This is a genomic window from Paraburkholderia sp. 31.1 (assembly GCF_014397645.1).
GTDB classification, from domain to species: domain Bacteria; phylum Pseudomonadota; class Gammaproteobacteria; order Burkholderiales; family Burkholderiaceae; genus Paraburkholderia; species Paraburkholderia tuberum.
This window is the reverse complement of the sequence record NZ_VZQN01000006.1, coordinates 1-57671: the sequence shown is the minus strand read 5'-3', so window position 1 is coordinate 57671 and position 57671 is coordinate 1. Positions and strand designations below refer to the sequence as shown.

The 57671-nt window shown below is 62.1% G+C and carries 47 protein-coding genes and 3 pseudogenes (1 of these 50 running past the window's edge); 31 read left to right on the top strand and 19 right to left on the bottom strand.

The genetic code is table 11. The annotated features are described in order from the left end of the window. The 4 genes from F6X37_RS05500 to F6X37_RS05485 form a co-directional block, all read left to right on the top strand. Positions 1-1997, top strand: partial view of an EAL domain-containing protein gene (locus F6X37_RS05500; protein WP_187610591.1) — the 3' portion only. Its footprint begins 928 nt before the window's first position; only the last 1997 of its 2925 coding nucleotides appear in the window; its start codon lies beyond the left edge, outside the window; it ends in the stop codon at positions 1995-1997. Between the two features lie 442 nt (positions 1998-2439). Continuing rightward, the gene (locus F6X37_RS05495; protein WP_244144900.1) at positions 2440-2724 is read left to right on the top strand and encodes a YciI family protein; all 285 of its coding nucleotides are present in this window, start codon (positions 2440-2442) and stop codon (positions 2722-2724) included. Positions 2725-2850: 126 nt separating this feature from the next. Beyond that, on the top strand, positions 2851-4074 hold the full coding sequence (locus F6X37_RS05490; RefSeq protein WP_090807536.1) for an MFS transporter: 1224 nt from the start codon (positions 2851-2853) through the stop codon (positions 4072-4074). Positions 4075-4076: 2 nt separating this feature from the next. Next, complete coding sequence (locus F6X37_RS05485; protein WP_090807534.1) at positions 4077-5369, top strand: acetyl-CoA carboxylase biotin carboxylase subunit family protein; 1293 nt, start codon at positions 4077-4079, stop codon at positions 5367-5369. Positions 5370-5378: 9 nt separating this feature from the next. Here F6X37_RS05485 and F6X37_RS05480 read toward each other — a convergent pair whose 3' ends face one another. Then, positions 5379-6260 (bottom strand): LysR family transcriptional regulator, encoded by an 882-nt coding sequence (locus F6X37_RS05480; RefSeq protein ID WP_184069476.1) that lies wholly within the window; start codon positions 6258-6260, stop codon positions 5379-5381. A 314-nt stretch (positions 6261-6574) separates the two neighbouring features. Here F6X37_RS05480 and F6X37_RS05475 point away from each other — a divergent pair, with 314 nt between their 5' ends. The 4 genes from F6X37_RS05475 to cysQ are packed head-to-tail and all read left to right on the top strand — an operon-like array spanning position 6575 to position 11060. Further along, a complete protein-coding gene (locus F6X37_RS05475; RefSeq protein WP_187610590.1) occupies positions 6575-7756 on the top strand; it encodes a sulfotransferase in 1182 nt (393 codons plus the stop codon). A gap of 11 nt (positions 7757-7767) precedes the next feature. Then, positions 7768-9576 (top strand): carbamoyltransferase, encoded by a 1809-nt coding sequence (locus F6X37_RS05470; protein ID WP_187610589.1) that lies wholly within the window; start codon positions 7768-7770, stop codon positions 9574-9576. A gap of 46 nt (positions 9577-9622) precedes the next feature. Next, positions 9623-10240, top strand: coding sequence for an adenylyl-sulfate kinase (cysC, locus tag F6X37_RS05465; protein ID WP_090807528.1), 618 nt, complete (start codon positions 9623-9625; stop codon positions 10238-10240). Next, positions 10233-11060, top strand: a complete 828-nt coding sequence (gene cysQ / locus F6X37_RS05460) for a 3'(2'),5'-bisphosphate nucleotidase CysQ (RefSeq protein ID WP_187610588.1) — start codon at positions 10233-10235, stop codon at positions 11058-11060. Before cysC ends, cysQ begins: the two co-directional genes overlap by 8 nt. Before the next feature lie 227 nt (positions 11061-11287). On the opposite strand, the gene F6X37_RS05455 is transcribed toward cysQ, so the two are convergent. Next, a complete protein-coding gene (locus F6X37_RS05455; protein WP_184046296.1) occupies positions 11288-11590 on the bottom strand; it encodes a VF_A0006 family four-cysteine protein in 303 nt (100 codons plus the stop codon). Positions 11591-12162: 572 nt separating this feature from the next. Then, positions 12163-12348 (bottom strand): hypothetical protein, encoded by a 186-nt coding sequence (locus F6X37_RS05450; RefSeq protein ID WP_184061621.1) that lies wholly within the window; start codon positions 12346-12348, stop codon positions 12163-12165. A 1119-nt stretch (positions 12349-13467) separates the two neighbouring features. Between F6X37_RS05450 and F6X37_RS05445 the strand changes: the two genes are divergently transcribed. The 3 genes from F6X37_RS05445 to F6X37_RS05435 all read left to right on the top strand — a co-directional run bounded on the left by F6X37_RS05445 (position 13468) and on the right by F6X37_RS05435 (position 16881). Beyond that, the gene (locus F6X37_RS05445; protein ID WP_187610587.1) at positions 13468-14406 is read left to right on the top strand and encodes a nitrilase-related carbon-nitrogen hydrolase; all 939 of its coding nucleotides are present in this window, start codon (positions 13468-13470) and stop codon (positions 14404-14406) included. A 167-nt stretch (positions 14407-14573) separates the two neighbouring features. Continuing rightward, complete coding sequence (locus F6X37_RS05440) at positions 14574-15890, top strand: hypothetical protein (protein ID WP_187610586.1); 1317 nt, start codon at positions 14574-14576, stop codon at positions 15888-15890. 508 nt (positions 15891-16398) lie between these two features. Next, complete coding sequence (locus tag F6X37_RS05435) at positions 16399-16881, top strand: 2OG-Fe(II) oxygenase (RefSeq protein ID WP_090810248.1); 483 nt, start codon at positions 16399-16401, stop codon at positions 16879-16881. Positions 16882-17124: 243 nt separating this feature from the next. Here F6X37_RS05435 and F6X37_RS05430 read toward each other — a convergent pair whose 3' ends face one another. After that, positions 17125-17769 (bottom strand): hypothetical protein, encoded by a 645-nt coding sequence (locus tag F6X37_RS05430; RefSeq protein ID WP_187610585.1) that lies wholly within the window; start codon positions 17767-17769, stop codon positions 17125-17127. A gap of 379 nt (positions 17770-18148) precedes the next feature. Beyond that, positions 18149-18460 (bottom strand): annotated as a pseudogene (locus F6X37_RS36695) (sterol desaturase family protein); the annotation flags it as partial. A 3-nt stretch (positions 18461-18463) separates the two neighbouring features. Here F6X37_RS36695 and F6X37_RS05425 point away from each other — a divergent pair. Further along, positions 18464-18940, top strand: a pseudogene (locus F6X37_RS05425) (transposase); the annotation flags it as partial. A gap of 168 nt (positions 18941-19108) precedes the next feature. Here F6X37_RS05425 and F6X37_RS05420 read toward each other — a convergent pair. From F6X37_RS05420 to F6X37_RS05385, 8 genes are all read right to left on the bottom strand, one after another. Next, on the bottom strand, positions 19109-20830 hold the full coding sequence (locus F6X37_RS05420; RefSeq protein WP_187610584.1) for a DUF6311 domain-containing protein: 1722 nt from the start codon (positions 20828-20830) through the stop codon (positions 19109-19111). 604 nt (positions 20831-21434) lie between these two features. After that, on the bottom strand, positions 21435-22979 hold the full coding sequence (locus tag F6X37_RS05415) for an alkaline phosphatase family protein (protein WP_187610583.1): 1545 nt from the start codon (positions 22977-22979) through the stop codon (positions 21435-21437). Positions 22980-23130: 151 nt separating this feature from the next. Further along, positions 23131-23823 (bottom strand): hypothetical protein, encoded by a 693-nt coding sequence (locus F6X37_RS05410; protein WP_187610582.1) that lies wholly within the window; start codon positions 23821-23823, stop codon positions 23131-23133. Then, positions 23823-24305, bottom strand: coding sequence for a glycoside hydrolase family 108 protein (locus F6X37_RS05405; RefSeq protein ID WP_187610581.1), 483 nt, complete (start codon positions 24303-24305; stop codon positions 23823-23825). Before F6X37_RS05405 ends, F6X37_RS05410 begins: the two co-directional genes overlap by 1 nt. Positions 24306-24359: 54 nt before the next feature. Then, positions 24360-25838, bottom strand: a complete 1479-nt coding sequence (locus tag F6X37_RS05400) for a tetratricopeptide repeat protein (RefSeq protein WP_187610580.1) — start codon at positions 25836-25838, stop codon at positions 24360-24362. Positions 25839-26124: 286 nt separating this feature from the next. Beyond that, positions 26125-26988 carry an ABC transporter permease gene (locus F6X37_RS05395; RefSeq protein WP_187610579.1) on the bottom strand — a complete coding sequence of 288 codons (864 nt, stop codon included), beginning with the start codon at positions 26986-26988 and terminating at the stop codon, positions 26125-26127. 16 nt (positions 26989-27004) lie between these two features. Further along, positions 27005-27799, bottom strand: a complete 795-nt coding sequence (locus tag F6X37_RS05390; protein WP_184024643.1) for an ABC transporter ATP-binding protein — start codon at positions 27797-27799, stop codon at positions 27005-27007. A gap of 39 nt (positions 27800-27838) precedes the next feature. Beyond that, positions 27839-28858 (bottom strand): ABC transporter substrate-binding protein, encoded by a 1020-nt coding sequence (locus F6X37_RS05385; RefSeq protein ID WP_187610578.1) that lies wholly within the window; start codon positions 28856-28858, stop codon positions 27839-27841. 291 nt (positions 28859-29149) lie between these two features. On the opposite strand from F6X37_RS05385, the gene F6X37_RS05380 reads away from it, so the two are divergent. The 3 genes from F6X37_RS05380 (at position 29150) to F6X37_RS05370 (ending at position 32382) form a co-directional block, all read left to right on the top strand. After that, positions 29150-29827 (top strand): response regulator, encoded by a 678-nt coding sequence (locus F6X37_RS05380; protein WP_018423692.1) that lies wholly within the window; start codon positions 29150-29152, stop codon positions 29825-29827. A 2-nt stretch (positions 29828-29829) separates the two neighbouring features. Next, a complete protein-coding gene (locus F6X37_RS05375; protein WP_187610577.1) occupies positions 29830-31215 on the top strand; it encodes a sensor histidine kinase in 1386 nt (461 codons plus the stop codon). Positions 31216-31341: 126 nt separating this feature from the next. Beyond that, entirely contained in the window at positions 31342-32382 is a 1041-nt protein-coding gene (locus tag F6X37_RS05370; protein WP_187610576.1) for an ABC transporter substrate-binding protein, read from the top strand. A 153-nt stretch (positions 32383-32535) separates the two neighbouring features. On the opposite strand, the gene F6X37_RS05365 is transcribed toward F6X37_RS05370, so the two are convergent. Beyond that, positions 32536-33375: a DNA-binding transcriptional regulator gene (locus F6X37_RS05365; RefSeq protein ID WP_187610575.1), complete on the bottom strand. Its 840-nt coding sequence runs from the start codon at positions 33373-33375 to the stop codon at positions 32536-32538. Positions 33376-33595: 220 nt separating this feature from the next. Between F6X37_RS05365 and F6X37_RS05360 the strand changes: the two genes are divergently transcribed. The 10 genes and pseudogenes from F6X37_RS05360 to F6X37_RS05315 all read left to right on the top strand — a co-directional run bounded on the left by F6X37_RS05360 (position 33596) and on the right by F6X37_RS05315 (position 45081). Then, positions 33596-35458, top strand: coding sequence for a bifunctional 3-(3-hydroxy-phenyl)propionate/3-hydroxycinnamic acid hydroxylase (locus F6X37_RS05360; protein WP_187610574.1), 1863 nt, complete (start codon positions 33596-33598; stop codon positions 35456-35458). A gap of 1 nt (position 35459) precedes the next feature. After that, complete coding sequence (locus tag F6X37_RS05355) at positions 35460-36410, top strand: 3-carboxyethylcatechol 2,3-dioxygenase (RefSeq protein ID WP_187610573.1); 951 nt, start codon at positions 35460-35462, stop codon at positions 36408-36410. An 18-nt stretch (positions 36411-36428) separates the two neighbouring features. Then, a complete protein-coding gene (locus F6X37_RS05350; protein WP_187610572.1) occupies positions 36429-37238 on the top strand; it encodes a 2-keto-4-pentenoate hydratase in 810 nt (269 codons plus the stop codon). A gap of 35 nt (positions 37239-37273) precedes the next feature. Then, positions 37274-38224, top strand: coding sequence for an acetaldehyde dehydrogenase (acetylating) (locus F6X37_RS05345; RefSeq protein ID WP_187610571.1), 951 nt, complete (start codon positions 37274-37276; stop codon positions 38222-38224). Positions 38225-38237: 13 nt separating this feature from the next. Beyond that, positions 38238-39269, top strand: coding sequence for a 4-hydroxy-2-oxovalerate aldolase (dmpG, locus tag F6X37_RS05340; protein ID WP_187610570.1), 1032 nt, complete (start codon positions 38238-38240; stop codon positions 39267-39269). A 101-nt stretch (positions 39270-39370) separates the two neighbouring features. Further along, positions 39371-40634: pseudogene (gene mhpT / locus F6X37_RS05335) on the top strand (3-(3-hydroxy-phenyl)propionate transporter MhpT). 81 nt (positions 40635-40715) lie between these two features. Beyond that, complete coding sequence (locus tag F6X37_RS05330) at positions 40716-41600, top strand: alpha/beta fold hydrolase (protein WP_187610569.1); 885 nt, start codon at positions 40716-40718, stop codon at positions 41598-41600. 190 nt (positions 41601-41790) lie between these two features. After that, on the top strand, positions 41791-42042 hold the full coding sequence (locus F6X37_RS05325) for an AbrB/MazE/SpoVT family DNA-binding domain-containing protein (protein ID WP_184073637.1): 252 nt from the start codon (positions 41791-41793) through the stop codon (positions 42040-42042). Continuing rightward, positions 42036-42386 carry a type II toxin-antitoxin system ChpB family toxin gene (locus tag F6X37_RS05320; RefSeq protein ID WP_187610568.1) on the top strand — a complete coding sequence of 117 codons (351 nt, stop codon included), beginning with the start codon at positions 42036-42038 and terminating at the stop codon, positions 42384-42386. Before F6X37_RS05325 ends, F6X37_RS05320 begins: the two co-directional genes overlap by 7 nt. 466 nt (positions 42387-42852) lie before the next feature. Further along, positions 42853-45081, top strand: a complete 2229-nt coding sequence (locus F6X37_RS05315) for an NADP-dependent isocitrate dehydrogenase (protein WP_187610567.1) — start codon at positions 42853-42855, stop codon at positions 45079-45081. Between the two features lie 190 nt (positions 45082-45271). Here F6X37_RS05315 and F6X37_RS05310 read toward each other — a convergent pair whose 3' ends face one another. Continuing rightward, entirely contained in the window at positions 45272-45499 is a 228-nt protein-coding gene (locus F6X37_RS05310; RefSeq protein WP_187610566.1) for a hypothetical protein, read from the bottom strand. A 361-nt stretch (positions 45500-45860) separates the two neighbouring features. Further along, positions 45861-46757 carry a LysR family transcriptional regulator gene (locus F6X37_RS05305; RefSeq protein ID WP_187610565.1) on the bottom strand — a complete coding sequence of 299 codons (897 nt, stop codon included), beginning with the start codon at positions 46755-46757 and terminating at the stop codon, positions 45861-45863. A 98-nt stretch (positions 46758-46855) separates the two neighbouring features. Here F6X37_RS05305 and F6X37_RS05300 point away from each other — a divergent pair, with 98 nt between their 5' ends. Genes F6X37_RS05300 through F6X37_RS05290 form a run of 3 tightly spaced genes read left to right on the top strand, consistent with a single transcriptional unit; the run spans position 46856 to position 49851 of the window. Beyond that, positions 46856-48160 (top strand): CitMHS family transporter, encoded by a 1305-nt coding sequence (locus tag F6X37_RS05300; protein WP_187610564.1) that lies wholly within the window; start codon positions 46856-46858, stop codon positions 48158-48160. A 25-nt stretch (positions 48161-48185) separates the two neighbouring features. Next, positions 48186-49544 carry an acyclic terpene utilization AtuA family protein gene (locus F6X37_RS05295; RefSeq protein WP_187610563.1) on the top strand — a complete coding sequence of 453 codons (1359 nt, stop codon included), beginning with the start codon at positions 48186-48188 and terminating at the stop codon, positions 49542-49544. A 1-nt stretch (position 49545) separates the two neighbouring features. Then, positions 49546-49851 (top strand): hypothetical protein, encoded by a 306-nt coding sequence (locus tag F6X37_RS05290; RefSeq protein WP_184061648.1) that lies wholly within the window; start codon positions 49546-49548, stop codon positions 49849-49851. Positions 49852-49906: 55 nt separating this feature from the next. Here the strand turns inward: F6X37_RS05290 and F6X37_RS05285 are convergent, their stop codons facing one another. Beyond that, positions 49907-50617, bottom strand: a complete 711-nt coding sequence (locus tag F6X37_RS05285) for a FadR/GntR family transcriptional regulator (protein ID WP_090807481.1) — start codon at positions 50615-50617, stop codon at positions 49907-49909. Positions 50618-50967: 350 nt separating this feature from the next. Here F6X37_RS05285 and F6X37_RS05280 point away from each other — a divergent pair, with 350 nt between their 5' ends. Together F6X37_RS05280 and gudD are read left to right on the top strand one after the other, a co-directional pair. After that, a complete protein-coding gene (locus F6X37_RS05280) occupies positions 50968-52299 on the top strand; it encodes an MFS transporter (protein ID WP_187610562.1) in 1332 nt (443 codons plus the stop codon). Between the two features lie 130 nt (positions 52300-52429). Next, positions 52430-53779: a glucarate dehydratase gene (gudD, locus tag F6X37_RS05275; RefSeq protein ID WP_187610561.1), complete on the top strand. Its 1350-nt coding sequence runs from the start codon at positions 52430-52432 to the stop codon at positions 53777-53779. A 136-nt stretch (positions 53780-53915) separates the two neighbouring features. On the opposite strand, the gene F6X37_RS05270 is transcribed toward gudD, so the two are convergent. Further along, a complete protein-coding gene (locus F6X37_RS05270; RefSeq protein WP_187610683.1) occupies positions 53916-55424 on the bottom strand; it encodes an MFS transporter in 1509 nt (502 codons plus the stop codon). A gap of 366 nt (positions 55425-55790) precedes the next feature. Between F6X37_RS05270 and F6X37_RS05265 the strand changes: the two genes are divergently transcribed. Then, the gene (locus F6X37_RS05265; RefSeq protein ID WP_187610560.1) at positions 55791-56969 is read left to right on the top strand and encodes a porin; all 1179 of its coding nucleotides are present in this window, start codon (positions 55791-55793) and stop codon (positions 56967-56969) included. A gap of 16 nt (positions 56970-56985) precedes the next feature. On the opposite strand, the gene F6X37_RS05260 is transcribed toward F6X37_RS05265, so the two are convergent. Continuing rightward, positions 56986-57671, bottom strand: a 686-nt coding sequence (locus tag F6X37_RS05260; protein ID WP_187610559.1) for a transposase, incomplete at its 5' end; no start/stop codon positions are given.

Here is a 57671-nt window from a genome sequence, read left to right as displayed (position 1 = left end):
AGTCCGTACGCGATCAGATCATACTGGTGGGCATTTCGGGGTTTCTGCTTTCGATCTTCCTCGCCAACTTCATTTCACACAGCATCTCTGTACCGCTCAAAGATCTGGTGCGAAGGATGGACGACACCGGTAGCGATGCAGGCGCAGAGGCGGAGGCATCGGTGGACGCGCGCAGTGAGATTGGCGTAAAGGATGAATTGGGCAGATTGGCGCACAGGTTCGAACGAATGAGTGCGGCGATCGGGCAGAAGATCCAGAAGATCAACGAGATCAACGCTACCTTGGAGCAGACGGTCATCGAGCGAACGGCCGAGCTCGTCGCCAAAGAGCAGGAGTCGCGCACGTTGATCGAGAATTCACCTGACACGATCACGCGCTACGACCGGGAGCTGCGCCGCACCTACGCCAATCCGGCTTTCTGTGTCTCGGCGGCCCGCAGCCTTCGCGAATCGCTCGGCAAACGGCCCTCAGAGATACCGGGCGGTGCTAACGCGCTGGCTTACGAGAAGAAGATCAGCGAAACCATTGCAACCGGGAAAAGTCGCCAATTCGAACTGAGATGGCTCAGTAAGGACGGACAGGAACAGTGCAGCCATATCAGGCTCACTCCAGAGATCGACGCGTCGGGCGAGGTGAACTCCGTGTTGGCGGTCGGTCGTGATTTGTCGGACCGGATGGCATTCGAGGCAACGATATGGAAACAGGCTAATTACGATGCGCTGACCCATCTCCCGAACCGCCAGATGTTTCATGCCCGTCTCGAGCACGAAGCCGGCGTGTCCCATCGCTCCGGGCGGCCGATGGCCTTGATGCTGATCGATCTCGACCGCTTCAAGGAGGTCAACGACTCGCTCGGACACGATATGGGCGACATCCTGCTGATCGAGGCCGCGAGGCGCATTACCTCGTGTGTGCGTGAATTCGACACGGTCGCTCGACTTGGCGGTGACGAGTTCACGGTGATTCTGCCCGAGTTGGACGACACCGGGAGCATCGAGCAGATCGCGAAGACGATCATCGCCGCGCTGGCCCAACCCTTCAAGCTTGGTCCGGACGAGGCTTTCATTTCTGCGAGTGTCGGAGTCACGCTTTACCCTGACGACGGGACAGAACTGGATGTTCTTTTCAAGAATGCCGACCAGGCCATGTACGCGGCCAAAGCCGCGGGGCGCAACCGTTTCCACTACTTTACGCCCGAGTTGCAAGTGGCGGCAGAAAAGCGCCAGCGTCTCACGAGCGATCTACGTACCGCCCTGCAAGTCGAACAGTTCCGTGTTTATTACCAGCCTATCGTCAATCTGGCGACTGGCGAAATTTACAAAGCTGAAGCGCTAATTCGCTGGCTGCACCCTGTGCGCGGCACGATCAGTCCATTGGATTTCATCGCATTGGCCGAAGACACGGGGCTCATCGTTCCGATCGGCGATTGGGTGTTCAAACAGGCCGTGCGCCAGGCGCATCAATGGCGCCGACGATTTCATCCATCGTTTCAGATCAGTGTCAACATTTCACCGGTGCAGATTCGCCAGGACAATCTGGTGTGTATCCAATGGTCGGAATACCTCATTCGGCAAGGCATGCCTAGACAGAGCGTGGCAATTGAAATAACCGAAGGGCTGTTACTGGACGCCGAATTGAACGAGAAGTTGCTGAGTTTCCGCGAGGCAGGAATCGGGATTTCGATCGACGACTTCGGGACCGGTTACTCGTCCTTAGCCTATCTGAAGCGCTTCGACATCGATTATCTCAAGATCGACCGTTCATTCGTACAGAACCTCGGTTTCGACGGCGGCAATCAGGCGCTCTGCGAAGCAATGGTCATGCTCGCTCACAAGTTGGGATTGCAGGTTATTGCCGAGGGGGTCGAGACGACGGATCAACGTGATTTTCTCGCCGCCGTGGGTTGTGACTTTGCGCAAGGCTTTTTGTATTCGGAGCCGGTTCCGCCTGATCAATTTGAGGAGCGGGTGTGGCCGACAGCCAGGCGCGCGTCTTGAACCAGTCAGCAACGTGTTCAACCGCTACGTCAAGTTTCCCCAATATCCGAAAGCTCAATTCGGCGACCTCGGCAGCCGCTGGTTTTAGCTCTGGAACGACGGCCACAGCCATACCGGCACTAGCAGCCGCGTGGGCACCGTTATCGCTATCTTCAAAGGCTAAACAAGCATCTACCGGCAGGGCTTGCAGACAAATTCAGCTCCATCCGGAAACCGGCGACCAGTTGAGCGCGTAACGATCCCGCCGCTACGCCCGGCGAGTTCTGGTTTCAGTTTCTCAACGGACTGCGGTTCTAATCCATGGGATTGAACAGCGCAAAGTTCATCCCAACCGCCCGCATTAATGCAATTCTGCCAGGCAAATATGCGCGGGTAAAACCTGCCGTACCGATGCTACTATGTCCAGCATAGCGTCATTCGGGAAAATAAAATGATTTACTGTGTGCAGTTCGAGGACAACGAGGCGATTGCCTCTGCTCGTGCGGAAAATATGAAACTCCATCTGGCGTTTCTTCAAAAAAACAAGGCGGCGTTTCTGCAGGCCGGACCGCTGATCGACACGGCTGACGGCACCGGTGCAGGCGGCCTGTGGGTGGTCGAGGCGGAAACGCCGGAGCAGGTCCTCGGTTTAATCAAGGAAGATCCATTCTGGCCGACCGGTTTGAGAAAGTCGTTTCGCATTTTTGAATGGCCCCAGGTGTTTTCGACGGTTAGGCGGAATGTATAGCTTCGCTGGTTGGATGCTTACTTTAGATAAGAAATTGAATTTTAAGCATCGCCGCTTATATTCAGCGTGCGCGGCTTTATCAAGTTCATCTCGATCATTTAACTAGCCGAAAAGGCAGAGGATTCCGTGAATCAACGGTCATTCAACCTGCCGGAAACCTGGGTCGTGCGCGACGCGACGTTCGTGCGAATCTGGGCGGCGATATTCGCGTCAACGGTCGCAACCTTCCTGCTGCTGATGACACTGTCAGCCGCCGTGTTCACACAAACCCACTCCCCGGTCTTTTCAAACGGCATCGTCCTGACACAGTGGGTGCCGGCAGTGCTGGCGTTGCCGCTGATTAGGTCGCTCGCTTCGCGATACGACGGGCGCTCGCTTCTGATCGCGGCGGAAGTGGGGTCGGCGCTTTCGTTGCTGGTCGCGATGCGGCTGCTGAACGATCTCTATCCGTTGCTCGGGATTCTCGTTGTCAAGGGCACGTTCGACAACCTGTCGAAGGTCGCGCGCCCCGTCGCGGTCAAGCGGCTTTTTACGGGCGCCACGCTGGATCGCGCCGCGTCGTACTACAACACAGCGATGCTGTTCGGCGGCGGTGTGGGTGCGCTGGCCGGCGCGCTGTTCCTGCCGCGTCTGAGTTCGCAGCAGGTCATCGCACTGTCGATCGCGCTTCACCTGATTTCGGCCTGCAGCTATGCGACGGTCGCCAAAGCACGCCAACCCGCCGATCAGGCCGGCAAATCGCGCGCGGTGAACGAGCGCGCCGATCCGGATGCGCAATCGGCGCTCGTCTATTTCATTGCCGCGGTGGCGCTCTTTCAGGGGTATCACAACATCGCCCGTTCGGTCTTCGCTGTCGACCAGCTCGGCATGCCGGCATCGGGTATCGCGCTGCTGCAGGCCGTTACTAATATCGCGTATGTGGTCGGCGCGCTCGCGGCGGCGCGCATCGGTGTCGCGGGCGGCCGCTATCGCACGATCGGGCCACTGTCGCACTGCCTCGCGCTCGCCACGCTGATTCCGCTGATCTTCATCACGCGCCCTGCGTTCGGCGTGCCGATGTACGCGGTGTTCGCGTTCGGCTTCGAGGCCGCGTACTGCGTGCATATGCGCTTCGTGCTCACCTCTGTGCCGTCGGCAAGCATGCCCAGAATCATGGCCAACGCGAATGCGTGGGCGCTCGGCCTGATGCTGGCCGTCTCGCTGGGCGGCAGTTATCTGGTGAGCGAAATCGGCTTCGCGCCGGTCACGCTCATCGTGATAGTCATCGCCGCGCTGGTGCCGCTGTTCGCCCGGTTTCGCCGGGCGGCGTTCGGGAACCAAGCCGGCTTCCTTGAAAAAGAAGTGGGGTAATCATGCATATCGCGTTTGTCGACAGTAATCCGGTCGGATTGAATGCGCTGCTTGCCGCGAAGCGCCGCGGACACGAAGTCACGTTCGTTTCGTCGAAGCAGTTTGTCGAATTTCTCGGCGATCTGTCGACGATCGAAGCACGCGGTCTGGCCGACCGGATCGTCCGCATCGATGCGTCGAGAGACGAGGACGAACTGTTTGCCGCGCTGTCCGAGCTGAACCGTGAACATCCGCTCGACGCGGTGGTGACGGTGCTTGAGTACTGCGCGAGTTCGGTGGCGCGTTGCGCGCAGCGATTGGGCCTCGCGGGCACCGATCCGGCCGCGTTGTCGCTGGCGCAGAACAAGGCCGCTTGCCGCGACCGGATCAGCGCGAGCGGCCTGAGGTCTGTCGGCCATTTCGTCGTCGACACTCTTGAGCTGGCACTCGTGCGCGCGGCGCACATCGGCTATCCGGTCATCGCGAAACCGTTGAGCGGCGGCGGCAGTATCCTGGCTGAGAAGATCGACGACGAAGACCGGCTGCGCGCGTACTTCGCCTCGCTGGGCAAGCAGCTTGCGTTGCCTGCCGGTTTGCTGGACGCGATTTCACCGCAAACGCTGCTCGAGGATTACATCGACGGGCCGCTGTTATCCGTCGAGGTCGCGGCGGCCGCCGGCGAAGTGGTGCCGCTGATCGTCTCCGCCAGAAAGCGCTGCATTGACGAACCCGCGATCGAACTGGGCACGACGATACCGGCTCCCGTGTCGTCGGAAGTGGCGGATGCATTGCGCGCTTACGCAGTCGAGGTCGTGCGCAGCGTGGGGCTGGACTTCGGCATCTTCCACATTGAGATCATTCTGAGCGAACACGGGCCGGTGCTGGTGGAGGCGAATCCGCGCATCATGGGCGGCAACATGCCGACGGTTTTCAAGCTTGCGACCGACATCGACGCGTACGATCTGCTCGTCGACATGTACCTGACGCGCGCGATGCCGCTCGCGTGCCGCGACATCGTGCCGATCCAGGCGGCGACCACCAGAATGATCGGCGCGGCGGAATCGACGCAGGTGGAAAAAGCGATCGCGCCGCACTGGAACGCGCCGTTCAAGGAACGTTTGGCCGGCTGGCGCTTCGACGTCAGCCGCGGCACGCGGGTGGCGAAAATGGACAGCAGTACGTGCCCGTTTCACTTTCAGGTGGTCGGCGCATCGGCGCACGAAAGCAGCCTACTGGCCGAGTGGATCATCGGTCAAACGGCTCGGGCGACCGGCATCAAACTGCGCAGTTCGAGCGAAGACTATCTGTTCCGCTAAGCGCTCGCCTCAACACCCGGCGGCGTGGCGCGACGCGAGCGCGTTCACCGTCGCCGCGGCCCAGTCAATAACCGTGCGCACCCGGTTCAGCTTGCGCAGGTCGGGATGCACGAGCAGCCAGATTTCGCGTGTCAGGTCGCAAGGAAATTGCGTCGCACGGACAAGGCCGCCGATGCTCTCGCCGACGGCGACCGGCAGCAGCGTTTTGCCCAGACCTTCCTGTACACAGGCGAGCAGCGCCTCCGCATCGTTGACCATCACCTGGCCCGCCGACCCTTGTCCAAGTCCGATGGTTTTCGCCATCCACTCCGCTTGCGGCAGATCGTTCATCCGATCATCGTAGGTGACCCATCGCAGCGTGTCTTCTGCCGCGCCCTCGCGCAGATAGACACCATACGGCAGATCGCCCAGTTTTCTCGCGACCACGCTGACTTCGTCGCGCGGCCGCGCGAGGCGAATCGCGATATCCGCTTCACGCTTGGTCAAACTCAGCGAACGCGCTTCAGCGACCAGTTCGACGTTGAGGTCTGGATGCTGGCCGAGCAGATTCGGCAACGCCGGAATGAGAATACGGTTGGTGAGGATCGGCACCGACGTGACGCGTACGGTGCCGGCGACGCGAACATCGGCGCCGGAAATCGTCCGCGTGGAGCTTTGCACTTCGATCTCGATGCGCTCGGCGAGGCTGGCGATTTCGAGGCCCGCATCCGTCAGCGTCAGTTTGCCTTTGACGCGATCGAACAGGCGCGCGGCCAACCGCTCTTCGACCTGAGCAATCCGCCTGACCACCGTGCTTTCGTTAACTGACAGCAGACGCGCCGCCTCGCCGAAATTGCCGGTCCGCGAAGCGGCCAGCACGACCCGCAGGTCGTCCCAGTTTTCTTTTGACATACACCGTATTTCCTTACGCGATCTATCGTCTGGATCGGATCATAACTGCATCACCGATATGCGCCAATAGTCAAACAATGTGAAATCACTGGTCGCGCGCCGCTGTTTTAAATCAATATGGATAATTAAGTGCAGGCACGTCTGTATAAATTGTTATGCACTGCAATTTTGCAGTTCAAGACTGCAAATCTGCAGATGCATCGAGACCATTTGTAGATATATGATAATCAAAGTCAATTTCGTGATAACGCACATCGTTCTTCAGAAGGATTTAATTTTTAAACTGAAGTATGGGGAGGTGAGTGGTGTTGTTTATGGTATTGATCAGTTATTTTTTTCTGGTTACCTGTTGTCCGTTCTTTTTGTGGCGGTCATTTCTTGTCGTCGCGAGGGAGGTTATTCGAAGCCGCGAGGTGACGCTGAATCAGAAGCGCAGCATGGCATGGCATCTTTGCAAGGAATTGATTTATGCACCGTTTTTCACCGTGCTCTGGTATCTTGACGAGATTCTGTTTTCACGGTTTACGCAGCAGAAGTTGGCCAGGCCGGTTTTCATCATGAGCCAGCCGCGGAGCGGAACCACGTTCCTGCTGCGGACGCTGTCGCTCGACGCGAATACCTTCTTTTCCCTGACGCATCTGGAATGGCGCTTTCCGTTCATCACGCTGTGGAAAATCCTCGATATATTGGGTTTGCGAAAATGCGTCGAGGGAATCAGCTATTGGCCGAATACCGAATTAGGCCGGCTTGCCGCGAAGATTCACGAACACCAGTTGGGCAGTGTCGAGGAGCACGGAATATTTTTTGAAGAACGCATGTATCACCATTATTTCACGTTCCGGCGCTTCCCGTTTATTGAAGTTCTGAAGCGTGTAATGGAAGTGCAAATGCTGAGCGCGAGAGAAAAACGCAAACTTTTGCTCACATTCAGAAAAACAGTTCAAAAGACCGCTTATTATCGTGGCGGCGGTCGTACATGGCTGACGAAAGAAAATGAGAGTGTCGATCTGTATAAATTATTACACGATGAATTCAATGACGCTAATTTCGTGGCTATTGTCAGGCCGCCGGAAGGATTTGTCAGTTCGTACGTGACGATGTCGGATATCTGTACAAAAGCGAAGCACGGCGTCGACCCGCAACTCATCGCGGATTGGGATAAAGAAAACATGAAATTCCGTAAAGAGGAGTGTTTGAAACTGATTGAATCCTGCGGGGAGCTGGAGCGAAGCAACGCGATCACCTACCTGACGTTCGACCAGTTCACCACGGAAATCCAGCATACCGTCGAACGCATTTATGCGGCCATCGGCGTGCCGCTGAGCAGCGACTATGCACGGCTTCTCGCGGACATGCAGGCGGAGCAGGACCGGCGCGATTCCGGCTATGTGAACGCGCCGCGCAGTGTCGATGGCTTCGAAGCCTTCGGCGCGTTCGTCGCCCGCATCGGGGCCGGCGCTCCCGAACACGGTCTCGCGACCCAACACAACCTGTAAGAGTCCGTCTGATGAACATCCTTGGTCTGAACTACATTTTTCATGACTCGTCCGCATGTGTCGTTGCCGATGGCGAACTGCTGGTTGCCGTGGAAGACGAGCGCCTGACGGGCGAAAAACATTCCCAGAAGTTTCCGGAGCGCGCGATCGAAAGCTGTCTCGCGCGCAGCGGGTTGAAAGCATCGGACATCGACCACATCGCGATCTCGTTCAATCCGAACAAGCATGTCGTCACGAAGGCACTGTATGCGGCGTCGCTGCACCGGGCCGCGGGCTCTTTCATCTCCTATGAGTTCTTGCGACTGAGAGCGCGGCAGAAAGCGTTCTGGAGCTGGTACAACAGAACGTGGGACCGGCGCGGAGCGCGTCCCAAAGTGCATTTCATCGACCATCACTTGTCGCATATCGGCGGCAGCTATTTCGTCTCACCGTTCGACGAAGCCGCGCTGCTGTCGATCGACGGCTGGGGCGAGTGGTCGACCACATGGCTCGGCCATGCGAAGGGCCGCATGCTGCAGGCATTCGGCGAGAGCCTGTTTCCGCATTCTCTGGGTTGCTTCTATTCCGCCGCGACGGAGTTCTGCGGCTTCAAGCCGAACTACGACGAAGGCAAAACGATGGGCCTCGCGCCTTGCGGCGATCCCGAGCGGTTCTACGACAAGGCGAAGTCGCTCGTGCGGATCAGCGCGGCCGGCGAGATCGAACTGGATCTGTCGCTGTTCGACTTCCCGCAAGTCACCGGCCGCTTCTGCAACGACGCGTTCTACCAGGCATTCGGCGCGCCACGCAAGCGCGGCGCACCGTTCGAGGATCATCACCGGGATGTCGCGGCGGCGTTTCAGCGGGTGATCGAGGAAAGCATCCTGCAGTTGTGCCGGGTGCTCGAAAAGAAGACCGTCACGCGCAACCTCGTGCTCGCCGGTGGCGTGTCGCTGAACAGCGTCGCGAACGGGCGCGTGATGCGCGAAACCCAGTTCAAGAACATCTATGTGATGCCGGGCGCGGGCGACAACGGCACCTGCATCGGTGCGGCGTATTACCTGTACAACGGCCTGCTGAAGGGCGAGAAGCGCTATCACCATGAGCACCCGTATATCGGCACCGAGCACTCGAACGAGGCGATCGAAGACGTGCTTCGCCAATCGAAGGTAGCTTATCGGAGATCGGCCGACGTCTGCGCTGAAACCGCGTCCATTCTGCGGAAGGGCAAGATCGTCGCGTGGTTTCAGGGCAAGATGGAGTTCGGTCCGCGCTCGCTCGGCGGCCGCAGCATTCTCGCGGATCCAACGCTGCCGGGCATGAAAGACAAGATCAACGCCGAGGTCAAGCATCGCGAGTTGTTCCGGCCGTTTGCGCCGTCCGTCGCGGCGGAAGACGTGTCGAAGTTCTTCGACTTCTCGGGCGAATCGCCGTTCATGCTGATGGTGTGCGACGTGCTGCCCGACAAGCAGGCGCTGTTGCCAGCCATCACGCACGTCGACGGCACCGCGCGCCTACAGACAGTGTCGGCGACGTCCAGCCGGCGCTACTACGGTCTGATCAAAGAGTTCGAGAAGTTGTCCGGCATTCCGGTTATTCTCAATACAAGCTTCAACATCATGGATCAGCCTATCATCGAATCGCCGCTGAACGCGATTCGATGCTTCTTTTCGACAGGATTGGACGTGCTGGTAATGGGCGACTTCATCGTCGAGAAAGCGCCCATGGCCGTTGGCGAAACACCGGTCGTGCTGCCCGCTTCGCCGCAACGTGCGCCCGCTTCGTTCGTGACGGTCTCGGCGGCGAATCGCAGCGACGCACAACTAGATACCATTTCTTGATGCGGCGTCCCGCATTTCGGCCAGTCGAAAAGAATAGGGGAAAGACATGGACCTGACCGATATCGCCAGCAGCGATATCTCCTGGCACACAATGCATGTCGACAAACTATCGCGTGCCAAACAGAAAAACCAGAAGGCGGCCGTGTTGTGGCTGACCGGACTGTCGGCGTCTGGAAAATCGACGATCGCCTCGATGCTCGAGCGGCGCTTGCATAGCAACGGGTCACATACGTACGTTCTCGATGGCGACAACGTACGTTTCGGCCTGAATCGCGACCTGGGTTTCTCGGACCGCGACCGGGTCGAGAATATCCGACGGGTGGCCGAAGTCGCGCGGCTGATGGTGGATGCTGGACTGCTCGTCATCGTGTCGTTCATCTCGCCGTTTCGCGTGGATCGCGACGCGGCGAGAGAACTGTTCGACGAGACCGAGTTTATCGAAGTGTTTGTGGAGACACCGATTGCGGAGTGCGTCCGCCGCGATCCAAAGGGCCTGTATGCGCGCGCGCTGCGCGGCGAGATCAAGAACTTCACCGGACTCGATTCTCCGTACGAGGTGCCCGAGTCACCGGAGATCCGGCTCGATACCGTCGGGCACTCGGTGGAGAAAACGGTCGAGCGAGTGGAGGTATGGTTGAAGGAGCGGGGGTTTTTGAATGATTGAACAGGAAGACGCGTTGTCGGTGGATGCCAGCACGCTGGACCGTTTCGAGCAGCTCGCCATCGCGGCGGGCGAAAAGATTCTCGAGTATTTTGACAACCGGTGCCCGGTATGGGCCAAAGCGGACCGGTCGCCGGTAACCGAAGCCGATCACGCCGCCGAGGCGGTCATCGTGGACGGATTGCGCGCGGTGTATCGCGGCGTGCCGTGCGTGGCCGAAGAGGCGGTATCGGCGGGCGTGATGCCGAACGTGCTGGGGCGAGCCTTTTTTCTAATCGATCCGCTCGACGGCACCAAGGAGTTCATCGCGGGCCGCAACGATTTCACGGTGAACATCGCGTTGATACGGGACGGTACGCCACTGATCGGCGTGGTGCTTGCACCGGCGACGCGCATGCTGTACTCGGGCCGCCCCGGTTACGCGTGCATGTCGGAGGTCGGTGCTGATCGCGGAATACGCAACCGGCAGCGAATCGCGGTGCGTGCCCGTTGCGAGCCGCCGACCATCGTCGCAAGCAGATCGCACGCGTCGGCCGATACCGACGAATTTATCCAGCGCTACCCCGACGCAAAATGTGTGTCGGTCGGCTCGTCGCTGAAATTTTGCGCCATCGCGAGCGGCGCGGCGGATATCTACCCGCGGCTCGGCCGAACAATGGAGTGGGACACCGCCGCGGGGCACGCGGTGCTGTCGGCCGCGGGTGGTCGCGTCATGTCGATGGACGGCACGGTGTTGACTTACGGCAAGCGCGGGCAGAGCAGCGACGTCGATTTCGCGAATCCGTGGTTTGTGGCGGAGGGTGGCCCGAGCGGCTCTATCTAGCCGACGGTCCCTTCTTGGCCGCACCCGGTCCGACGATGAGCTGACGGCGTGCTCCGCCATTGATGCCTCGGGTCGGGCAGTAGTCGGACCCGAAGCGGACCTTGGCATTTTCCGGAAGCAGCCGTTCGTGCCAGTGTCTCGCCACGTCTCCACGGGGCGAGGTCAATGAACGCAATCGCAATTAAATCTTGCGAATCTCAGGGCTGCAATCGTCAATGGCGTCCGTCCTACATCTGATTTTGACGTCGGCATGCATGCAGTATCTCGTTGACCGCAAATGCTCCTCTCACGGTCTGCACATTTTGCAGGACACACAGGTGATACGCTCTTTCGCGCGGCAAAAGCATTGCGCCATTTCTGTAAATCGCGTCGCACGAGTTGCTGATCTGGCGAGCCGCAAAGCTGCTCTGACTGTTTCCCAACGAATGCAGAATGCATTGATCGTAGTCTGGATTATCACTACCGTACGCTAGGGCCGAGAGCGGGGTGGCGAGCGTGATCGAGAGAAACAGATAGGCGAGTTTGAGCATGATTGCGACCAAGACTCAGGGATATAACGGCGGGCAGTTACCGATTATCAGCGATTCAGGCGTCAGTGTCGAATGACCGGTGGTGGCAGGGCCGAGTCAAACACTCGGCCCACCTATGTGAATGCCTCAGACCGACCCTCAACGGCCAGTCACGGTGCGCGCTCTCACTGGCAGAAAACTGACCGGTCCGTACGTTCAAGTGGCATTTTCGGGAACAACTATTCGACTTAGCCGCCGCTGGCCGGTCGCCACACCGACGGCGGCTTAAGCCAACAAGGTGCTGGGACCTGCGTCGTCATGGTGTTTCGCGTCCGCGGTCCGCGTGGGAGTCCGTTGTTTTGCGAGGAGAAAAGTTGAGCACGCCTGGTGAGGAACCGGAAGCCTAGTACCTCATCGATCGTGAACAAGAAGACGGTCGTAATGCCCTCGGAAAGAATGCTCACGCTCACAACAACCCGTCGAATTGAAGCGGAACGGTCGGTATCGGGGCAGCGCAGATAAAGTCACCGGAAGCGAATTCAAAGAGGCCTTTCGTTGGCGGGGCCTTGAGCTACGAAATCACCGTGTTTCTGTTAGTACGTCACAGAAGTCCCACTGCCAGTAAAACTGTGCTGGGTAGGAGCGTCATTTGCATAGTCGCCAACGGCCTGGATGATGTTCACGATCTGCTGCGGCAACCTGCCGCCGCTGACGGCGGTCATTGCAGTACGATCCATCTCAACGACTACGGGGAGGTCTTTGATTACCAGCGCGTTCATTTCGATTCTCCAAGGGTAAATTAGTCAGTCAGGAATGTCAGAGCTTGTTTTGAGGGTGTAGATACTCCTCGATGAGGATCAAGGCAAAGTGCGTGCCAAACGGTGGCACCGCGGTAAGCGATCACACAACTAATTGAAAATATTGGATTTTTAATGGCGAACAGTGTGAATTGGTAGACCGACATGCGCGCTGCGACCGGTGGGTCGGATCCAACTCTCCGTCTGGCGCTGTGGGTTAGATCGCGACACATGCGGTCCGCCTCCGTATCCCGTGTTTGTACGATGTCCTCGAGGCTTAGAATCCGATCGAAGCCTGAGGACAATGAGTCTGTCGCACGGTCGCTGAGGGAAACGCCGATTCGCTCCGCGGCTTTCCTCGTTTCAATGACGGGAGATGCTGTCAGTCAGCGAGACATTGCCCGGCTCTTCGATGTCTATCTGCACAAGCCGTTCTCCTGCGAGACACTCATGCAGGTCATCGAAGATGCTCGCTGCAGCAGCGATGCGAATACTCGCCAAGCCGCCTGGACTAACTGTTGTCGACGGAAGCGCACACAACCCATAGTCGGAGGTTCAACGGCAAGCCTCTTCCGGGTCACGGAGCAAAGCGAGCGGCAGCTTTCAGCATGAAAGCGACTTTTGAATGTCTGGCCGAGTGAGCGGGCGACCGGCTGAACATGGCCGAGAGCGCCAGTTCAATTGAAGGTCGCGCGAAGCGGGCGTGAACGGCACCGTCTGTTTTTCCGTATTCAAGGGCGCGGATGAGACAAGCGTGCCCCACTACACAGGCAAATCCAGCGTCGAAAGGCTTCCGCGAGCCGTCTGTGCATATGGCGAATGGCATATAGCAGGGAGTACCGCCGCGTCTAAACTGAAATTGCCGCCACATCACGATCACGACTTTTCTCTGGCCACATTCCGACGTGTCTGGGTCCTCCGGCGCAGTTGCCCGACTCGGCGAATCAATCCACCTGCCTTTGTCATCCGCTGAAAAGGGCGTAGTGACGGGCTGACGGGCGTTCAACGATGTGAGATCTGAACGATGGCCAAAAAATCTATGCGCGCACCAATTCTCGCCCTTTAATAAAGTGAACTAACGCCTTTGAACCGGAGGTCAGAATGGAGCAAGTTCTGCGTGCAGCGGTCATGCAAACGGGATCGGCCATGTTCGATGTCGAACGAACGCTGGCCAAGCTCGAACGGGACGTAGTCGCGGCGTCGAAACTCGATTCGCAATTGATTGTGTTCCCGGAAGCCTTTGTATCCGCCTATCCCAAGGGACTGCATTTCGGCGCTCCCGTCGGCGAGAGGACGCCTGAAGGCAGAGAGGACTATCGCCGGTACTTTGACAGCGCCATCGAGGTGCCATCCGTGTGGACAAATCGAATCGCGCAGATCGCAGGCGATCTGAGGCAATACCTGATTGTCGGTGTGATTGAGCGCGACGGCGGTACGCTCTACTGTACCGTCATCTTCCTGGCGCCCGATGGAACACTGCTGGGAAAACATCGAAAGCTGATGCCCACAGCGGCCGAGCGGTTGATCTGGGGGTTTGGCGACGGGTCGACGCTTCCCGTATTCGATACGCCTTTCGGTCGGCTGGGTGCGGTGATCTGTTGGGAAAACTACATGCCGCTTTTGCGCATGGCCATGTACGCGAAGCGAATACAGATTTATTGCGCGCCGACAGCGGACAGTCGGCCCACCTGGGTTGCTTCAATGCAGCACATTGCGATGGAAGGCCGCTGTTTTGTGCTCTCTGCGTGTCAGCATTTACGGCGCCGCGATGCGCCGGACAACTATGCTGCCGTCCAGGGCAACAATCCGGATACCGTCCTCATGCGTGGCGGCAGTTGCATAGTGGGACCACTAGGAGAGGTGCTTGCCGGGCCCGTGTTCGATGAAGACGCCCTGCTTGTTCATGAACTGGATCTCGCTGACCTCGCGAGGGGAAAATACGACTTCGATGTCGTAGGGCACTACGCACGTCCGGATATATTCCGCCTCCATGTAAATGAGTCGGTTACCCCACCCGTCGTCTTTGAGCAGAACCGTTGATTGCGCCTCGTCGGGCTGTTTCTCCGAAACGGCCTCGCACGGATGCCTAACGTCGGTCGCGACATCACCGAGGACATTCGGTCTCAGTATGCATTTCATTGCGGCACTTCGCCGTGCCTTCCTGAAACAGGCGAATGATGCCCGGTTCTCGGGCGATGGAGGACGCTATGTATTCCTTGTTGCCAATATTGGGACCTGATCCTGACGCCCCCGTGAGCGCGGAAGCATACTCATTGGGTAATGATGGTCAGGCAGCCGGAACCACATTTGTGAACGACGAGGGGCAATCGCGGCCGGTTGGCGCGCAATGGCTAAACGGCTGGCTTACCTCTACCCTTGCGCCTCCGAATCACACGACCCTCTGGGGTATCAACGACGGCCTTATCGCTGTGGGCAGCATGACAACGGACAACTACGCAACCGAGTCCGCCATCATCGTCGACGCCGGGAATGTGACTGACCTCTCGAACCTGGTCGGGCCGATCTCATGGGCGGCCGATGTCAACGATCAGGGGCTCGTTTGCGGCGGCGGCACTAACGGAGAGGGTTTCCTGTTCAGCGTGCCCGCAAACCGTCTCGTTGCCACTGTTCCGGCGCTTAATCTTGCCGTGATAAACAACCAGGGAGAAGCAGTTGGCTTTAGCGATTCCGGGAAGCCGGGAGTACATAGCGTCGCGAGCGGCACCACAAAGATGCTGGATGCGATGGAAAGCGCGTACGGCATTAACGACGCCGGGGTAGCCTGCGGAGCAGCCGGCACGCCGCCCACATACAAGGCCGTTCCGGGAACGTGCGACACACGGCAGGCGACGCCGGTCTTTCAGCCTATCCCGCTGCCCGCTGGAGCAACCGAGGGTACTGCAACGGCAATCAACAACAGTGGTGATGTGGTCGGCAGTTGCGTGTTTGACGATCCGTCGTTAAACAACGGCTTTCATTTTGGAGCTTTTCTCTATCAAAACGGAACGACGACGCTTCTGGACAAGCTGATTTCGGATCCCGGATGGCATCTGGAGGTTGTGTTCGATATCAACGCTAGCGGACAGATCATCGGGATGGGGAAGCAGAACGGCATTTTGACGGCTTTCATGCTGTCACCCACGACGAGCTGGCCATGGTGGCATTTTCCGTTGCCGGTACTTGTAGGGCGCCTTCTCGGGGGAGTGGCCGATGACGCAGGTGGTTCGCTAGTTCTTGGCGGAAGACCGATTCCAATCGATCCGTGGGGCCCCTGGCTGCAACTACAGCCGGAAAAGCGCGATGCGCTCATTGCACTGGCGATCGACGAGATCGCGAGTTCTATCTTTGACGAAGCGACCCGCGTGCAGGTGCGAACGACGTTGGTCGAAGCCGCAACCAGCCGCCTGAAAGGTATGAATGTCAGACGCGGTCGAACCGGACCGCGGCAAACCTCGAAACGAAACGCGGAGATTCCCAGAAAGCACGGGCTTCCGGTGAGCTGGCTAAAGAAGTTTGGCCGCTAGCGTCAACCTGGCGGATTCAACCGGTCGATGCAATAGTTCGATCGAATCGTTCAGCCGGTGTTTCGTAATCCAGGGTCTTTCGTGGTCGCTCGTTCAGCCTTCGTCCCACTCGTGTAGACTGCGCGGTTGTCCCAACAGATCGACCACCTCGGCCCGGCTCTTCCTCCTGGGTCCGGCGTGTGTCAATGCGCGCGTTCGACGCGCCCCCGACAACGCTTGATGGTTTTGACCAGCTGGTAGCAGACCCGAGCGAGTACTCGATCGAGCTGCCAGCGGAAGAACAAATAAAACGGATGCATTTCTGGAACACCCCCTGATTGAAGCGGAAATCGAATTGCTGGTTGATTGCCTGATCGGCGACGCCGCGCCGGACGAGGCAATCGATGTCGGGTCGAATTCCCGATCCAGCGAATTCGACATCGCGACACGCGCGCTCGCCGTCGACGGCTGGTGTGTCGTGTCGAACTTTTTGTCACAGAGCCAGACGCAGGCCTTATCGACCGAATGCATGGCCATGCACGACGCGCAGCTGCTGACACCAGCCCGTGTGGGGGCCAATCGCGCTGCCACACTTTTGCGCGGCGATAGCACGCACTGGTTCCAACCCGACGCGCTGAGCACGCGGCAGCAGGCGTTCGCCGATCGCATCGACGCGCTACGGAACGCGCTCAACCGCGACCTGTTTCTCGGTCTGGTCGATAGCGAATCACACTACGCGGTATATCCGCCAGGTGCCGGATACGCACGCCACCTCGACTGCCTGCGTAACAGCGACAGCCGCGTGATTTCCGCTGTGTTCTACCTCAACGAAGCGTGGCAGGACGCCGAGGGCGGCGCACTGCGGCTATACCTTGCCGATCAGTCTTATCACGACGTCTTTCCGCGCGCCGGAACGCTGCTCTTGTTTCTCTCGGCGGAGTTTGAACACGAGGTGCTGCCCGCCACGCGCGACCGCATGAGCATTGCATGCTGGATGAGGCAGCGGGTGTAAGCCGAACCGCGTGCGCATCTGTGGTTAACGTCCAGGATCGCGCCCTTTCGGATCAGCTTGACAATCAATTGCCGGATTTCGTTAGTGTCCAGTTCGGCATGGTGCCGATGGCATACGCGCGAAGCCAACGCCGAGTCACGACAATGTGGCCGAGCTCGGAAGCTCAATCAAGCCGTGAGCCCTCCTTTCGCCCCCGTCACCCTGGGTGCAGCAGACGCGGGAACAGAGTCCCCAATAAGTAGCTCAGTGTTGGAGATTTTCCTCGCAATCTTCCCAGTACCGAAGCGGGTCGCGATGTTGTGGATAGTGTAAGTTGAGCCACTCTGACAACCTGGCCCAATCGGGATGGTTGGTACCAGTTTGAGCCGACCAGATCGACGACCTCACAAGTACTCGACCGTTCACGCGATCACGGACGAGCAAGCTGCCCAGTCCGCTTGAACTGTTCGTCTGTGACTCAACCAGATACCGCGGCAGAATCCTGAGCTCAGCATCCTCGGCCCACCCGTATATGGCGCGGACCACGCCGGACGGATCTCGCAACTCTATGGGTCCGCTTTCCGGGCGAACGGCTGTCCAACCTTCAGGAAACTCAGTGACAACCTCGTTTTTACCTTCCCTTACCCACTTCGCGCGCCATGCCCTCGCCATCGACTCGCGCATGCGAGATACCGACTCGTAGGCAGCAGGCAACTCGATCGCCATCGGAAGAGTAATGAGGTTGTCTTTCCAGAGTTTGGCTTCGTCGTCGACGCGCTCGACCTCGTCGAACACCCCTGCATCGAATGGGTTCTCTGGCCGGCTCGATACTTTCACGTTCCCATTAGGCAGACCCTCGAAAAGGCGCTCAGCATCATGGCGGGTAAGTTTCGTCTTTCCTTTCTTCATTGGGCTCTCTGCAATAAGGTTGTCGCTAACGCGTAGGCCATAACGACCGAAATCGGGCGCCACTTCCTCTCACGCGCGTTTGAAGATGCTCACGATCCTATTCTGCGCTATTCGCATGTTACCGGCTTGCGCGGCGGCAATGGCGCGGCTTATGCCGCCGCTCCTGCCGCCGGACATCAGACGGGTCGATCCTCGCACAGGATCAGAGGATGAGCGGACGGGCGTCTATCGACTTCTCGCACAGTCTCCTTCTACCACAGCGGTTATCGAATGGAAGGAGGTGGCAGAATCCGGGCAACTGAACTGCCGTACACGACCCACTTGCCCCGCTCAGCCTAGGTTCGTAAGCGGCCGCTCTCCGCCGGCTGATATCGGACGGTTATTGCGGTCCCTCGGCGAAGTGCTGCGGGTTAGCACTACGCCTCAGGTCTTCGGTTGTCTGCCCGCTGCCATCAGGCCGCCAACCAGGCGGCTTGAACACATAGCCACACGCCTCGCGCAAAGAGTGCGCCGTTCGCAGATCGCGCCACGATGCACGCCAGTGGTCGAACTCGATAGTCAGCAGGTTATATGTCGTCATCGGTCGCACCAGCCCAAAGCGGCACGGCGTGTCGCGCTGTTCAGCTATGTAGGTGCCAAAGAGTCGGTCGAACACGATCAGCACGCCACCGTAGTTTCCATCCAGATATTCATCCCATACGAGTTCGGTGTGAAAGTGTCCATTACTACGACGCACAAGGAGGGCCTGGTGATCGGCATGCGCTCGATGCCGGGCAATCCGTACGACGGTCATACGCTGGCTGAAGCGCTGGAACAGGCCTCGATCGTGAGTGAGGCGAAGCCCGAGGTGGCAATCGTAGATCGCGGTTACAAGGGTGTCGCCGTCGACGACGTGAAGATTTACCACCCGGGCCTGCGGCGGGGCATCACACGCGGACTACGCGCGATGATCAGACGGCGAAGTGCAATCGGGCCAGCCATCGGCCATATGAAGACAGACGGAAAACTCGATCGCAACTGGCTCAAGGGCGCGCTCGGCGATGCGATGCACGCGGTGTTGTGCGGCGCCGGTCACAACCTGCGGATGATCCTGAGGAAGCTGCGGCTTCTTTGTGCCTTCATTCTCGCTGCCCTGATTAACCGCAGCATTGCCGTGACCCCATCGCCGTAACGCCCGTGGTCGGCAAAACGAATTGTTCAGGACGGACCAGCTAGTCGCGGGTGCTCCCCAAGCCCTCGTCGCGACGTTTCACGCGTACAGCATGACCATCCGGAACAGGGACGCGGGGAACATTTCAGATGGACAAGCCGTACCTATAAGATAATTGACGAACTTACATTACTTGTTCGCCAATGCACCGCACGACGTCGTGCATCCATGCCAACCCGGTGCGATTACGTCATAGTTGTCGACTGTTCCGACAAATCCATCGCCCTTGAAATTTGCCTTGGCTGTCGCCCAGCTTTGCGGGGTATGGAACACGTAAAGCGTGTCGGGCGAATAAGTACCGTGCTCGATCGTATCCTGCAATTGCGCCTGCACCTGGCCGAGCTTGTCGAAATCGACGCGCGCAAGATTGCCGCCGTTGATCGTCATCTTCGCATTAGACGCCATGAACGCAATCGGGACATAGGTGTAGCCGCCATCTAGCGGCATGACAAACGCGATCCGCTTGTACTGCCGGGGCACCTCTTTCCAGAAATCGGACGTGAGGGACGGGGTCCACTGCTGCGTCCATTGGCTTCTGAAATACTTTGACGCCTTGATCAGATCCGTGGCCTGGAAGACCACGAAGACACACAAAAGAGGAACTACCCATTTTCTGGGCGAGAGTTTGATGAAGCGAAATAGCAGAAAGACAATAGCCGCATAAAAAACCGGCCAGATAAAGCGACCCGAGGCGCGGAATGTCGACGTGAATCCTGTCAGGAAGGCCGGCATCGGGTACTGGAACAGCTCATGGCGGCCGCCGAGAGAGACCCGGTTTGACAGCGCGAACAGATAAAACAGCGCGCACACGAAGATCAGTGACGCGTGCGTGCCCCAGGCAATGGGCGCGTTCTTGCGATGTTTTATGATCAAGACCGCCGTCGTCACGAAGAGCAGTAAGACGCCAGCACCGATGTAGCAGAAACCTTCGTAATCTCCGCCGAGGAATCCATAGCTGCTCCAGATCGACCAGATGGCCTCCGCCCGGAACGGCGAGGTCAGGGTGACGCGATAGGTGCCGAATCCCCCCGACACGACGCTTCTGACCGTGTAATAGCCGACCGACCAGGTCGTGATCAAAACCGCAACGGCAAGACACGGAAGCTCGACAGCCAATTGCTTCAATCTTGCGCTACCGGGCGCAAGCAGGCGTACCCGATCGGCAAACCAGATGCCTGCGACCATGGCAAGCAAATAGGCGTGAATCGATGCGGTCACGCAAATCAACAGAATCCAGTGCCACATCCTGCCCCGGTTGGTCAGATAGAGATATAGCGCGGCAAGCAGCAGCCAATGCCCTATCAGGGCCTCATGTCCGTGAAGCCGCCAAAGCATAGGCGGAGAGAGTGTCAGAAGTGCGCAACCTAGTGCTTTGATCACGTTGTCCGTGGTGCGCAGCGACAGGATCGCCCAGGCAAAAACGGCCTGTAAAGCAAAGCAGGCGGCGATCCATAGCCCAAAATATTGAAATTGGTCCGGCAGGACGCCGCGAACCAGCTTGAACAGGATTGCGAGCAACGGTATTGAATCCGAGAATACGATCGAACTACCGATGACTTCCCCGTACCCCGGATTCAGGCCTAAGGGGAATTGCAGATACGGACTATGACGGAAAAAATTCCATCCGACGTATTGCTGCGGGGCGTCACCGTCGCTCGACATAATCCAGTCCACACGAAGCGGATTCAGCCCGTGTCCGCCCGTGAACGCCAGGAAGACGATTAAGCCGATAGCGGCCGGAATCAGGACGTTCCGAATGCGGAATAAGTCAGTCATTGTTAATGGAAAGTCTAGGTCGTATTGATGGTGAATGTAACGCAACTGGAAAAACGGTAGCGATGAATCGAGCAAGCCGGGAACCTGATGGCAGTGATATCCGAAGCCGCGAAGATTAAAAGTCTGGTAGCGGCATGGCGGCGGGGACGGTCGCCGTAACGCCCGTGGTCGGCAAAACGAATTGTTCAGGACGGGCTAACTACAGATCCTTCCTGCCTCCAGCGACGGTGGAGAATGGTAATCGTGAAGACGTTGTTTGGTCTAGAACCAACCCTGACTATCGACTTGCGGACAGCACAAGGCGAACCGTCAGGATGTCCGGCGATAGCTCGCTCACCAGCATTAAACCGCGGGTTATCGTTTATGGCAGTCTGAAACCGGGCCAGCAGCGGCCGTTCATCCGGATCTGCCGACCGACCGAAAGTGGCCGTTGTCCGCGCGATAGCGCTTGTCGCCGGGAAAAAAGCCGGCAGCGCTGCGCTGCGGCGGTCCCGAACCGAAATTCCCGGTTTCTGTGGCACGATTCACCGTCCGCTTCACTGATACCGTCACTGCCAACCGGGCACTGCCAACCGGCCACTGCGTCAAGACTATTGAAATAGTCGAAGAAATCCAAGGTCCCGATTTCACGAACTCTGGCATCCGCCGACGTTCCGCACTACCACCGCTTTGCGGCGTGCTATTTCTCCGGGACCGGATTGACGGACGAGGCCGTTTCTTCCGCATCGTTTCGCGCGATGCCCGGCGTCGCCTCACGGACCGATTGCCGCAAACGCGTGAACGCCTGGCTCGTGCGTGCATCGCGTTGGTCGCGTGCGTCGTAGAAGTCCTTGCTGAGCCACTGGCCGAGACTCATCATCAGCGAGCCCAACGCGCTCTTGAAGCGCACCCATGCGTTGCCGGTGCGCGCCAGTTGCGCGGCCGCCTCGACCGCCTCGGCGGCGAGCCGGTCCAGTTCCGCGTGCAGATAGTCGGCGAAGTGATGCAGGCCATGCTGATTGCCATTCGACGATTTGCGCTCCAGTTCGACGTGCTGCGCAATCAGCGATTGATTGGGTACGCGAATAAACGGCGGCGTATCGGTGCGCGCGCCGCCGCCACGGCGAATCGCCACACCGAGGTTCGCGGACGCCTCGGTGCGCTTGCCGAGCGGTGGCATTTGCCACTTGTCGCACAGGTACTTCAGCAGGCTGCAATGATCGAATCGTTCGTTGCACACGCCGGCTTCGCACCACGGTGACACCAGGATGGCGGGAACACGCACGCCGAGTCGTTTGAAATCGAAGCTCGCGGTGTGGTCGTCGGGCGCGAGCACGTCGGCCGGCGGCGATACGTGGTCGTAGAAACCGCCGTGCTCATCGTAGAGGACCACCAGTAACGTGCGCTCCCACAGCGCCTGATTCGAGCGCAGCGCATTGTAGGTATCCGCGATCAGCTTCTCTGCCTTCATGATGTTGTGCGGCGGATGATCGTCGTTCTGCGCTTCGCCGAAGTACTTCGGCTCGATCAGTACGAATTGCGGAAACTGACTGGCGGGTCCCGCTGCGTCCTCGAAGAATTGATCGAAAGGGCGGTAATTCGCGAGGTTTTCCGCGCGTCGCTGGTTCTTCAGCAGCAACGAGGCGGGGAAGTCGTAGAAATAGACGCTCCACGTTTTGCGCGCGGCGTTCAGCCGATCGAAAATCGTGTCCTGATCCTGCTCGGTGTACCAGTGCGGATTGAGCCCGTCGAGTCCCGAAGGCATTCCGATCTCGCCTTTCGACGTACCCGTCAGCGCGAAAAAACGGTTGGGCCACGTCGGCCCCGGCAATGACGAGAACCACCGGTCGCACACGGTGAATTGCGAACCGAGCGTGTGCAGCGCGGGCAGAAAGCCGAGCGGGTAATAGCCCATCACGTCTTGCCGCGCGGCGAGGCTGCTCTTCGGGTAGTCGTTCACGAACGTACGCACGAAACCGCTGTTGTCGGCGGCGATCTGTTCCATCACGGCCTTGTGCTCGTGATTCGGATCGTCCTTCATCTGCCGCTCGCGCGTTTCACGCGGATAGAAGGTGTGGCCTTGACCGTCGGCGTTCGATTTGCCGGCCGCGTTGCGCACGCCGTCCAGTTTGTCGTGCACGGCGTCGAGGCAGCCGAGCATCTGGTCGAACGAGTGATTCTCCATCAACAGTAGCACGACGTGTTCGATCGGATCGTTCTGCGCGTTCTGCTCGACGTCACTCATCTTCTATCGCTCCACTCGGGACGGGATGGACTTCGCGTTGCCAACTTAGCGCAAAACGCGCGCCGGCGAAAGAGCCCTGCTTTGAGGCGGACATGCACGCGACGGTCAATGTACTTCGTCGCATGCATGATTCGCTTAACGTAGCATCGACTCAACTGCCGCCCGAGAAGATCGGACCTTGCCCGCCCGGCGCGAACGATGGGAAGTGGTCGCCGGACGGCGCGGCCGCCGCCGGTGCGTGCGCTCCCGATTGCGACGCCGGTTCGCGCAACGTCAACGCGCTATCGGCCGTGATCGGCACGCTCGGCTTCGCGAGCAGCTCGGTCTTGCGCATCGAGCCGACCGACGTGCCGAAGTAATAGCCGATGATGCTGATCCACGCGGTTCCCAACGCGCCGACGATCACGTTGACGAGATCCTTGTTGGTACCCGGCAAAGGCTGGAACGCCATCAGCAGCAAAATGCCGAAGAAGCCGGTGGTGACCGCCATGGCGAGCACCTTCGGGACCCAGTCGCGATTGGCGACACCCATCGCGCGTGCATTCGCGGTGTCGCTCGTGGCGATGCGGGCCATGTCGGCGTCGTGCGCGAGGCTCGACTGCGCGGCCGTCACCATCAACTGCTGCAATTGCAGCGAATTCGCGCTTTCGGCCTGGCGAAGTTTTTCGAGTGCGCCGGGGTCGTTCAACGCGGGTTCCACGAAGGCCGGGTCGCCCGGCGTGCCGAGCGCGTGCGAGATGATCGCGGCGGCAGCGGTCACGCCGAGGCCGACCGGCCCCCCTACGAGCCCGGCGAGAAGCGGGGCGGTGCTGTTGATATTCTTCGCAACTTTAGACCAGTCCATCATGCTGCTCCCAGGAGAAGATTGGATGCCATGCGTTCGGTCCAGCCGCGGCTGAAATTTGGCCACGAATGCAGGTTCCGCAGGTACCGCAGACGATACGCGGCGAAGCGCATCACGAACTTCATCGGATCGGCGTTCTTGACCGCATCGAGCGTGTCGGGGCCGAACTTGCCGTCTTCCCTGGCGCCGGAAGCTTTCTGCATCCACAGCACGACGAGGCCGCCGTTGTAGTTCGCATCGAAAATCTGGAAAGCCACGCGCGGATCGAGTTCGTCGAGATGCAACGGGTCCCAGTACCTGCGCTTGGCGATCTGATTGGCGGTATCGAGCGGCAGGTCTTTCATCGCGCCGTTATAGCCCTCACTGCGCGCGACGCGCGCTGTCACACCCCACATCGTTTCGCCGCCTGGATCGGCCGGATTGAAGCTGTACCCGCCTTCGTTTCCGATCAAGGCTTTGAATGCATCTTCGAAGCTGTCCATCGAACTGTCTCCTGTTCGGCTGTGTTGCCAACTCAAATGGCGAATGCGCGCGGCTCAGGCCGCTTGCATCGCCCGTCCTACGGCGTCGCTTACCGTATCGAGCGATGCCCGAAGCGGGTACGACGTCATGGGATTCGAAACGGGCTTGACGCGCAGGTCAGGCCTCGATGTCCGGGTGTCGGCTTCGTCGGGCGATGCGTCCGTCGAGAGCGCCAGCTCGCGTTCGCGCGCCGACAACGTGCCGGCGTCGAGCTGCAATGCCTGTGCATACTTGCGCGCGGCCTCGCGCAGCGCGCCTTTGTGTTCCAGCGCGTGGCCCCATTCCACATAGGACGGCGCGAGATCGGGACGCAACGCGACGGCATGCGACAGCTTGTCGATTGCTTCGTCGTCGTGGCCGGTTTTGACGAGCGCCTCGGCCCAGTCGTGCAGCGTGTCGACGGAGTCGGGGTTCATCTTGGCAGCCTGCCTGAATGCTTCGAGTGCTTCGCGATCGTGCTTCTTCGAATGCAACAGCACGTCGCCGAGCAGTCGCAGGTTTTCAGCGGTGCGCGACTTTTCCTTCGCGCCGGCCCGCAGTTCCTTTAGCGCATCGTCGATGCGGTTCTGCTGTTCGAGCGCAATGCCGAGACTCGCGCGCAGCACCGCCGAGTGCTTGTATTGGGTCAATGCTTCACGGATCTGCTGCTCGGCTTCTGTCGAGCGCTGCTGACTGTCGAGCAACCACGCCTTACCCGCGACTGCCCATTGGGCTTGCTCGGATGAGGGCAACGCGAGGACTTCGTCATAGATCCCGACGATCTCGCGATAGTCGCATTGCGCGAGCGAGCATTTGGTCTTTTTTTGGACCTGCGTGAACAGATGACTGGCGAGGATGTTAGGTTCGGCGAGGCGCATCGCCGTGACTGCGATGTCGTGCACGAGCTTTTCGAGGTCGCGCCCTTCGAACGGCACCGTGCTTTCGCGGCCGTTGAACGGTCCGTGTTCTATCTGCACGTGCGCGACGTATGAATCCGCGCTGCCATTCGTCTTCGTGATGCCGATGTGCACGGCGACATCGTCGCGTTTGAGCACGCCTTTGATGAAGCGCACCGTCGTCGCATACGACATTTCCTGACCCGGAATCTGGATGTCCTGTTGCGCGTCGTTGCTGGTCATCGTGTCGTGCGGAATCGATTCGGCATCCTGGCCGATTTCCTTCATCGCCGACATGATCCGCTCGGCGAGAAAGTTCGCCGTATAGCCGCGCTCGGTCAACGTTTGCGGTGTTTCCACCGGCGGTACCAGCAATTGACGCGCGAGCACGCCGCGCACGACGAGACAGATGGAACCGATCGTCAGTAGGATGAACAACCAGGGCAGGACATACGGCCAGAGGCGTTTCGGTCCGCGGCCGATCACACCGGCGGTGTGCAAGCCGAACAGCACGAATCCGCTCGAATGATGACGATCGCGGCGATTCGCGGTGTGGGCGCGCCTGAACGGGCCGCCGTACCCGTTGGTTGACCGGCGTTGACTCTGTGCACTCGACATGACTCACCTCGCTTCGATCCGCGATCGATGTTGGCAATCGCCCGACTTGCGCGGTGGGGTATGCATCGAGCGTGCCATAGCGCATGGAACGGGCTGGCAGCGGGATGTTGGCTTCTGGTGGGGGATTGAAAGAAAGAAGTGTTGCGAGGTGGCCAACGTATTGCGAAAAACAGTTTGCTGGCGGGAGACAGGATGTGCGTTAGCAAATAAAAATGCCGCTCAGTCCAGAAGACTGAGCGGCATCGGTGAAGCGAACTACTGTTTGTGGACTCTGCGCTGCCGTGGCTTAAACCGAACTCGGCCGCCACTTCAACAATCGACTCTCCGCCGCGGTCAGCAGGTAGTCGGCGGCAAGCGCGACCACCGCCAGCACGATCATCGCCGCGAACACGCCGGCCGCATTGAACGCGCCTTGGGCGGTGGAGATCAGCAAGCCGATGCCCTGCTTCGAGCCGAGAAACTCGCCGACCACCGCGCCGACCAGCGCAAAGCCGAAGCTCACGTGCAGGCTCGCGAGAATCCAGCTGAGCGCCGACGGAATCACGACCGAGGTCGTCACCTGACGGCGCGACGCGCCGAGAATCTGCGCATTCGCGATCATGTAGCGATCCGCTTCGCGCACGCCCTGGAACGCGTTGGCGAACACGACGAAAAACACCATCACGACCGCGAGCGCGACTTTCGACGCCATGCCGAGCCCGAGCGCGATCACGAACACCGAGCCGAGCACGACGCGCGGGATCGAGTTGGCGATCTTGATGTAGAGACTGAACACGTCGGAGAGCAGCTTGTTGCGGCCGAGCACGATGCCGCAGAAGATGCCCCCGATCGAACCGATGATGAAGCCGAGCCCCGTTTCCTCGAGCGTGACCCACACCTGCGTGAGCAGCGGCCCTTGCGAGGTACCGTTCACGAACCAGTCGACGATCTGCGCGAAGATCTCGGTCGGCATCGAGAAGAAGAAAGGGTCGATCCACTTCAGGCGCGCGGACAGTTCCCAGCCGCCGAGCACGACCACGAGCAGGAGAATGCGCAGCGAAATCACCAGAACCTGGCGCTGGCGGATCTTCTTCTGCGCAATACGCTCGACGTGAGCGAGCGACGCGGCGTCGATGCCCGAGGGCATCATCTGTTGAGAGGGTGTAGACATGTTTGCCGTTCCTTGATTAACCGATCTGCACTTCTTCGCGCAGGTCATGCCAGATATCGCGCGAAATTTCGATGAAGCGTGAGTCGTAGCGGATCTCCGATGTGACGCGCGGTCGCGGCAGATCGATTTCGTAGACTTTCTTCAGCGTGGCGGGACGGGCAGTTAGCACGAACACGCGATCGGCGAGCGCAATCGCTTCTTCGAGGTCGTGCGTGACGAACACGACCGAGCCGGCGCCGCCCCACAATTGCAGCAACTCGTCCTGCATCAATGTGCGCGTCTGCATGTCGAGCGCCGAGAACGGCTCGTCCATCAGCAGGATTTCCGGCTTGTTGATGAAGGTCTGCGCAAGCGCGACGCGCTTGCGCATGCCGCCGGACAGTTGATGCGGATAGTGCTTGCCGAACTTGTCGAGGCCCACGCGGCGCAGCCATTCGTTCGCTTCGTCGTAAGCGGCCGATTTCGAGCGGCCGCGATACAGCGGACCCGCCGCGACGTTGTCGAGCACCGAGCGCCACGGAAACACCGCATCGGCCTGAAACACGAAACCGATGCGCGGATCGATGCCGTCCACCGGCGCGCCCATCACGCGCACTTCGCCGGTGGTCGGCTTCAGCAAGCCGGTGATCATGCTGAGCGTGGTGGACTTGCCGCAGCCGGTCGGGCCGACCACCGCGACGAATTCGCCGCGTGCCACCGACATGCTGAAGTCGCGCAGCGCGATCGTGGCCTTGCCGTCCGGGGAAATGAAACGGCACGACACGTTGCGCATTTCGATCGCTGGCGTCTCGCGTGACATAGGTTGATTCATCGGCGGGTGCCTCGCAGTTCTGTGAAGATGAAAGAAGCGTTACTTCGACGCGGTCTTGACCGGCGCCGACACGTAGTCGTTGGTGTAGGTCTTGGCGAGATCGATATGCTTGCCCTTCACCGACGGATTGAATGCGGACAGCACCTTCAGCACCGTATCCGGGCCGTCGGCGGGCATCTTGCCGTCCTTCGTGAACATCGGCAGCGACGCCTTCAGCGCGTTCACGTACAGGTCCTTGTTGTTGCCGTAGTAGTCTTTCGGCATCTGCGCGGCGATGTCCTCGGCGCTATGCGTCGCGATGTAGTTCAGCGTCTTCGCGAACGCATGCGAGAGCTTCGCGGCCTCGTCCTTGTGCGCTGCGGCCCACGCGCGCTGCACGTAGAAGCTCGAAGCGGGGTAGGTGCCGCCGAGCGCGGCGCGCGTGCCGTCCACGTTGCGCATGTCGACCAGCACCTTCGCGTCGCCGGTCTTGAGCAGTTGCGAGACGGTCGGCTCGGTGGTCATGCCGGCGTCGATGCGGCCTTGCTTGACGGCGGCGATGAAGCTGTTGTCCGCGCCGACCGGCAACATCGTGTATTGCGTCGACGGCACGCCCGCGCGCTGCGCGAGGTACTGCGTGAGGAAGCTGGTCGACGAACCGAGGCCGGTCACGCCGAGCGTCTTGCCTTTGACGTCGGCCATGCTCTTCAGCGAATCGGCCGCCTTCGTCGAGACCATCTCTACTTCGCCCGGCACCTGGCCGAAGACGACGAGCGCCTGCACTTCCTTGCCCTTGCTCTGCAGGTCGATCGTATGATCGTAGAAGCCGACCACGCCTTGCACCGCGCCCGCGAGCAGTTCGTTCTCCGCATCGACGCCGGCCGGCTGCGACAGGATCTCGACGTCGAGGCCTTCGTCCTTGAAGTAACCGAGCTGCTCGGTGAGCTTGGCCGGCAGATAGATGATCTTGGTGGCGCCGCCGACCATGATCGTGATCTTCTCGGCGTGAGCGGCGGCCGAAGCGGCGGCAAGGGCGAACGCAACTCCTGATACAGCGGCAATCTGGCGCAAGGTACGCATGAAGCAGTCTCCTTAGGTGGGTCGCCGCGACCCCGTGGTGCGCGGCGCTTTTCTGGGTCAATGGGGGCGATTATAGAAACGCGAAACCTTCTGGCAGCTTTCGGGGTTTGGCGCAAAACATGGGTGTTAACCCGAAAAAGCGCCGAAAATGCGCCGAAATTGCGCCGACATTGCGCGCGGATCGGCACCGCGCTCGCGGCGGGCACTGGACTATGCGGCAAACCACACGGTATGCGCGCGGCCCCCTTGTTTTAAGGCACAATCGACGACCTGACTTTTGCCGTTGCCGCCATGAAGCTGCTGCTGATCGAAGACAACCCCACGCTTGCGCACTGGCTCGCGAAGATGCTGGAGCAGGAGGCCTTCGCGCTCGACGCCGTGCAGGACGGCGATGAAGCCGACCGCCTGCTGCGCACCAATCACTACGACGTGATCCTGCTCGACCTGAACCTGCCGAAGCTGTCGGGCAAGAACGTGCTGCGCCGGCTGCGTCAGCGTGGCGACGCGACGCCGGTGCTGATCCTCACCGCGAGCGGCTCGATCGACGAGAAGGTGGAGCTGCTCGGCGCCGGCGCCGACGACTATCTGGTGAAGCCGTTCGAAGTGCGCGAGCTGATCGCGCGCATCAAGGTGGCGATTCGGCGGCAGTCGCCGTCGAAAGCGGGCGAGGTGGTGTGCGGCGATCTGTCGTTCGACATCGACACGCGCCAGTTCACGCTGAAGGGCGCGCCGCTGAACGTGACGCCGCGCGAGCGCTCGGTGCTCGAAGCGCTGATCCTGCGCCTCGGCAAGACGGTGACGAAGCCGGCGCTCGTCGATGCGATCTTCACGCTCGCCGACGAGCCGAGCGAGGATGCGGTCGAGATCTACATTTCGCGTCTGCGCAAGAAGCTCGATGGCAGCTCGGCCGCGATCGTCACGCTGCGCGGGCTCGGCTATCTGCTGCGCAAGCGGGAAGACGACCAGTAACGATGGCCAATAGCCTACGCATACGCCTGCTGTGGTGGCTGCTCGTGCCGCTCGCGCTTTATGTGTTCGTGACCGGCAAGACCGAGTACGACAACGCGCGGCACACCGCAAATCTGGTGCAGGACAATCAGCTGGTCGCGTCGGCGCGGATGATCGCGGGCGAGGTCGAATGGAGCGACGGCTTTCTGCGTGTCGATGTGCCGCCCGCCGCGCTCGAGATCTTCGCATCGCCGTATCGCGACCAGGTGTTCTATAGCGTGCGTGTCGACGATGGGCGGCTGCTCGCGGGTACGCCTGATTTCCCGCCGCGTCCGCTGCGGGCGCCCGACGTGCCGGATTCGTACTACACGCAGTTGCACGGCCAGCAGGTGCGCGCTGTCGACATCGTGCGGCTCATGTACGACAACGGCGCGACGCGTCCCGTGCGCGTGACGGTCGGCAAGACCGTGCGCTCGCGCGATGCGATGACGCAACAGCTGTGGCGGCCGCAACTCGTGCGCCAGCTCGAAATGATCGCGCTGGCGGTGGCGCTCGTTTGCATCGGGCTCACGTTCGAGTTGCGGCCGTTGATGAAGGTGAAAGACGAGGTGGCCGACCGCGATCCGATGCAGCTCGAACCGATTCGCGTCGAGCGTCTGCATACGGAACTGCGACCCATCGTCGATGCGATCAATCAGTGCATCGCGCGGCTCGGCGTGCAGGTGGCGGCGCAGCGGCGCTTTATCGCCGACGCCGCGCATCAGTTGCGCACGCCGCTCACGCTGCTCGGCACGCAACTGCAATTCGCGCGGCAGCAGGAAGGCCTCAATCCCGCGCTCGACGAAGCGCTTGCCGCGATGCATCGCAGCAACCGGTCGATGGTCGGGCTCACCAACAAGCTGCTTTTGCTCGCGCAGGCCGAGGCCGCCGACAACTCGCAGCTCGCCATGGAACGCGTCGATCTGGTGCCGCTCGCGATGGAGGTCGTCGAAGATCTCGGCCTGCTCGCGCAGGCACGTGAAATCGATCTGGGCGCGGAATTGCACGGCGCGGCGCCGGTGCTCGGACATCTCGGCTTGTTGCAGGCACTGATCGCGAATCTCGCCGAGAACGCGATTCGCTATACGGGCAGCGGTGGTCACGTGACGGTCGCCGTGAACGCTGATACCGCGGCCAATGCGGTGACGGTCAGCGTGACCGACAACGGCCCCGGCATTCCGGCCGAATCGCGCAGCCGCGTGTTCGAGCCGTTCTTTCGTGCGTCGACGGATACCGAGGGCACGGGCCTCGGTCTTGCGATCGTGCGCGAAATCGCGGACGCCCATCACGGCGAGATCACGCTGAAGGCGGGCGAGGGCGGCAAGGGTGTGCATATCGCCGTGACGTTTCCGCGCGCGACGCCGAAGTGATCGGGATAAGCCCGAGGTTCGCGCAACATGCACAGCCGTGAAAGCATCGGGAAGGGTTCGCGCCTTCAAAATCACGGGCAGGCGACCCGCGCGGCGCCCAGATGCAAGATAACGGAGACACCCCCAATGAAGCTTTCCTTGACGCGTTTCTCGCGCGCGGCCTATGCCGCCGTCGCGGCGTCGCTCGCGCTGTGCGCGCTCGCGAGACTCGCGACGTCTGCGCAAGCCGCCGCGCCGGAGAAACTCGCGATCATGGTGGGCGGTACCAACAAGCTCATCTATCTGCCGGCGCGTCTTGCCGAACAGCTCGGCTATTTCAAGGCCGAAGGGCTCGACGTCGAACTGCTGTCGCAGCCGACTGGAATAGACGGCGAAAACGAAATGCTCGCGGGCGCGGTGCAGGCCGTGGTCGGCTTCTACGATCACACGATCGATCTGCAGACACGCGGCAAGGAAGTGAAGACGATCGTCGTGTTCAGCCAGGTGCCCGGCGAAGTGCAACTGGTCGCGGCGAAATCGGCCGATTCGATCCGGAGCATGGCCGACGTGCGCGGTAAAACGCTCGGCGTGACGGGGCTCGGCTCCTCGACGAGTTTTCTCACGCAGTACCTCGCACAGCGCGCGGGCGTGCGGTCCACGCAATACACGCTGCTGCCGGTCGGCGCGGACAGCAGTTTCATCGCGGCGATGCGGCAAGGGCGCATTCACGCGGGTATGACGACCGAGCCGACCGTCACTCGACTATTGAAAGCGGGCGACGCCAAAGTACTCGTCGACATGCGCAATGTCGATGGCACGCGCGCCGCGCTCGGCGGCATGTATCCGGCGTCGAGCCTCTACGTGCAAAGCACGTGGCTCGACGCGCATGCCGACGAAGCCGCGAAACTCGCGCGCGCATTCGTCAAGACGCTGCGCTATATGCACACCCACAGCGCGGAACAAATCGCCGCGCAGATGCCAAAAGAAGACATCGGCAACGACAGGGCGCTGTATATCAGCGCATTGCAGGCCTCGCTGCCGATGTACACCGTCGACGGCAAGATGCCAGCCGACGGTCCGCAGACGGTGCTGAAGGTACTGTCGAGCTTCAATCCGGCGGTGAAGGGGCGGCATATCGATCTGTCGCGCACGTTTACCGATCAGTTCGTCGATGACGTGAAGCCTTGAAAGCGGGCTGACCGCGTGGGTCGCTTCGAGCACAAGATGAAGCTTCACAATGGTTACGTCGTCGCCACGACGTTTGGCGCGAAGAACCAGTTGCAATTGACGACGGGTATTCGCACGCGATTCTGAGTTGCGGAACGGCTTGCGAATGCCACCTCACGACTTCCGCTCACGTCCCGCACGAGTCTTGTCCGCTCCGCTCCTCGCGCGGGTCTGCGCCGCGAGTTCCTCGACCATTTCCCGCGCGGCCGTCTGCAACTCGGGCACATAGCGCCGCTTCGCTTCCGCGAGCGACACCGCGCGCGACAGAAACACCACGTTCAAGCTCGCGAGCACGCGTTCCTCGAACACGATCGCGACGGCAACCGCGCCGATCTTCCCCTGGTCCGCCCAGTCGCCGTGATTCGAGCCAAACCCATCCGCGCGCACGCGTCGCACGAGGCTGCGGACCAACGCGTCGTTCGACGCGAGCGCCTTCTGCTCCTCGCCTCCCGCGCCCGCGCGCAGCAGATCGAGAATGTCCTCGCGCTCCTCGTCGGGGCACATCGCGAAATACGCGCGACCCGCCGCGGTCAGCAGGATCGGCAAACGGCGGCCGACCATCGCGCGATGAAACGATAGCGGACTGAAGCGGTGCGTGGTCTCGCGGACGATCATCGCGTCGCCGTCGGGCGTGGTCAGATCGGACGGCCACGCGACGCGTTGCAGCAGACGCCCCATCACCGGCGGCGCGATCGTCGCGATACGTTCGTCGTCGGTGAAGCCTTCGCTCAGCGCGCGCACCTTCAGCGTGAGCCGGAAGCTGTCGTCCGACGCGCTGCGCCGCACGAAGCCTTCCTCCATCAACGTTTCGAGCAGCCGCCGCGCGGTGGTGCGATGCAGGCCGGTCAGCTCGCTGATCTGCTGGCTCGTCGCGCGGCCGCTGTCCATCGAGTTGAGCGCCTGCAGCACCTGCAAGCCGCGCGACAGACCTCGCACATTCGTGTATTTATTCACTTGAAACCTCAATCAAATCAACTATGTGCATTCTATGCACAATTTCCAGATTTTGTTGAGCGGGCAGGTGGCCGGTCCTAGACTGCCAACAAATCAACGATTTCATGGAGACGCAAGCTGTTGTCCGCAGGCGATTTTTCGCCATGGCGACAGCCGGTTCCCGCCGCCGCGCTCCGTGAATATCTCGACCCGGTCACTCTGGTCGACATACGGAGACAACATGCCCCAACCGCTCGACCCGGTGGCCGCGCAAGGCCACAGTGGACCCGTCACCACCGACGTCGCGATCATCGGCGCCGGCCCGGTCGGTTTGATGATCGGCAACTATCTCGGCCTGCAGGGCGTGCGCGTCGTGCTGATCGAAAAGCTCGACGGGATCATCGACTATCCGCGCGCAATCGGCCTCGATGACGAAGCGCTGCGCGTGTTTCAGTCCGTCGGCCTCGCCGATGCATTGCTGCCGCACACGACCCCCGATCACTGGATGCGCTTCGTCACGAGCAACGGTCACTGCTTCGCATCGATCGAGCCGCGCACCGACGAATTCGGCTGGTCGCGCCGCAACGCGTTCATTCAGCCGCTGGCCGATCGCGTGTTGTACGACGGCCTGCAACGCTTCCCGCATGTCGAGGTGCTGTTCGGCCACACGGTCGACTCGTTCACGCAGGACGGCAGCGGCGTCACGATCGAAGCGCAACACGCGCAGAGCGGCCGCCGCACGATCCGCGCGTCATACATGGTCGGTGCGGACGGCGGCAACAGCTTCGTGCGCCGCACCCTCGACGTGCCGTTCGAGGGCCGCACGAAACCGAATCAGTGGATCGTCGTCGACGTGCGCAACGACCCGATCGGCTCGCCGCACGTGTACATGCATTGCGATCCGCGGCGCCCGTATGTGTCGGCCGCGCTGCCGCACGGGATTCGCCGCTTCGAATTCATGGTGATGCCCGGCGAGACCGAGGAAGAGCTGTCGAAGCCGGAGAACATGGCCGCGCTGATCCGCAAGGTCGTCGCCGAGCCGGAGAAGGTCGACTACATCCGCAAGCGCGTCTATACGCACAACGCGCGCCTCGCGAGCAGCTTCCGCGTGAAGCGCGTGCTGCTGGCCGGCGACGCCGCGCACATCATGCCGGTGTGGCAGGGCCAGGGCTACAACAGCGGTATTCGCGACGCGAGCAACCTCGGCTGGAAACTCGCGATGGTGGTCAAGGGGGTCGCCGGCGATGCGCTGCTCGATAGCTACACCGCCGAGCGCCGTTCGCATGCGCGCTCGATGATCCACCTCTCTGAGGTCGCGGGCGACATCTTCGCGCCGACGAGCCGCTTCGGCATCAAGTTTCGCGACGCGTTCGTGCGTACGTTCAACTGGTTCCCGGCGGTCAAGCGCTACTTCGTCGAAATGCGTTTCAAGCCGATGCCACGCTATGAAAGCGGCGTCGTATTGCTGGCGCGCACGCCGCGCAAGCGTGGCTGGCTCGCGCGCGTGCTCGAACGCTCGGGGCATTCGGCGCCGGGCCGCCTGCTCGGTCTGATGAGCGAGAAGCGCGAGTCGCGGCTCGGCCGTCTCGTGTATGGACGCGACCCGCATTGTCATTCGCCGGTCGGCCGCATGTTCATTCAACCGCGCGTGCGCACGGTGAGCGGCGAGGTCGTGCGACTCGACGATGTGCTCGGCAACCGCTTCGCGATCGTCGGCTGGGGCGCGGAACCGACCTTCGGTTTGTCGGAGCAGGCGCGCGCGATCTGGCAGCGGCTCGGCGGCTGCTTCGTGGTCGCGAAGCCGGATACGCAGCTGTCTTTCCATGACGACGTGCCAGAAGACGTCATCGCGATCGGCGATGTGAACACGCGGCTGAAGGACTGGTTCACGCGAGTGCCGGAATCGGTCGTGCTGTTGCGTCCCGATCGTTTCGTCGCGGGCATGGGCTCGCCGCAGCAGGTGTCGCAACTCGTCGTCGAACTCGCGCAGCAGCTGCATCTCGACGCGGCGGGGCGGGCCGACGTGGCCGGTTCTCGCAACGAAGCAGCGTTCGCGCCCGATGCCGTCGCCACTTTCGCCACCGCTGCAACCGCCGGAGCCTGATATGCCGATGCTGCTCGAATGCCTATCGCACACGCCGTTGCACGGCTATTACGATCCTGCGCCCGAAGTCGTCACGGAAGTCGAGCGCGTGCATGCGGCAGCGCGTGCGCGCGTCGTCGAGTTCGATCCCGAACTGGTCGTCGTGTTCGCGCCCGATCATTACAACGGTTTCTTCTATGACGTGATGCCGCCGTTTTGCATCGGCGCATCGGCGAGCGCGATCGGCGACTTCAAGAGCCTCGCCGGTCCGCTGGAGGTGCCCGCCGATACCGCGCTCGACCTTGCCGAAGCGGTGCTCGCGAGCGACGTCGACGTCGCCGTCTCGTACCGCATGCAGGTCGATCACGGTTGCGCGCAAGCGCTGGAGATTCTGACGGGCGGCCTCGATCGATATCCGGTCGTGCCGGTATTCATCAATTCGGTGGCAGCGCCGATGGCTTCATGCCGCCGCGCGCGTTTGCTCGGCGATGCGTTGGGTCGAGCGCTCGCACGCTCGAAGCAACGCGTGCTCGTGATCGGCTCGGGCGGCATCTCGCACGAGCCGCCGGTGCCGGAACTCGCGGGCGCGAGCGAGGAAGTCGCCGAGCGTCTGATCGCGGGCCGCAATCCGTCGGCCGAATCGCGTGCGGCGCGGGAGGCGCGCACGATCGCGGCGGCGCGCGCGTTCGCCGCGGGCGACAGCCGTCTGCATCCGCTCAATCCGGAATGGGATCGCGCGTTCCTGAAGCTGCTCGAAGACGGCGAACTCACCGCGCTCGACGGTCTGACCAACCACGCGATCACGCGCGAGGCCGGCAAGTCCGCGCACGAAATCCGCACGTGGATCGCCGCGTTCGGCGCACTGAACGCGAGCGGCCCGTATCGCGCGTCGCTCGATTACTACCGTCCGATCCCCGAATGGATCGCGGGCTTCGGCGCGATGCATGCCCGACCCGTGACTTCCCACGTCTAACCGAATCAGGAACCCGCTATGACCACTCAAAGCAATATAGACGCGCTCGCCCTGCGCCTGCGCGAATCGGAACGTACGCGCGCGACCATCGCGCCGTTGCGCGACGACCGGCGTTTCGTCGACCTGTCGAACCCGGCCGACGCCGAGGAGCTCGCGTACGCGGTGCAGCAGGCCAACGTGGCCGCGCGCATCGCGGCGGGCGAGCGCGTCGTCGGCCGCAAGATCGGACTCACGTCGCCGGCGGTGCAGCGTCAACTCGGTGTCGACCAGCCTGACTTCGGCGCGCTGTTCGCATCGATGGCGTATGGCGACGGCCAGCCGATTCCGCTGGACGAGCTGATCCAGCCGAAGGTCGAAGCGGAGATCGCGCTCGTGCTCGAACACGATCTGCTGCACGAGCGCCACACGTACGCCGATCTGATGCGCGCAACCGCGTATGCGATCGCGGCGATCGAAGTGGTGGACAGCCGCATCGAAGGCTGGAACATCCGTTTCGTCGATACCGTCGCGGACAACGCGTCGAGCGCGCGCTTCGTGCTCGGCAGCCGGCCGGTCCTGCTGCGCGATATCGATCTCGCGGCCTGCGCAATGACGCTATCGAAGGATGCGGAAGTCCTGTCGCGCGGCAATGGTGCCGCGTGTCTCGGCAATCCGCTGAATGCCGCCGCCTGGCTCGCGGATCGCATGGTCCGGCTCGGCACGCCGCTGCGTGCCGGCGACGTGCTGATGACAGGCGCTTTGGGCACGATGGTCGCCGTCAAGGAGCCGGGCACCTACTGCGCGCAGATCGAAGGTCTCGGCAACGTCCGCGCGACTTTTTCCGCATAAAGCATGCACGCGCAAGCACACGATTGGGAACCCATATGGCAAGCGAAAAACTGAAGGCCGCGATCGTCGGCTCCGGCAACATCGGCACCGATCTGATGATCAAGATCCTGCGTCACGGCAAGCATCTCGAAGTCGCGGCGATGGTCGGCATCGATCCGAACTCCGACGGCCTCGCGCGCGCCGCGCGGCTTGGCGTCGCGACCACGCATGATGGTGTCGAAGGTCTGACTCGTCTACCCGTGTTCAACGACATCGACTTCGTGTTCGACGCGACCTCGGCCGGCGCACACGTCAAGAACGATGCGCTGTTGCGAAAGCTGAAGCCCTCGATTCGCGTGATCGATCTGACGCCGGCGGCGATCGGCCCGTACTGCGTGCCGGTCGTCAATCTGGACACGCATCTCGACGCGCCGAACGTGAACATGGTCACGTGCGGCGGACAGGCGACCATTCCGATGGTCGCGGCCGTGTCGCGCGTCGCGAAGGTGCATTACGCGGAGATCGTCGCGTCGATCAGCAGCAAGTCAGCGGGCCCAGGCACGCGCGCGAACATCGATGAATTCACCGAGACCACGTCGAAGGCGATCGAAGTGGTCGGCGGCGCCGCGAAGGGCAAGGCGATCATCGTGCTCAACCCGGCCGAGCCGCCGGTGATGATGCGCGACACGGTCTATACGCTGTCGGAGCTGGCCGACCTCGACAAGGTCGAGCAGTCGATCGAGCAGATGGCCGCCGCGGTGCAGGCGTACGTGCCGGGCTATCGCCTGAAGCAGAAGGTGCAGTTCGACGAAATCAGCGCGAGCGCGCCGCTGAACATTCCGGGCCTCGGCAAGTTCAGCGGTCTGAAGACCTCGGTCTTCATCGAGGTGGAAGGCGCCGCGCACTATCTGCCTGCGTATGCGGGCAATCTCGACATCATGACTTCGGCCGCGCTCGCGACCGCGGAGCGCATGGCGCAGGCGCTCGTGCAGGCATCAGAGGCTTAAGGAGACTTCCCGCATGGACAAGAAACTGTATATCTCCGACGTGACGCTGCGCGACGGCAGCCACGCCATTCGTCACCAGTACTCGATCCAGAACGTGCAGGACATCGCACGCGCATTGGACCGCGCAAAGGTGGACAGCATCGAAGTTGCCCACGGCGATGGCCTGCAGGGTTCGAGCTTCAACTACGGCTTCGGCGCGCACAGCGACCTCGAATGGATCGAAGCGGTGGCTGACGTGGTCGAGCACGCTCAGATCGCGACCCTGCTGCTGCCTGGCATTGGCACGATCCACGATCTGAAGGCCGCCTACAACGCGGGCGCTCGCGTGGTGCGCGTCGCCACGCATTGCACCGAAGCCGATATCTCGAAGCAACACATCGAATACGCGCGCGAACTCGGCATGGACACCGTCGGCTTCCTGATGATGAGCCACATGACTACGCCGGAGAACCTCGCCATCGAAGCGAAGAAGATGGAGAGCTACGGCGCGACCTGCATCTATGTGGTCGACTCGGGCGGCGCGCTGACGATGAACGACGTGCGCGACCGCTTCCGCGCGGTGAAGGCGGTGCTGAAACCCGAAACGCAGACGGGCATGCACGCGCACCACAACCTGTCGCTGGGGGTGGCCAACTCGATGGTCGCGGTCGAAGAGGGCTGCGACCGTATCGATGCATCGCTCGCGGGCATGGGCGCCGGCGCGGGCAACGCGCCGCTCGAAGTGTTCATCGCGGCGGCCGAGCGCATGGGCTGGAATCACGGCACCGACCTCTACACGCTGATGGACGCCGCCGACGACATCGTGCGTCCGCTGCAGGACCGGCCGGTGCGCGTCGATCGCGAAACGCTCGCGCTCGGCTATGCGGGGGTGTATTCGAGCTTCCTGCGCCACTCGGAAGTGGCCGCGAAGAAATACGGCCTGAAGACCGTGGACATTCTCGTCGAGCTGGGCAAACGCCGCATGGTCGGCGGCCAGGAAGACATGATCGTCGACGTCGCACTGGATCTGAAGCGCGCGCACGCAACCGACGCTGTGGCTTCATGACCCGGACGCTGCGCGACGGCGCCGCATGCCGCGCGCGCAGCGTTCATTTCATCCAGCAAGGTCGCCGCAAGAGCGACGCTGACTCAACATTGGAGACTTTTATGCGGCAGTCAACGCAAGCAACGCAAACAACACAGTCGACAAAAACTCTTGCCGGCGGCGCGCTGACGATCGGGCTCTGCCTGATCGTCGCGCTGCTCGAAGGCGTGGACCTGCAATCGACCGGCCTCGCGGCACCGCGCATGGCGCGTGAATTTCATCTCGCGGTCGCGCAGATGGGCTGGGCGTTCAGCATCGGCGCGTTCGGGCTGCTGCCAGGAGCCGCGATCGGCGGACGTCTCGCCGACCGGCTCGGGCGCAAGCGCGTGCTGATGTGGTCGGTCGCGCTATTCGGCATCTTCTCGCTCGCGACCGCGCAGGTGTGGGACCTGAACAGCCTGCTCGCCGCACGCTTTCTGACCGGCCTCGGTCTTGGCGCAGCGATGCCGAATCTGATCGCGCTGTGCTCGGAAGCGGCGCCGCCCCATCAGCGCAACACCGCGGTCGGCGCCATGTATTGCGGCATGCCGTTCGGCGCGGCGCTCGCGGCGGTGGTCGGCATCATCAGCCCGGGCGACGCGGGCTGGCGGCATATCTTCTACGTCGGCGGCTTCGGGCCGTTGCTGGTGCTGCCGCTGCTTGCGCTGTTCCTGCGCGAGTCGGCGCAGTTCGTCGCGGCGCGTGCAACCAAAGGCGCGCGACGCGATGCGTCGGCGAGCGTGACGCACGCGCTGTGGCAGGAAGGGCGCGCGGGCACGACGATCGCGTTGTGGATCAGCTATCTCGGCACGCTGATCGTGCTGTATTTCCTGATCAACTGGCTGCCGTCGCTCGTCTTGACGCGCGGTCTGACGCGCGTGCAGTCCGGTGTCGTACAGATGATGTTCAACATCGGCGGCGGCATCGGCGCGATCGTGATCGCCGGCATGATGGACCGGATGGGCCGGCGCCGCACGGTCGCGGGCATGTATGTCGGCATCGTCGTTGCGCTTGGCGCGTTGCTGAACGCGAATGGCGGCACGTCGATGGCGTGGGGCGGTCTGCTCGCGGGGCTGTTCCTGGTCGGCGGCCAGTCGGTGTTGTATGCGCTGGCAAGCAGCCTGTACCCGACCGAAGTGCGTGGCACCGGCGTCGGCGCGGCCGTGGCGGTGGGCCGTCTCGGCTCGATCCTCGGACCGTTGATCGCGGGGGCAACTGCTCGCGATCGGTCAGGGTGCGAGCGTGCTGCTCGGCGCGAGCATTCCGCTGATCGCGGTCGCCGCGATTGGCGCGTGGCTCGTCGTGAATCGCTCGACACTTCGTTATACCCCGGTGGCCGCGCAATAGCTTGGCAGCCCGAAATACCGCGCGGGTCCGCCGTCAACGGCGACTCGCGGTCACTTAATCCGTGAAACAAAGGAATTCGACATGAGCAACACCAACACGCAAGCAGCGGCGATCACCGAGGAAGCGACCAGCCGATTCGTCCGCATCACCGAAGACGGCCGCGAGATGCAGCTCCACTACAACGACGTGGGGCAGGGTGCGAAAACGGTCGTGATGCTGCACGGCTCGGGACCGGGCGCGACCGGCTGGGCCAACTTCAATCGGAACGTCGAGCCGCTCGTCGCGGCGGGCTATCGCGTGATCCTGATGGACTGCCTCGGTTGGGGCAAGAGCGACCCGATCGTCTGCAAGGGCTCGCGCTCGGAACTGAACGCGCGCTGCCTGAAGGCGCTGCTCGATGCGCTCGATATCGAACGCGCGCATATCATCGGCAACTCGATGGGTGGACATAGCGCGGTCGCGTTCGCGCTCGCCGAGCCGCAACGCGTCGGCAAGCTCGTGCTGATGGGCGGCGGCACCGGCGGCCCGAGCCAGTTCGTGCCGATGCCGACCGAAGGCATCAAGCTGCTGCAAGGGCTGTACCGCAACCCGACCATCGAGAACCTGCAGCGCATGATGAGCGTCTTCGTGTTCGACACGAAGGCGTTGACCGAAGACCTGATGCAAGCGCGCCTCGCGAACATGCTGGCGCGCCGCGATCACCTCGAGAACTTCGTCGCGAGCCTCGCCGCGAATCCGAAGCAGTTCAACGACTACGGGCCGCGCCTTGGCGAAGTAACCGCGCCGACGCTCGTGATCTGGGGCCGCGACGATCGTTTCGTGCCGATGGACATCGGCCTGCGGCTCGTTGCCGGGATGCCGAACGCCGATCTGCATGTGTTCGGCCGCTGCGGGCATTGGGCGCAGTGGGAGCATGCGGACAAGTTCAACCGGATGGTGGGGGAGTTCCTGGGACGCGGGCATTAAGCAGGGTTGTCGTTGTGGGCGACTGGTGCGTCGTTGCGGCGGCGGGCTGGTTGCCTCGTTTAGGTTTGGGTTCTTTTCTTCGCCGACTAACAGGCGATTTCAAGGTCCAAATGTAGAGTCAATGTAGATACGGGCGACTTGCTGTTTTCGCTGTGAGTATCTACAATGGATATACATTTGGAGCTGGGATATGGAACTCAAGATTCAGAAGTGGGGCAACAGCGCTGCGGTACGGTTGCCGGCCGTGTTGTTGGAGCAAATTCATGCGTCGGTGGGCAGCTCGCTGAACGCGGACGTGCGCCCCGAGGGGGTGTTGCTTACGCCTGCGCGTCGCAAGTATTCACTGGATGAACTCGTCGCGCAGTGCGATCCGAAGGCGCCACCGCCAGCCGATCTCGACGTCTGGAGTGAAGTCAAGCCGGCGGGGCGCGAAGCATGGTAAGGCGCATCAAGTTCGAGCGCGGCGATATCGTGCGCGTGAGCCTGAATCCGACGCTTGGCAAGGAGCGGCAAGGCGATTTCCGTCCCGCGCTGGTTTTGTCGCCTGCCGCATTCAATGCTCTTGGGGTCGCGCTCGTTGCGCCGATCACGCAGGGGGGAGAGTTCGCTCGATACGCTGGATTCGCGGTACCGCTCTCGGGTTCGGGAACAGAGACTCAGGGGGTGGCTCTGGTGAATATGGTGCGCACTCTGGACCTCGAGGCCCGCGGCGCACGCAAAGTCGAGCGCGCTCCGGCCGAGGTAGTCGAGGACGCGCTCGCCCGACTTCAAACGATTCTGGAATGACGGGAAAGACGATACGAACTAAACCAATCCGCGGCGAGCGACCCCATCACTGCGCCGCCGGCATCCGAGTCACACTCTTCGGCACCCGCCCATCACTACCCGCGGCGTCGTCCGCTGGAGGGCAGCAGTCACGGCTCGGTGGCGGCATTTGCGGCTCGTCAATGCGACCAATTCGCATTCATCCAAAATAATATTCCTCAAGTCATCTATAAGATATCTGTCTTAAGACCGGGGTAATCGGCGGCAAACCCTTGCCAGTCCTGGATCGACCCGTTTGGGTAGGGTCTCGCGACCTGTTTGTCTAGTCACATTTAGTGGAAAACGCGCATATACTCTCGGTCGTATCGCAAAACGAAGGTCGCGGGGTTGCGTCGTGCCGAACTGACGCCGTCAGCCGTCGCGTCACGGTTTGCGCTGGCTTCGACTGCCAACGCTCTGTCTATCACTTCCTAGCAAAGCATTAATCATGTCCACACCGCCGAAGATCATCTACACCCTGACCGACGAAGCGCCCGCACTGGCGACGTACTCGCTGCTGCCGATCGTCAAGGCGTTCACGCGCTCGTCCGACGTGCTCGTCGAAACGCGCGACATCTCGCTCGCCGGCCGGATCATTGCCGCATTTCCGGACTACCTGAGCGCGGAGCAGAAGGCTTCCGACGATCTGGCGGAGCTCGGTAGACTCACCATGCGCCCGGAAGCGAACATCATCAAGCTGCCGAACATCAGCGCGTCGGTGCCGCAGTTGAAGGCCTCGATCGCCGAGCTGCGCGACCAGGGCTATAAGCTGCCGTCGTACCCGGACGTCGCGACGACCGACGCCGAGAAGGACGTCAAGGCCCGCTACGACAAGATCAAGGGCAGCGCGGTGAACCCGGTGCTGCGCGAAGGCAATTCGGACCGCCGCGCGCCGTTGTCGGTGAAGAACTACGCGCGCAAGCATCCGCACAAGATGGGCGCATGGCGCGCGGACTCGAAGTCGCACGTCTCGCACATGAGCGATGGCGATTTCTACGGCAGCGAGAAGTCGGCGCTGGTCGCCCAGGCCGGTAGCGTGAAGATCGAACTGGCCGCCGCCGACGGCACGATCACGGTCCTGAAGGCGAAGACGCCGGTGCAGGCAGGCGAAATCATCGACGCGTCGGTGCTGAGCAAGAACGCGCTGCGCAGCTTCATCGAAGCGCAGATCGCCGAGGCGAAGGCGAACGGCGTGCTGTTCTCGGTGCACCTGAAGGCCACGATGATGAAGGTCTCGGACCCGATCATCTTCGGTCACGTGGTGTCGGTGTTCTACAAGGACGTGCTCGCGAAGCATGCGGAAGCGCTGGCCAAGGTCGGCTTCAACCCGAACAACGGTATCGGCGACCTGTACGCGCGTCTGAAGGATCTGCCGGCTGAGACGGCCGCGGCGATCGAAGCCGACATCAAGGCGCAGTACGAACAGCGTCCGCCGCTCGCGATGGTCAACTCGGACAAGGGCATCACGAGCCTGCACGTGCCGAGCGACGTGATCGTCGATGCATCGATGCCGGCGATGATCCGCGAGTCGGGCAAGATGTGGGGCGCCGATGGCGCGCTGCACGACGCGAAGGCGGTGATTCCGGACCGTTGCTACGCCGGTGTGTACCAGGCGGTGATCGAAGACTGCAAGAAGCACGGTGCGTTCGACCCGGTCACGATGGGTACGGTGCCGAACGTCGGGCTGATGGCACAAGCCGCCGAAGAATACGGTTCACACGACAAGACGTTCCAGATCCCGGCGAACGGCGTGGTCCGCGTCACCGACGAAGCCGGCGCGGTGCTGCTCGAGCAGCCGGTGGAACAGGGCGACATCTTCCGTATGTGCCAGACCAAGGACGCGCCGGTCCGCGACTGGGTCAAACTCGCGGTGAACCGCGCCCGCGCTTCCAACACGCCGGCCGTATTCTGGCTCGACGCGGCGCGCGCGCACGATGCGCAGATCATCAGGAAGGTCGAGCAGTACCTGAAGGATCACGACACGAACGGTCTCGACATCCGCGTGATGACGCCGGTCGAAGCGACGAAGTTCTCGGTCGAGCGCATCCGCGCCGGCAAGGACACGATCTCGGTCACCGGCAACGTGCTGCGCGACTACCTGACCGACCTGTTCCCGATCATGGAACTGGGCACCAGCGCGAAGATGCTGTCGATCGTTCCGCTGATGGCGGGTGGGGGCATGTTCGAAACCGGCGCGGGCGGTTCGGCGCCGAAGCACGTGCAGCAGCTGGTCGAGGAAGGCTTCCTGCGCTGGGATTCGCTCGGTGAATTCCTCGCGCTGGCGGCATCGCTCGAGCATCTGGGCACCGCGTATCACAACCCGAAGGCGCAGATTCTTGCGAAGACGCTCGATCAGGCGACCGGCAAGTTCCTCGACAACGACAAGTCGCCGGCGCGCAAGGTCGGCGGTATCGACAATCGCGGCAGCCACTTCTACCTCGCGATGTACTGGGCCGAAGCACTGGCCGCGCAAACCGACGATGCCGCGCTGCAGGCGCAGTTCGCCGGCGTCGCGAAGGCGATGGCCGACAACGAGGCGAAGATCGTCGCGGAACTCGGCGCGGCGCAGGGCAAGCCGGCGGATATCGGCGGCTACTACCGCCCGAACGTCGAGCTGACTAGCAAGGCGATGCGCCCGAGCGCGACGCTGAACGCAATCGTCGATTCGGTGGCTTGAGTTCGCGCGGGCGACTGATGCGGTAAGCGCCGCGGCCGCACCTGCGCTGGCCCCGAAAGCCGCACGGTAAGCACGCGCAGCACAACCGCGGACAAAGCCGCAAGCAGGATCGCAAATACGACAATGGCGCCTTCGGGCGCCATTGTCGTTTCTACTGTCACTGCTACGTCGCCGTCGGTCATACCGGTCCTTATACGTGAACGATTTCCCAATCGGCGAGCTTCTCCGGAATTTCGAGCGTCGACGTGTCGAGCTCCGACAGATGCTCGCAGCTCAGACCGCGCGCGAGGTCGTCGGCGGCCTGTTGCGGGCTCGGGAATTCTCCGAGCGTTTCGTTGCCGTAGGTGGCTTCCCAGCCGTCCTGACCCGGCAGAATGTAGAACGCTCCCTGCGTCGAACCAAAGCGAAAGCCTTTCATTTTTAGTCTCCCAGTTGCCAATAAAAAAAGCCGCGATTCGTGACGGCTTCTTCGCAATCTGCGGGATTTGGGTGGCCGTGTCGTGAGGCCCCTCGAATCCGACTGCGTGAAGCGCGTGCTCTTGTGAAAGAGTCTACGTCAGCGAATCGGCGGGCAATTGGGCGTCGAACCGGTCTTTATATTAAAAATATCCGTGTAAAAACAAAGGCTTGTGCGATCCGTTTTGCGATGTGCAACGCCGCCGGGCATCGTGAAATGGCCGCTTTGTGCCCCGCAACATGATTTTTTACGACGCGCGGCATCGTTTCGTATCGTGAAAATTAGGGGCTGCGCGCGACGCGCAAAACGACGCTGTGCGACCCTATGACGCGCCGAGCCGTTCGATCAGCATCGCGACGAAGGTCTCGGTCACCGGCGGCAAGGTTCGGCCGCGCTTTTTGATCAGCGCGATGCGCCGCGTGAACGCGGCTTCGTCGATCGGTCGCGCGACCAGCTCGGGCTCCGCGCGCACCTCGCGCGCCGACGCCGGCAGGATCGTGATGCCGAGCCCGGCGCGCGCCATCGCGACCGCGCTCATCATGTAGGTCGGTTCGCAGGCGATGCGCGGCTCACATTGCGCGTCGGCGAACGCGCTGTCGACGACCGCTCGCACGCTCGTGCCCTGCGCGGTCAGCACGAGCGGCTCGCTGGCGAGATCGGCGAGCGTGACGGGCCGGCGCCGCCGCGCGAGCGCGTGCTGCTTCGGCAGCACGGCGACGAGCCGGTCGATGCCCGCATGCAGTACCTCGAGCCCGCTGTCGTTCAGCTCGCCGCCCGTCAGCCCGATATCGGCTTCCTCGTTGCGCACCAACGTGTTGACCATGCTCGCGACGACATCGCGCACCTCGAAGCCGACGCGCGGCACGGCTTTTCTCAGCGCCTGCACGAGCTCGGGCAGTACGCTCGCCGCGAAGGTCGGCAGACACGCGATGCGCACCGTGCCGCTCCCGCCTTCGCCGAGCGCGCGCGCATCGAGCAGCACGTGCTCCATGTCGTGCAGCGATTTCTGCAGCACGGGCAGCAGCTCGCGGCCGGTCGGCGTCAGGGCGACGTTGCGGCTGTTGCGATCGAACAGGCGCAGGCCGACCGTTTCCTCGAGCCGGCGAATCTGCACCGTCAACGCCGGTTGCGACAGATGCAGCCGCGCGGCCGCACGCGTGAAGCTGCCCGTTTGCGCGACCGCGATAAACGCGCGGATGTCCCGGAGATTCAGATCCATGATGATTTGTGATTGCTGCAATCAATTCATTTCAATTGCTTTATTGCTGCCCCGAACTTACGCTCGATCACACTAAAAAACAACCTGGAGACAAGCTCATGCTGCCATTGCTGGGGCTGGCTACCATCGTCGTGCTGCTCGGCGCGATCCTGTCCAAACGCATGTCGCCGCTCGTCGCGCTGATCATCGTGCCGCTCGCGGCCTCGCTGCTCGGCGGCTTCGGCTTGCAGACGAGCAAGTTCGTCGTCGATGGCCTCAAGAGCCTCGCGCCCGTCGTCTGCATGTTCGTCTTCGCGATCCTGTACTTCGGCACGATCACCGACGCCGGTACGCTCGACCCGATCATCGAGCGCATCCTGCGCGCGGTCGGCACACGGCCCACGCGCATCGTGATGGGCACCACGCTGCTCGCGCTGCTGATCCACCTCGACGGCTCCGGCGCCGTCTGCTTCCTCGTCACCATTCCGGCGATGCTGCCGCTCTACGACCGCCTGAAGATGGACCGGCGCGTGCTCGCCGCGGCGGTATCGATGGCGGCCGGCATCAATTTCCTGCCATGGACGGGGCCGATGATTCGCGCGTCCGCGTCGCTGCATCTGCCGATCTCGGCGTTGTTCAATCCGCTTATTCCGGTGCAGGCGATCGGCCTCGTATTTGTGTTCTCGATGGCGTACTGGCTCGGGCGGCGCGAGGAAAAGCGCCTCGGTCTCAACGCTGCGAGCGGTTCCGTGCCGATGCCCCAACGCGAACTGACGCCGGAACAACAGGCGCTGCGCCGCCCGCGAAACTTCTGGTTCAACATCGTGCTGACGCTCGTCGTGCTCGGCACGATGGTCGTGATGGGCGAGAAGATTCCGCCGGCGATCATGTTCATGGTGGGCCTGTGCATCGCATTGATGGTCAACTATCCGAATGTGGACATGCAGCGCAAACGGATCGACGCGCATGCGCGCGCCGCGCTGATGATGGCCGGCATCCTGCTCGCGGCCGGCGTGTTCACCGGCGTGATGCAGGGCAGCGGCATGCTGAAGGCGATGGCGCAGGCGGCCGTCGGCTTCGTGCCGCCGGCGATGGCGAGTCATATTCCGATCGTGCTCGGCCTGCTGTCGATGCCGCTCAGCATGCTGTTCGATCCCGATTCGTTTTATTTCGGTGTACTGCCGGTGATCGCCGAAGTGGCCGGCCAGCTCGGGGTGCCCGCGGTGCACGTCGGTCAGGCCGCGTTGCTTGGACAAATGACCACCGGTTTTCCGGTCAGTCCGCTCACGCCCGCGACGTTCCTCGTGGTCGGGCTGTGCGGTATCGATCTGGCCGATCATCAACGATTCACGTTTCCCCTGCTGTTCGGCGCGTCGGTCGTGATGACGATCGCGTGCGTCGTGCTCGGGATCTTTCCACTGTGAGCTTCACTGAAGGAACGGGAGCACCATGACAGCCACTGAACCTCGACGCGTCGTGCGCATCGGCGCGGGCGCGGGCTATTCGGGCGACCGCATCGAACCCGCGCTCGAACTCGCGGAACACGGCCAGCTCGACTATCTCGTGTTCGAATGCCTCGCCGAACGCACGATCGCGATCGCGCAGCAGGCGCGCAGCAAGGACCCGGAACTCGGCTACGACCCGCTGCTCGAAGCGCGCATGCGCGCGGTGCTGCCCGTCGCGGCGCGCAACGGCGTGCGTATCGTGTCGAACATGGGCGCGGCCAATCCGCTCGCGGCAGCGCGCCGGACCGCGCAGATCGCGCGCGAGTTGGGTCTCGGCGGCCTGAGGATTGCCGCAGTCACCGGCGACGACGTGCTCGACGTCGTGCGCGCGGGCGACTTCCATTTCGTCGAATCGGGCGAGGCGGTGGCCGCGTACGCGGACCGGCTGATATCGGCCAATGCGTACCTCGGCGCGAGCGGCATCGTCGAGGCGCTCGCGGCCGGCGCGCAGATCGTGCTGACCGGGCGCGCCGCTGATCCGTCGCTGTTCGTCGCGCCGCTGATCCACGAATTCGGCTGGCGCATGGACGACTGGCCGATGCTCGGCCAGGCGACGGTAATCGGCCATCTGCTCGAATGCGCGGGGCAGATCACCGGCGGCTATTTCGCGGACCCCGGTTTCAAGGACGTGCCGAATCTCGCGCGGCTCGGCTTTCCGATCGCCGAAGTTGCGCGGGACGGTTCAGTGGTGATCACGAAGCTCGCGCAAAGTGGCGGGCTCGTGACCGAGGCGACCTGCAAGGAGCAGTTGCTCTACGAGATCCACGATCCGCGTCGTTATCTGCAGCCCGACGTGGTCGCCGATTTCTCGCAGGTGCGCGTCGAGCAGGAAGCCGTGGACCGTGTGCGCGTCACCGGCGGTGGCGGCACGGAGCGCACCGCGACGTTGAAAGTGTCGGTTGCGTATTTCGACGGCTATATCGGCGAGGGGCAGATTTCGTACGGCGGACCCGGCGCGCTTGCGCGGGCGCGGCTCGCGCTCGATATCGTGCGCGAGCGTCTCGCGCTGAGCGGCGTGCAGACGCGCGAGTTGCGCTTCGATCTGATCGGCGTGAACGCACTGCATGGTGACGCGGTGGCGGCCGGTCATGGCGAGCCGTACGAAGTGCGCGCCCGGGTGGCGGGACGCACGGCGTCGTTCGCGCAGGCGCTGCGCATCGGCAACGAGGTCGAGACGCTGTACACGAACGGACCGGCGGGCGGCGGCGGCGTGACGAAGGCGGCGCGCGAGGTGGTCGCGGTGCAATCGGTGCTGCTGCCGCGCGAGTATGCGGCGCCGGCTTTCTCGCTGATGGAGGCTTGAGATGAAACTACGAGAACTGGCCCACTCGCGCACCGGCGACAAGGGCAATACGCTCAATATCTCGGTGATCTGCTACGACGCGCTGCATTACGAGCGGTTGCGCGATGTGCTGACGCCCGAGCGCGTCAAGACGCATCTGCGCGATGTGGTGCGCGGCGAGGTGGTGCGCCATGAGTTGCCGGGCCTTGCCGCATTCAACTTCGTGCTCGGCGACGCGCTCGGCGGCGGCGTTACGCGTTCGCTCGCGCTCGACGCGCATGGCAAATCGCTGAGCTCGGCGTTAATGGATCTCGACGTGGGGCAGTGAGGGCATTGCCGGCGGCGTGTCGTGTTGCGGGGCGGCCGCTCAGCCCCGCATGTGATCACACGCCAGCCTTCGTCAGGTCATGCGCGCGGCGCAGTCGCTCGCGGCTGTTGCTCAGATGCATGCGCATCGCGGCGCGCGCGTCGTCGGCATCCTGACGCTCGATCGCGCGATAGATCATCAGATGCTCGCCGAGCACGCTGCGCAACACCTCGATATGGTCTAGCTCCGCGATCTCCGCCGAACCGAGCCGGGTGCGCGGGCTGACCGAGCGGCCGAGCTGGCTCAGCACGTCGAAGAAATAGCGGTTGCCGCTCGCGCGCGCGATCTGCAAATGGAACTCGATGTCGTGTGCGAGCGTGTCGGTGCTGCCGCGCTCGAGCTCCGACTCGAATCGATCGAGCGCAGTGCGGATCTGCTTCAGGTTCCGCTCGGTGCGCCGCGATGCCGCGAGCGCGGCCGCGGCCGCTTCGACGTCGATCCGGAACTCGATGATCGCCATCACGTCGAGCATGCTGGTGAGATCGGCGGCGGGAAGCTGCATCGGCTTTTCGGCGGCGGGCGCGAGCACGAACGTGCCAATGCCATGGCGCGTCTCGACGATCCTCTCTGCCTGCAGACGCGAAATCGCCTCGCGGACCACGGAGCGGCTCACGGACAGCTGCTTCATCATCGCGACTTCGGTGGGGATGCGGTCGCCTGGCCTCAGCGCCCCGCGGCGAATCTCATCGGAAAGGGTGGCCACCACCTTTTCAGTTAGGCTGCTCATTTTTGTGGCTGGTTGACTGATCCTGCAAAGTATCGCACAGGACTGTACTCGATTCTGCCGGGTTCGGCGCAAACGCATGGGCTGCTGACGACAGTCTGCAAATTGGAGACATCAGACGTCTTAGTTCGAGGCGGATTCCGGGTTGGTCAACAGGGCTCTGAACCTTTGAAGCTGCCGTTGTTTCGAGGCGATCACGCTGGAACCACAGGGTAAACACCCCATTGGATTTGACAAAAGTAACGCGGTAGACTGTCGTCAGACAACATATCAGGCGTAGAGCAGGGTCTTGCACCCACCGGGTGCGCCGCGCTGCGTTCCACCGGGCCTCGTGGCCGACAGGGAGACACAACTTGACATCAGTTCTGACCACCGCGCTCGACCCGCTGGAATCGGCGGTCGCGAAGGTGAAGCGCAACGTGTTGCCGCTTTTCCTGATCATGTTCATCGCGAACTATATCGACCGCGTGAACATCGGCTTCGTCAACGCGCACATGAAGGCCGATCTCGGCATCGGCGCGGCCGCCTACGGGCTCGGCAGCGGGCTGTTCTTCATCGGCTACGCGCTGTTCGAAGTGCCGTCGAACGTGCTGATGCAGAAGTTCGGCGCGCGCGCCTGGCTCACGCGCATCATGGGCACGTGGGGGCTGGTGGCGGGCGCAATGGCGTTCGTCTGGAACGACACGTCGTTTTACGTGCTGCGGTTCCTGCTCGGCGTCGCCGAGGCGGGCTTCTTTCCCGGCGTCGTCTTTTACTTCACGCAGTGGCTGCCGCAAAAGGAACGCGGCAAGGCGATGGCGATCTTTCTGTCGGGCTCGGCGCTCGCGTCGGTGCTGTCCGGTCCCATCACCGGCTCGCTGCTGTCGATTCGCGGCCTCGGTCTGCAAGGCTGGCAGTGGATGTTCCTGATCGAAGGCGCGTTCTCGATCGCGCTGTGCGTCGTCAGCTGGTTGCTGTTGAAGTCGCGCATCCGCGACGCGCACTGGCTCACGGCCGAAGAACAGCGTGTGCTCGAACAATCGATCGCGGCCGAACAGGGCGAGCGCGAAGCGCAAGGCGGCGCGCATCTGCCGACGGTGAAGCTGCTGAAGGACCCGCAAATCGCGCTGTTCTGCTTCCTGTACTTCGCGATCCAACTGACCATCTACGCGGCCACTTTCTGGCTGCCGACCATCATCCGCAAGATGGGCGGCCTTTCCGACTTCGAGGTCGGCATGTTCAACGCGATTCCGTGGCTGATCTCGATGGTCGCGATGTACGGCTTCGCGGTCGTATCGGCGAAGTGGCGACATCAGCAGGGCTGGCTCGCGGTCGCGCTCGTCATCGCGGCGGTCGGTCTGTTCGCGTCGACGTCGGGCAACCCGGTGTTCTCGTTCGTCGCAATCTGCTTCTCGGCGATCGGCTTCAAGGCGGCGTCGTCGCTGTTCTGGCCGATTCCGCAGGGCTACCTCGATGCGCGCGTCGCCGCCGGCGTGCTCGCGCTGATCAATTCGCTCGGCAACCTCGGCGGCTTCTTCGCGCCGGCCACCTTCGGCTATCTGCAGCAACACACGGGCTCGATCACGGGCGGGTTGTACGGTCTCGGCGTCGCGTCGCTGCTCGCGGCGGCGGCCGGCTTCCTGACGCGCAACAAGCCCGGCAATCGCGAACCGTTGCCCGATTCGTTGCACGGCAACACGCATTGACTACACTGACGGCTCGTATGCGGCCGTCGATTTTTCTGTATTCGAGTTCTCATCCGGTCCGGTCGAACACGCACGCAGCGCGCGGCGGCTTCCGCCGGCCGGCCTACTTCATCACACAGGTGCTTTTCCCATGTCCACCAAACCTACCGAATCGAACGCCACGCCGGTCGTCACCGAACTGCGCGTCGTGCCCGTCGCCGGTCGCGACAGCATGCTGATGAATCTGAGCGGCGCGCATGGTCCGTTCTTCACGCGCAACATCGTGATTCTGCGCGACAGCGCGGGCCATACCGGCGTGGGCGAAGTGCCGGGCGGCGAGAACATCCGCAAGACGATCGACGACGCGCGGCCGTTCGTGGTCGGTCAGTCGATCGGCAATCTGCAGGCGATCCTGAACAAGGTGCGCACGCAGTTCGCCGATCGCGACGCTGGGGGGCGTGGCCTGCAGACCTTCGACCTGCGCACGACGATTCACGCGGTGACCGCGCTCGAAGCCGCGCTGCTCGACCTGCTCGGGCAGCATCTCGGCGTGCCGGTCGCGGCACTGCTCGGCGAAGGCCAGCAGCGCGACGAAGTGGAAATGCTCGGCTACCTGTTCTATATCGGCGATCGCAACAAGACCGATCTGCCGTACGCGAACAACGCCGGCGCGCGTGACGACTGGGAGCGCGTGCGCACCGAGAAAGCGCTGACGCCGGAGACGGTCGTGCGTCTTGCCGAGGCCGCGAAGGCGCGCTATGGCTTCAACGACTTCAAGCTGAAGGGCGGCGTGCTGCCAGGCGACGCCGAGATCGAAGCGGTCACGGCACTCGCCGAGCGCTTCCCCGAAGCGCGCGTGACGCTCGACCCGAACGGCGCATGGTCGCTCGCGGAAGCGGTGCGCTTGTGCCGTGACAAGCACGACGTTCTCGCCTACGCGGAAGATCCATGCGGCGCGGAGAACGGCTATTCGGGCCGCGAAGTGATGGCCGAGTTCCGTCGCGCGACCGGCCTGCCGACGGCGACCAACATGATCGCGACCGACTGGCGTCAGATGGGTCACGCCATCCAGCTGCAATCGGTCGATATTCCGCTCGCCGATCCGCATTTCTGGACCATGCAGGGCTCGGTGCGCGTCGCGCAGATGTGCAACGACTGGGGCCTCACGTGGGGTTCGCATTCGAACAACCACTTCGACATTTCGCTCGCGATGTTCACGCACGTCGCGGCCGCGGCGCCGGGCAAGATCACCGCGATCGATACGCACTGGATCTGGCAGGATGGTCAGTTCCTGACGCACGATCCGCTGCAGATCGTCGGCGGTAAGGTCAAGGTGCCGCAGAAGCCGGGGCTCGGCATCGAACTCGATATGGATGCGCTCGAGAAGGCGCACGCGATGTATCAGCAGCACGGCCTCGGCGCGCGCGACGACGGCATTGCCATGCAATATCTGATTCCGAACTGGAAGTTCGACAACAAGCGGCCGTGTCTCGTGCGTTAAGGACGATTTAACTCAATCAAAAAGCCTGGCGGGCTGCACGAAAGATGCGGTTCACCAGGCTTTTTTGTTTCCTTTTGCATTGCACGGTGCGAGATAGCCGCACCGCGGATGTCGGCGGCCATCATCGGGCCACTTGTCAGCTCTTGCGAAACACCACATGCGAAATCCGCTGCACCAGCAGCGCGGCCGCGAGCGATGCCACCGCCGTCAGCCACACACCGATATGAATCGACTGCACGAGCGCGTCGCGTGCGCTATCGATCAGCGCGAGCGTATTGAGTCCCGAGGCCTTCATATCCGCGATCAACTGTGTGCGCGACGCGTCGTCGATCAGGATGCGCAGATCGACGAAACGCGGCCGCCATTGCGATGAGGCCGGCTCTCCGAGCACGCTCATGGTGCGCGTGACGACATTGCGATAGTGATGCTGCACGACAGTCGCGACGATGCTGGTGCCGAGCATGCCCCCGACCATGCGCGTCGATTGCAATAGCGCGGTCGTGATGCCGAAGCGCTCGCGTCCGGCGATCTCCTGGCCGAACACGTTCAGGTTGTTCAGGATGAAGCCGAGGCCGATGCCGACCGCGCCCATCGGCAGCACGATGCGCCAGTGCGGCGTGTCCGGATTGGCGAACGCGAGCGCGATCGACGCGAACATCAGCAGCGCGAAACCGATCGTCAGAATGCGCGTGGGCTTCTTCATGTGAATCACGATGCGCGTGTTCACCACACTGCCGAGCGCGATGCACGCGGCGATCGGCGTCGCGAGCAGGCCGGCCTGCTGCGGTGAGAGACCGAAGCCGCCTTGCAGCAGCAAAGGCGCGAAGAAGATCAGCGAGAACATCACGAACCCGGACAGCATGCCGAGCGTGAATAGCGTGACGAGTTGCGCGTCCTTGAACAGATCGAGAGGAACGATCGGATGCGTGGCGCGCTTTTCGCACCTGAAGAGTGCGATCGCGCCGGCGATCACGCACGCGCCGAGCACGAGATTGCCCACGGTGAGGCCGTGCTTCGGCACCGCTTCGATAAACGCCTGCAAGCCGCCGAGCACGCCCGCGACGAGCCCCGCGCCGAGCCAGTCGATCTTTACTTCGCCGTCATGCGGCCGCCGGAAATTCGGCAGATGCATCCAGATGAAATAGAGCGCCGCCGCGCCCACCGGCAGATTGACGAGAAACGTCGAGCGCCAGCCGAGGTGCTCGCTCATCCAGCCGCCGAGCGACGGGCCGGCCGCCGTGCCGATGCCGTAGGCCGCGGCCAGCACGACCTGCCAGCGCACGCGGGTGCGCGGGTCGGGGAACAGATCGGGAATCGACGCGAACGCGGTGCCGACCATCATGCCGCCGCCAATGCCTTGCAGTCCGCGCGCGATCGCGAGAAACAGCATGCTGTTGGCGAGGCCGCACAACACGGACGCGACCGTGAACGTGATCACCGCGGCGATCACGAAGCGCTTGCGGCCGAAGTAGTCGCCGAGCCGCCCGAACACCGGCACCGTGACGACCGAGGCGAGCAGGTACGCGCTTGCGATCCACGCAAAATATTCGAAGCCGTGCAGCTCGGCGACGATCGACGGCAGCGCGGTGCTGACGACGGTCTGGTCGAGCGCGACCAGCATGTTGACGAGGCCGATGCCGAGCATCGCGTAAAGCGCGTGGCGAAACGGCAGGGCGGGGGCGGCGGCGGAACTGGCGGGGGCGGTGGAATTCACGGATCGGGCAGAAGGCGGTTCGGGGTGGACGCTGCACGGCGGATCGCGGTCAGGCTGCCGGCGATTGTACGCAAGTTGTCTGACGTCTTGAGGATTATACGGGTTTCCCCTGGTCAAAAGAATTCGTCGCGCGAAATACCACACGGCGCGGGAAAAAGGTGGTGCCCCGGGCACGGCGCCGCACACGGGCCGCGGCGACTCCTGCATCGCCGTCCTCCAGTCGCGGACGCTGGCGCGCGCTTGCATCGTAGGGATGTGCGCGAGCGTACTGGACGGTGCGCACGGGTTCGCCCGAACGTGGTAAGTTCGCTCGCGGAATATCCGATCGATGTGTTCGAGGAGGAACTCATCCTGCGTCACGCCATGGCTTGCCTGCTGAACACAGTCCGCGAAGCCTTGACGATCAGCGTCGGCGTGAGAGCGGCTTGGGGAGGTGGCGCGCTTCTGCTCTATGCGCACGGCGCAGCCGCCGTCACCGACACCGACATCGATACCGGCACGGGCGCCGCCTCAGGAATCAACCCCGGCTTCGTCTCGCTGTATGGCGTGATCGATACGAGCGTCGAAATCACCGACCCCGGTTCGGGCTGGGTCGCGCGCATGGACTCCGGCGCGTATCGCGGCTCGCGGGTCGGGCTGCATGGCGCGGAGCCGCTCGGGGGCGGCAACGCGATCGTGTTCACGCTCGAAAACGGCTTCAGCTCGACCGACGGCAGCTTGCAGGTGCCCGGCTCGATCTTCAATCGTCAGGCATGGATCGGCGCGAGCGGCAGCTGGGGCGAACTGCGCGTCGGCCGTCAGTATTCGCCGATCTATATCCCGTTCAAGGGCGATCTCGACGCGTTCGGCGCCGGCACGATCGCCTCGGGGCTCAACAATCTGTCGAAGATCACGCCGTATGCGAACAACGCGGTTGCGTATCTGTCGCCGCGCATTGCCGGCTTCAGTGCGACGCTGATGATGGCGATGCGCGATCCGTCCGAGGCCGACGGCAACGGCATCGACGGTTATTACGTGAGCGCGTCGTATCGGCTCGACCACCTGCATCTGCTGTACGCGCGCCAGCAGACGCACGGTGCCGGCGCGCTGCGCGCGAACCTCGGCGGCGCGAACTACGCCTTCGGCAAGCTGCGCGTGTGGCTGTCCTTTTTCAACGGCGATGGCGGCACACCGGTCTATCACGGCGCGGGCGGCTCGCTGTCGGCGCAGTACAGTTTTTCGACCAATGCGCGTGCCTCGCTCGGCTATGCGCACGTGCGCGACTACACGACGCCTGGCGGCAGCGCGGACCAGTTCAGCGCGGCATTCGAATACAGCATGTCGCCGACGCTGCTGCTGTATTTCAGCGCCGCCTATCTCGCGAATCACGACGACTCGCGCTTCACGCTGCGCGGCGTCAACGTGACCGGGCTGCCCGTTGCCTATCCGGGCGCGCCGGTCGCGGGCGTCCAATTCGGTGTGATAGAGCGGTTCTAGCGCGAATGGCACTTACTTAAGCCCGTGGAGCGTGCCCATATTTTTGGACGCGCTCACGTGCGATGTGACGAGGCTCTTTCAGCCATGGGTAGGACTTCGGTCTTCGTTTGCGCATTCGTGGTTCGATGCGACCGGGGCGACTCCCAACGCAAGACTGCGTGATCAGGTTGAACAGGAGACTCTGGTTGTGAGTTGCCGTCAGACCTCTGGCCAGCCATTCAGTCCATAACTGCACCGTGTGTTTGAAACTCAGTGTTCTCGGGTCAGTGGCATGGTGACTGGCGGCCTGAGCCATCAGCAGCCGAATCACGTTGTAGGCCAGCAGATGGACCCAGATCTCCTTTTCGTTCATGTGGGCAGTCTGGCAATGCAGCACATCCATGCCCATCGTCGTCTTGATGTTACGTAGATCCAGTTCCACGTTCCAGCGCCTGGCGTACAACTGCGAGAGGTCCTGTTTGCTGGTCTTGCGTGCATCAAGCATCGTGGTGACCAGCACCCGGTGATGCAGCCTGGACTCGCGCACCATCAGTTCATCGGGGAAGGCCTGGTACTGCTCATGCGTCATCCAGTCGGGACGCTGCCGGGGTTTGGGCCACGTCACAATGTGATCGCGCGTGCCCAGGGACCGGCCTCGCCGAAAGTCGGTGCGGCGTGCCCCATGCTGTTCCATCACGACGTCCACCCCGGCGGCGATCATTG

Coding starts and splice junctions, on each gene's coding strand:
- F6X37_RS05485 (WP_090807534.1), top strand. CDS start 4,077: ATGCATATCGCGTTTGTCGACAGTAATCCGGTCGGATTGAATGCGCTG.
- F6X37_RS05480 (WP_184069476.1), bottom strand. CDS start 6,260: ATGTCAAAAGAAAACTGGGACGACCTGCGGGTCGTGCTGGCCGCTTCG.
- F6X37_RS05475 (WP_187610590.1), top strand. CDS start 6,575: ATGGTATTGATCAGTTATTTTTTTCTGGTTACCTGTTGTCCGTTCTTT.
- F6X37_RS05470 (WP_187610589.1), top strand. CDS start 7,768: ATGAACATCCTTGGTCTGAACTACATTTTTCATGACTCGTCCGCATGT.
- cysC (WP_090807528.1), top strand. CDS start 9,623: ATGGACCTGACCGATATCGCCAGCAGCGATATCTCCTGGCACACAATG.
- cysQ (WP_187610588.1), top strand. CDS start 10,233: ATGATTGAACAGGAAGACGCGTTGTCGGTGGATGCCAGCACGCTGGAC.
- F6X37_RS05455 (WP_184046296.1), bottom strand. CDS start 11,590: ATGCTCAAACTCGCCTATCTGTTTCTCTCGATCACGCTCGCCACCCCG.
- F6X37_RS05450 (WP_184061621.1), bottom strand. CDS start 12,348: ATGAACGCGCTGGTAATCAAAGACCTCCCCGTAGTCGTTGAGATGGAT.
- F6X37_RS05445 (WP_187610587.1), top strand. CDS start 13,468: ATGGAGCAAGTTCTGCGTGCAGCGGTCATGCAAACGGGATCGGCCATG.
- F6X37_RS05440 (WP_187610586.1), top strand. CDS start 14,574: ATGTATTCCTTGTTGCCAATATTGGGACCTGATCCTGACGCCCCCGTG.
- F6X37_RS05435 (WP_090810248.1), top strand. CDS start 16,399: ATGGCCATGCACGACGCGCAGCTGCTGACACCAGCCCGTGTGGGGGCC.
- F6X37_RS05430 (WP_187610585.1), bottom strand. CDS start 17,769: ATGAAGAAAGGAAAGACGAAACTTACCCGCCATGATGCTGAGCGCCTT.
- F6X37_RS05415 (WP_187610583.1), bottom strand. CDS start 22,979: ATGAGTGACGTCGAGCAGAACGCGCAGAACGATCCGATCGAACACGTC.
- F6X37_RS05410 (WP_187610582.1), bottom strand. CDS start 23,823: ATGGACTGGTCTAAAGTTGCGAAGAATATCAACAGCACCGCCCCGCTT.
- F6X37_RS05405 (WP_187610581.1), bottom strand. CDS start 24,305: ATGGACAGCTTCGAAGATGCATTCAAAGCCTTGATCGGAAACGAAGGC.
- F6X37_RS05400 (WP_187610580.1), bottom strand. CDS start 25,838: ATGTCGAGTGCACAGAGTCAACGCCGGTCAACCAACGGGTACGGCGGC.
- F6X37_RS05395 (WP_187610579.1), bottom strand. CDS start 26,988: ATGTCTACACCCTCTCAACAGATGATGCCCTCGGGCATCGACGCCGCG.
- F6X37_RS05390 (WP_184024643.1), bottom strand. CDS start 27,799: ATGAATCAACCTATGTCACGCGAGACGCCAGCGATCGAAATGCGCAAC.
- F6X37_RS05385 (WP_187610578.1), bottom strand. CDS start 28,858: ATGCGTACCTTGCGCCAGATTGCCGCTGTATCAGGAGTTGCGTTCGCC.
- F6X37_RS05380 (WP_018423692.1), top strand. CDS start 29,150: ATGAAGCTGCTGCTGATCGAAGACAACCCCACGCTTGCGCACTGGCTC.
- F6X37_RS05375 (WP_187610577.1), top strand. CDS start 29,830: ATGGCCAATAGCCTACGCATACGCCTGCTGTGGTGGCTGCTCGTGCCG.
- F6X37_RS05370 (WP_187610576.1), top strand. CDS start 31,342: ATGAAGCTTTCCTTGACGCGTTTCTCGCGCGCGGCCTATGCCGCCGTC.
- F6X37_RS05360 (WP_187610574.1), top strand. CDS start 33,596: ATGCCCCAACCGCTCGACCCGGTGGCCGCGCAAGGCCACAGTGGACCC.
- F6X37_RS05355 (WP_187610573.1), top strand. CDS start 35,460: ATGCCGATGCTGCTCGAATGCCTATCGCACACGCCGTTGCACGGCTAT.
- F6X37_RS05350 (WP_187610572.1), top strand. CDS start 36,429: ATGACCACTCAAAGCAATATAGACGCGCTCGCCCTGCGCCTGCGCGAA.
- F6X37_RS05345 (WP_187610571.1), top strand. CDS start 37,274: ATGGCAAGCGAAAAACTGAAGGCCGCGATCGTCGGCTCCGGCAACATC.
- dmpG (WP_187610570.1), top strand. CDS start 38,238: ATGGACAAGAAACTGTATATCTCCGACGTGACGCTGCGCGACGGCAGC.
- F6X37_RS05330 (WP_187610569.1), top strand. CDS start 40,716: ATGAGCAACACCAACACGCAAGCAGCGGCGATCACCGAGGAAGCGACC.
- F6X37_RS05325 (WP_184073637.1), top strand. CDS start 41,791: ATGGAACTCAAGATTCAGAAGTGGGGCAACAGCGCTGCGGTACGGTTG.
- F6X37_RS05320 (WP_187610568.1), top strand. CDS start 42,036: ATGGTAAGGCGCATCAAGTTCGAGCGCGGCGATATCGTGCGCGTGAGC.
- F6X37_RS05315 (WP_187610567.1), top strand. CDS start 42,853: ATGTCCACACCGCCGAAGATCATCTACACCCTGACCGACGAAGCGCCC.
- F6X37_RS05310 (WP_187610566.1), bottom strand. CDS start 45,499: ATGAAAGGCTTTCGCTTTGGTTCGACGCAGGGAGCGTTCTACATTCTG.
- F6X37_RS05305 (WP_187610565.1), bottom strand. CDS start 46,757: ATGGATCTGAATCTCCGGGACATCCGCGCGTTTATCGCGGTCGCGCAA.
- F6X37_RS05300 (WP_187610564.1), top strand. CDS start 46,856: ATGCTGCCATTGCTGGGGCTGGCTACCATCGTCGTGCTGCTCGGCGCG.
- F6X37_RS05295 (WP_187610563.1), top strand. CDS start 48,186: ATGACAGCCACTGAACCTCGACGCGTCGTGCGCATCGGCGCGGGCGCG.
- F6X37_RS05290 (WP_184061648.1), top strand. CDS start 49,546: ATGAAACTACGAGAACTGGCCCACTCGCGCACCGGCGACAAGGGCAAT.
- F6X37_RS05285 (WP_090807481.1), bottom strand. CDS start 50,617: ATGAGCAGCCTAACTGAAAAGGTGGTGGCCACCCTTTCCGATGAGATT.
- gudD (WP_187610561.1), top strand. CDS start 52,430: ATGTCCACCAAACCTACCGAATCGAACGCCACGCCGGTCGTCACCGAA.
- F6X37_RS05270 (WP_187610683.1), bottom strand. CDS start 55,424: ATGCTCGGCATCGGCCTCGTCAACATGCTGGTCGCGCTCGACCAGACC.